Here is a 57,671-nt window from a genome sequence, read left to right on the forward strand (position 1 = left end):
CGGACTCTTTGCCGGGCAGCACCGGACAGAGCTGGGCGTTAGCAACGGACTTATGATCTCTCCCGAGAAATTGCTTGCCAATACACGCGTGGTGCAGGCGCGTAATGATATTGAAACAGCAGACACCGCAGTGCTGATCGAGGCATGGGATATCTTTGATTCGGCATCAAACGAGGTCCGACAGTGTCCGCACTTTTCCGTGGAGATGGAGACCGGTACAGGCAAAACATACGTTTATCTGCGCACCATCTTTGAGCTTTCCCGGCGATACGGTTTTCAAAAGTTCATCATCGTTGTGCCGAGCGTGGCCATCCGTGAGGGTGTGCTGAAGAATATAGAGATTACCGGCGAACATTTCCGCGCACTCTACAACAACCCGCCTTTCGAGCATTTCGTGTACGACTCGAAGAAGGTGAATCGCTTGCGGCAGTTCGCGGTGAGCAATACGCTGCAGATACTGGTGATCAATATCGACGCCTTCCGCAAAAACTTCACAGGCACCGAGGATGAGCAAAAGAGCAACGTCATCTATAAAGAAAGCGATAAGCTCTCCGGTCGCCAACCTATCGAATTCGTCCAGGCAACGCGGCCCATCGTCATCATCGACGAGCCCCAGAGCGTAGACTCAACTGATAAAGCGCAGGAAGCTATTAAGGCTCTCAATCCTTTATGTACGCTGCGCTACTCGGCCACTCACCGCAATCCCTATAACCTGGTCTACCGACTCGATCCTGTCCGGGCTTTCGAACTGAGATTGGTTAAACAGATCGTCGTGGCCAGCGCTACTGCGGATGGCGGCAGGAACGATGCTTTTGTGCGGGTAGAGAAGATCGATTACACTAAGGGCATCAAGGCCAAAGTACGAATTCACGTGCAGACGCCGGAAGGGCCGAAGGAGAAGTCGGTCCCCGTGAAAAGCGGCTCGGATTTGTTCGAGCTTTCAAATGAGCGTGCCAGTTATCAGGATGGTTTTGTTGTAGCTGAGATTAACGCTGAGCCCGGTAATGAGTTTGTGCGTTTCAATAATGGCCGCGTGCTCAAACAGGGCGAGGAAATAGGCGGTCTGCGGGACGATGTGTGGCGTGTCCAGATAAAGCATACGGTAAAGAAGCACCTGGAAAAGGAGCTTCAGGTTCGAGCTCGGGGCATCAAGGTACTGAGCCTGTTCTTTGTCGACCGAGTGGCGAATTACCGCGACTATGATGAATCTGGAAAGCCCGTAATGGGCAAATTCGCAGAGTTTTTTGAAGAGGTCCTTGCTGAATTGGCGCGGGAGGAACGATTCAGGGAACTGGAATGGTTGAAACTGGCTGTTGAGCGGCTTCATAACGGTTACTTTGCGCAGGACAAGAAAGGTGTCTTCAAGGATACGAGAGGCGACACGCAGGCCGATGACGAAGTGTATAACCTGATTATGAAAGACAAGGAACGGTTATTGTCAAGTGACGAGCCGTTGCGCTTCATCTTCAGCCATTCGGCCTTGCGCGAGGGATGGGACAATCCGAACGTATTTCAAATCTGCACGCTGAATGAGACGCGGAGCTCCATGAAAAAGCGGCAGGAGATCGGCAGGGGGCTGCGCTTACCGGTCAATCAAGACGGTCTGCGCGTCTTTGACGAGTCAGTTAACAAGCTTTTCGTTGTGGCCAATGAAAGCTATGAAGACTTTGCCCGCGCGCTCCAGAACGAATATGAGGAAGAGTGCGGCGTGACCTTCGGCAAGGTGCCGATTACCGCGTTTGCCAAACTCACACGCCTGGTGGATGGCGAAGAGAGGCCGGTAGGGAAAGAGATCGCGACGGCCATCCGGGAAGCTTTAATCGGTCAGAGTATGCTTGATTCTGAAGGTCGTATCCAACCGGCCTTTGACCCAAAACGTCTAGGATTTGCGCTTAATCTTCCGGAAGCGCATCGCGATCTTGCGCCCGCTGTCATCGACCTTTTGGCAGGATACCAGATTGAACGCCATATCCGCAAAGAGCGAGATGAAGGTTCTAATCATCTGCGTAAGGAAGTACAACTGAGTCCTGAGTTCCAGGCCCTTTGGGACCGCATTAAACCGAAGACCACCTATCGTGTGGAATTCGAGACAGAAGACTTGGTAAAACGCGCGGTAGACTCCCTGCGACGGATGGAAAAGATCGAGGCTGCAAAAATTCGCGTGAGTGCCGGGCAACTGGGAGTGGCCAAAGGCGGTGTGACAACGACGGCTGTCAGTGTCGCCGAGGAGCGGGTATCATTTAAGGGTCTGGTGCCGGACCTGTTGGCATATCTGCAGAATGAAACGGAATTGACGCGATCCACGCTTGTGCGTATTCTCAAGGAATCAGGACGGCTCTCAGAGTTCTTTGTTGATCCTCAGCGATTTATGGACTCCGTAGCTACGATGCTGAAGTATGAACTGCACCGCCTGCTGATTGACGGCATCAAGTACGAGCGCTTGCCCGGTTCCGGTTCAGAAGCGGAATGGGAAATGCTGCTCTTCAAAAATGAGGAGTTCATCAACTATCTGACCGCGATGCAGGTTAATAAGTCGGTGTACGAATATGTTGTATATGATTCGGAATTGGAACGCGAATTTGCACGTCGTCTGGATCAGAGAGAAGATATCAAGCTTTTTGTGAAATTACCGGGTTGGTTCGAAGTCGATACGCCGGTGGGTAAGTACAATCCAGACTGGGCTATCCTTAAGCATGATAGCCAGACGCTTTACCTTGTGCGCGAGACTAAAGGGACGCGAGATTTCTTGAAGCTTCGCACGAGTGAAGCTGACAAAGTTCGCTGTGGACAGCGGCACTTTGAGGCATTGGACGTTCCTTTCGCGGTTGTCGTGAGCGCGGATGAGGTTTAGTAAACTTTGAATTTCGCGGGAGATTGATGGATGCGCTGCTTCTTTACCGTTATGAGTGCAAAAAGGTTATGACTCTTCATTTTTGAGCGACCCGGGGTGGCATCCATCCCGGATCGCTCGCATTTCGGGCACCGGAAAAAGGGACAAAATTACTCCCTATCAATCGGGACCGCATCCAGAGCGGGGTTTGAGACATATATTTATTATGTACTTTTTTTTTGCTTGATTCATGCCCCTGCAATGAACCTTGATTTATTAAACCCGCATGTAAATTGACTAAATGTAGTGATAGATAGGTCTTGACTCCACAAGATGTTGTGGTATACTTTCCTACAGAATTTTCAAGAGACATACAATTCACGAGTCGGTTCCATCGACTCTCCTCCTCTTCAAATTTACGATCAAAGTGAGCAACAGCATTATGATCAAAGCCGGCAAGACGAAGCTTCATGCGATGTATTTGAAAGCCTGTTGTATGACTTGATCCTGTAATTCAGCCGGGGCGGTCTGCCTGACCGTCCCGGATTTATTTTGAATTTATATTTATCATTATTCCCAGGGAGGGGTTTTATGAAGAGTGCGGCAACTGGTTCGACAACAGCATCCGGTAAGGGTCTCGATCTTTCCAAGAACTGCCTCAAGGTCCTTGAAAAAAGGTACCTGAAGCGGAACGAGGACGGGACTGTGATCGAAACAGCGGTCGACATGTTCACCCGCGTGGCGAGGACCATTGCCGAGGGCGACAAGGCCTACGGCAAGTCCGACGCCGACGTGGAGCGGACCGCGACCGAATTCTACCGCCTCATGACCTCCCTCGAGTTCCTGCCGAACAGCCCCACGCTCATGAACGCCGGGCGCGAGCTCGGCCAGCTCTCGGCCTGCTTCGTGCTGCCCGTGGGAGACTCCATGGAAGAGATCTTTGATTCCGTGAAGAACGCGGCGCTCATCCACAAGTCCGGCGGCGGCACGGGCTTCTCCTTTTCCCGCATCCGGCCGAAGAACGACGTGGTGAAGTCCACGAAGGGCGTTTCGTCCGGCCCCATCTCGTTCATGACCGTGTTCGACGCGGCCACCGAGACCGTGAAGCAGGGCGGCACGCGGCGCGGCGCGAACATGGGCATCCTCTCGGTGGACCATCCGGACATCCTCGATTTCGTCACGTGCAAACAGCAGAGCGACCGGCTGAACAACTTCAACATCTCCGTGGCCATCACCGACAGATTCATGGATGCGGTGGACACGGACGGCGAGTATGACCTGGTCTCCCCGCGCAGCAGGGCGGTGGTCAAGACCCTTTCCGCCCGCCGGGTCTTCGATACCATCGTGAACATGGCCTGGAAGAACGGCGATCCGGGCATCATCTTCCTTGACCGCATCAACCAGTACAACCCCACGCCGCACGTGGGTATGGTGGAGTCCACCAACCCCTGCGGTGAGCAGCCGCTCCTGCCCTACGAGTCCTGCAATCTTGGTTCGGTCAATCTGGCGAAGATGCTGGCGCTCAATGGGAAGGCGGTGGATTATGACAAGCTCCGCCACACGGTGCAGCAGGCGGTCCACTTCCTTGACAACGTGATCGATGTAAACAAGTATCCCCTTGAAAAGATCAGCCAGCAGACCCGTGCGAACCGCAAGATCGGCCTTGGGGTCATGGGGTTCGCCGATATGCTGCTTGAGATGGGCATCCCCTACAGCTCAGACCAGGCCGTGAGGCTCGGCGAGACGGTGATGCAGTTCATCACCGAGGAGGGCCGGAAGATGAGCGAGGAACTTGCAAAAGAGCGCGGGGCCTTCCCGAATTTCAAGGGAAGTATCTATGACAAACCGGGGCTTGCGTTGGTCAGAAACGCGACGGTCACGACAATCGCGCCGACCGGGACCCTGTCCATCATCGCCGGGTGCTCCAGCGGCATAGAGCCGGTCTTCGGACTCACCTTTGTCCGGAGGGTCATGGACGGCGCGGAACTCCTCGAGGTGAACCCTGTGTTCGAGCGCGTCGCCCGGGAGGATGGTTTCTATTCCGAAGGGCTCATGAAGGACATCGCCGAGCACGGCGGGTGCACGGGCGTCGCGACGGTCCCCGAGGACGTGCAGCGCGTGTTCGTTACGGCCCACGACATCACCCCGGAGTGGCACATACGCATGCAGTCCGCGTTCCAGAAACATACTGATAACGCGGTCTCCAAGACCGTGAACTTTCCGCACAGCGCCACTCAGGATGACGTGCAGAAGGTCTATATGATGGCATACAAGCTCGGATGCAAGGGTGTGACCATCTATCGCGACGGGTCGCGCGACGAGCAGGTGCTCAGCACGGGCGCCACGGAGAAGGCGCGCAAAACGGCTGCCGCGGGCCAGCACATGATCCCGCAGGGCGGGACCTCACCTGAACTGGCCGAGGAAAAGAAGCCGCGGAGCCGTCCGGCGCTCACCCACGGTGTCACCCAGAAGCTTCCCACGGGCTGCGGAAACCTCTACATCACGATCAACGAGGACGAGGAGGGCATCTGCGAGGTCTTTTCCACCATGGGCAAGTCCGGCGGGTGCGCCGCGAGCCAGTCCGAGGCAGTCTCCCGCATGGTCTCGCTTGCGCTCCGTTCGGGGATATCCATCGATTCCATCGTCAAGCAGGTGAAGGGCATCCGGTGCCCGTCGCCGGCGTGGGGCGAAGGCGGCTCGATCCTGTCCTGTCCCGATGCCATTGCCAGGGCGCTTGAGCGCTATACCAAGGATGCGGTGAGCCACCAGCACCATAAGCCCAGGGCCGTCATTGCACAGCCGACGGTTGCCTATACTTCCTCTGATTGTTCACAGGGCGGAAGCAAGAACCACCTTGGCCTCTGCCCGGAATGCCCGGACTGCGGAGGCCTGCTTGAATTCGGAGAGGGTTGCGCCTTCTGCCGGGGATGCGGGTTCTCGAAGTGCGGGTAGCGCCCAAGTGCGGAGTTGAGATCATTCGACGGTCGCTCATGATGGTGAGCTTGAGACGAACCAGTTCGGAGTGCGGAATATCACTGCAAAACCCATGGTTGCGCAACCGGAGGTAGGGTGAAAAAAAAGATTTTTTTCAGCATCTTTGCTATGACAGGTCCATTGGAATGAATCACAGCCGGGATATTTTTCTCCCGGTTTTTTTATAGTGATATGACCGATATTTTCATATTTTGCCGACCAGGTTTACATTCAATAACTATCTGAATTAAAAGGAGATTATATGACTCTTGATGAGGTGATACTGGAACTTTACCGTCTGGCCGAGTCAAAGAACTGGGACAACAAGCTTACTGATGAGGCCTTGTCAGCGGCTATCGAGGGTATGGAGCATATCTGGGAGCTCAAGCAGGAGGACCTGAGAAGGAACGCGATGATCAACGCGAACAAGAAACAGCCGCGGGTATGGAGTTAGTGCTGTTTTTGATAAAAAACTTGACATTTGATGAAGATGCTTCTACATTAAATAATAAATATACTTATAGTTCGCGGCCCCGGGTTTCCTGGTTCCCGGCGTATTCTGAACCCAAAAGATTCCGCAGTGCCAGTACCGCCATTCAGCCCGTGAATACACGGGTCATCAGCTTAAAAGGAGGGGAACGCATATGGGTATTGAGAAGATCATGCAGTATGAGTGCAAGGTGTGCGGCAGAAAGATAGATGTGACGAGGACCGGCGATATCTATGAAGAACCGGTGTTTTGCTGCGGTCTGGAGACGACCGAGATCGGTGAGCCGTTTGCACCGTTTGCGGCCCCCGCAGTCAAGAAGACGCCGGCAAAGAAGAAGCCGACGAAGAAAAAAGCTGTAAAAAAAGCCGCGAAGAAGCCTGTGAAAAAGAAAGCAGCAAAAAAGACGGCCAAAAAGGCAGTGAAGAAAAAGGCAACAAAGAAAAAGGCCGCAAAGAAAAAAGCCACGAAGAAAAAGGCAACAAAGAAGAAAGCAAAGAAAAAAGCCGCAAAGAAAAGAAGATAATCAACAACGCCATGTATCGACAGGCCCCCGGAAGCAGAGCTTCCGGGGGCCTGTTTTGTTTCCACCCGCTCCGGCGAACGCCCGCATAAAAGCCCGCATAAAACTGTTGACTTATCCGTAAGCAGGCTTTAGGATTTACTCCATGCGCCAGAGAGAACAGAGGGAGCATCATATCCGGAGGCTGAGCGGCCGCGCCATCGGCGATTTCGGCCTGATACAGAACCATGACCGGATACTGGTGGCGCTGTCTGGCGGCAAGGATAGCTGGACGCTGCTCCATGTCCTGGAAAGCCTGCGGCGGCGTGCACCGGTCGATTTTTCTCTTATCGCCGTCACCGTGCATCCGGGATTCCCGGGGTTTCAGACCAATCTCATGGAAGAGTATCTTCGTTCCCATGACTTTGAATACCGGATCATACCTGCGCCCATTCACGGGCTTATGCTCGAAAAACTGACGCCGGAAGATACTCCTTGCGCGCTTTGTGCGCGGATCAAGCGCGGTGTTTTGTACACCCAGGCGCATGAGCTTGGATGCACGAAGATCGCCCTCGGACACCATCGCGAGGATTTCATCGAGACGCTTTTTCTGAACCAGTTGTACAACGGAAAGATCAAGGCCATGGCCCCGCTCCTGATCGCTGATAACGGTCTGGATGTGGTCATACGGCCGCTCGTCTATGTGCCCGAAGACGATATCATCCGCTATGCCGCGAGCGCCGGCTTCCCCATAACCTGCTGCGCCTGTCCGGCCTGCGGGGATCAGGATATGAAGCGCGGGAAGATAAAAAAACTCCTGGCCGATCTCGAGCAGGAGCAGCCGGGTATCAAGGCGAGCTTGCTTGCGGCGCTCGCAAACGTGGAGCACCGGCATCTGCTGATGAAGTCGAGCGAAGAGTCGCGGGTGAGGGAGAAACACGTGACCGATTTATGAACGACCCGGCAGCGCGTTGTTGCCGTGGGGAAGCGGCTGTTTCCCCTTCCTTCCGTGGTTACGAGGGATGGCATGTCCCGGTTCTGAGATGCATGCGCAATGCGTATTTCCTTAATAATCGTTGACATTCTCTGCCTGCGAAGCATATAATTCCGTGCAGTTCAGCGTTTGTTTGGCAAGCCCTTGTACCTGGAGACCCGTATGGCCGAGGTTAAAAAACTGGGTGATATGCTTAAGGATGCCGGACTCATCGACGAGTTCCAGCTCCAGTCCGCGCTTTCCTACCAGCGCGACTGGGGGGGGAAGCTGGGCGCGATCCTCATCGAACTGCATCTCGTCGACGAGACAGGACTGGCCAGGGTGATCGCGGAAAAATTGCGGATCCCTTACGTCAATCTTTTCGAGCCCGAGGTCCCCGAAGCCGTCGTCAAGCTGATCAAGCCGGAAATCGCAAAAAAATATCACGTAGTGCCGGTGAAAAGAGAAGGAGGAACGCTGGTCCTGGCGATGCTGGATCCCCTCGATATCGAGGCCATGGACGAGATCCGTTTCAACACCGGGCTGAAGATCAAACCGTCACTGGCACTGGAGTCCGAGATCAGGGACGCCATCAGTAAATACTATGACGGCGAGAATGTCGTTCGCAAACCGACGAAGACGTCTCTTCAGCAAGGGGAAAACGACGCCGGCGGGAAGATGGAGATCATTCACGGCTCCGATCTCAGTATGCCGAAAAATTCCAGCTCTGTCGCGTCTTCGGTTCTGCTGTCGTCCGATGGCGGCGCCGAGCAACAAATGCAGGGAGACGACCGGACGCGGATCGACGCGCTCATCACGCTGCTGATCGAGAAGGGGCTCATCACCCGCGAAGAGCTTGTCAGCATGATCCATGATAAACAAAAGGGGGCAGTGCAGCGATGATTGCGGAATGCGGGCCCAGGCCCATGGAAGGCCGGGGCAGGTTCCCTCTTGCGGATAAGAATTATGAACAGGGAAGGGGGTGAAACATGAAGCGGATGGTTTTGATGAGCATGGTGATGGCCGGCCTGTTGTGCGCCGGACCACTGGCGGCCCTTGACAACAAGGGGCCGAAGATCGAGGTCAAGGAGCTGCGCCACGATTTCGGTAAGGTCGTCCAGGGGACAAAGGCTGAGTATGTCTTGGAGATCAAGAACGTGGGCAGCGAACAGCTGATCATAGAAAAGGTCCAGCCTTCCTGAGGCTGTGCCGCAGCGGTGATCAGTTCCGATCACCTGGATCCGGGGGCCATTGGACGCGTGAAGGTAACAGTGGCAACGATCAACAGCAACGGCCCTCTTTCGAAGCACATCAGTATTTATTCCAATGACCGCATCACGCCGGTGCTTACGGTGGAAGTGACCCTGAATGTGGTGCTGAGTGATGTCGTGCTTAAGGATGTCGCGCCGAAGGATATGGCGTCGAAAGGTGTGGCAACAAAGTAGCAGGATTTCGTTCCCAGGCCTGCTCCCGCACAGGGGGGGCAGGCCGCACTATTTTCTTGACAATTTTCCGCGGCATATGCTACTGTCAAATCGTTTTTAAACGGAATAATCAAAAGAGAGGCACGTTCAATTTTGAAACAACACAGACACCCACAATATCCCAGCGACATGCCAACCCCTGGCATAGGTCCCGTCCCGACGGGGCACTAATTTTCGTTGTTCATAATCATCAGATAACGATATCGCGTTTTTGTTCTACAGAGAAACTGACGGACGTATTGTCTAAATTTTTATGGAGGGTGTACCCATGCAGAAAAAATATCTATTAGCCCCTGGCCCGACCCCGGTTCCCCCCGAGGCGCTCCTGGCCATGGCTATGCCGATTATCCATCACCGCGCGCCGGACTTCCTGCCGATCCTCGATTCCGCGAAGAAAGGCCTGCAGTGGCTCTATCAGACGAAGAACGACGTGCTGATCCTGTGCTCCACCGGCACCGGCGGAATGGAAGGCTCGGTGACGAACTTCCTGAGTCCGGGAGACGATGTGCTCGTGATCAACGGCGGCAAGTTCGGCGAACGCTGGACCAAGATCTGCCAGGCCTACGGCATGAAGGTCGAGGAAATCATCGTGGAGTGGGGCCATGCTATCAAGGCCGAGCTGGTGGAGGCCGCGCTCAGGAAGAACCCGAAGATCAAGGCTGTTTTCGTCCAGGCGAACGAGACTTCGACCGGCGTGTACCACGACGTGCAGTCCGTCGCGGCCGTGGTGAAGAAGACCGATGCGCTCTTTGTCGTGGACGCGATCTCGGCCCTTGTTGCGCATGATATCAAGGCGGATGAGTGGGGCATTGATGTGATGATCGGCGGCTCCCAGAAGGGCGTGATGCTGCCCCCGGGACTCGCGTTCGTGTCCGTAAGCGACAAGGCCTGGAAAATGGCCGATTCGGCAAAGACCCCGAAGTTTTACTTCAACTTCAAAAAGGAACGCGAAAACCTCGCCAAAAACCAGACGAACTTCACCTCGGCGGTGACCCTCATCATCGGTCTGAACGCCAGCATTAAGATGCTCCAGGACGAGGGGCTTGAGAATGTGTTCAAGCGCCACGACAAGCTCGCCCGGGCGACCCGGGCGGCAGCGGGGGCGCTGGGGCTCAAACTCTTCCCGAAAGAGAGCCCGAGCAACGCGCTTACCGCCATCGAGGCCCCGGCGGGCGTGGACGGGCAGGCGATCTACAAGAATCTCCGGGAGAAGTACGGAATCACCGGCGCGGGCGGCCAGGACAAGCTGAAGGGCAAGATCTTCCGCATCGCGCACCTGGGCTATGCCGACACCTTCGATGTGATCACGGCCGTGGCTGGCATCGAGATGGTGCTGAAAGGCCTCGGTCATCCGGTGAAACTCGGCACGGGTGTCGGCGCAGCGCAGGAAATATTGATGAAGTAAATCATTCACCACAGAGTACACGGAGAGACGGCAATAAGGAAATTCAAGTCCTTTCCTCTGTGCTCTCTGTGGTTGGCCGATCATTTGGAGGAATGTATGAAAGTTCTGATCAGCGACAATCTGTCCCCCGTCGGTGTGGAAATTTTAAAAAAGGCCGGGCTTGATGTGGACGCCCGGAGCAAAACCTCGGTCGAGGAGATAGAGAAGATCATCGGCGACTACGACGCGCTCATCATTCGCTCGGCCACCAGGGTCACTGCGGGGCTGCTTGAGAAGGCGGCGAAACTCAAGGTCGTGGGCCGCGCGGGCAGCGGCCTGGACAACGTGGACATACCTGCGGCCACCAAGAAAGGCGTGGCGGTGATGAACACGCCGGGCGGGAACACGATCACGACGGCCGAGCACACCATCGGCATGATCTTCGCCTGCGCCCGCATGCTTCCCCAGGCCTGTTCCTCACTCAAGACCGGCAAGTGGGAGAAAAAGAAGTTCGAGGGTGTGGAGCTTTACGCCAAGACCATCGGTGTCATCGGTCTTGGCGCAATCGGCGGGGTCGTGGCCGCGCGGTGCTCGTGCCTCGGCATGAAGGTCATCGCTTTCGACCCTTTCATTTCGCAGGAGAAGGCGAAGAGCATGGGTATCGAGCTGGCGGACCTGCCGACGATATACAAACGGTCCGATTTCATTACGGTCCATACGCCCAAGACCAAGGAGACGGCGAACCTGATCAACAAGAACACCATCAGCCAGATGAAAGACGGTGTTCGCATCATCAACTGTGCCCGGGGCGGGATCGTGAACGAGCAGGATCTTTATGAAGCGCTCAAGAGCGGCAAGGTCGGCGGGGCCGCCTTTGACGTGTTCGAAAAGGAACCGCCGGAAAACCACCCGCTCTTGACGCTCGATAACTTCATTGCCACGCCGCATCTCGGCGCGTCCACCCTGGAGGCACAGGAGAACGTTGCGATTGCCGTTGCCGAGCAGATCGTGGATTATCTCGTTGCCGGGACCGTGCGGAACGCCGTGAACGTGCCGTCAGTGCCTGCGGATCAGCTCCCGACACTCAGCCCGTATATCAACCTGGCGGAGCGCATGGGCCTGTTCCAGGCACAGCTCTGCGAGGGAGGCCTCACCCAGGTTACTCTGGAATACAGCGGCGAGGTGTCAAACCTCAAGCAGGAGCCCATCACGCTCGCGGCACTCAAAGGCCTGCTCACACCGATCCTGAATGAGAGCGTCAACTTCGTGAATGCGCCGCTCATCGCCAAGGACCGCGGAATCGAGATCAAGGTGTCCAAATCGACCGACATCACCGAGTACACGAGCCTTATCACGATCAAGATCAAGGCGGGCGGCAAGGATATGTCCGTTGCCGGGACGCTGAACAGTAAAAAAGAGCCGCGCATCATCCAGGTGGACAACTTTCCCATGGAGACCGTGCCCGAGGGCGACATGCTCGTGCTCATGAACAACGACAAACCGGGCGTTATCGGCGGCATCGGGACGCTGCTCGGCCAGAACGGGATCAATATCGCGCGCATGCAGTTCGGCCGCGAACAACAGGGTGGAAGGGCGATGTCGATCGTGAGCATCGACAGCGCTGTGTCCGATGAGATCATGGCGAAGATCAGGCAGATGACGAATGTTCTCTCGGCGAAACAGATACGGATATGACGTTCCGGCCCCGCCGGAACGAATTGTAGATTGAAGATTGGAAATTGATAATTTGGAGAACATTCTTCAATTTGTTATTTCCAATAAAGGAGTTGCGATGCCAGTTTTAGTCGTTGTCGGCGCCCAGTGGGGCGATGAAGGCAAGGGAAAGATCATTGACCTCCTGACCGAGCGCGCGAACATCGTCGCACGCTATCAGGGCGGCCACAATGCGGGACATACGGTGGTGGTCGGGAAGGAAGAGTTCATCCTGCATCTGATCCCCTCCGGGATTCTGCACCGGGGCAAAAAATGCATTATCGGAAACGGCGTGGTGGTCGATCCCGCGGCGCTTCTCGAAGAGATGGATGGCTTGAAAAAGCGGGGCATTACGTTCGATGCAAATCTGCTTATCAGCAAGAACGCCCACCTGATCATGCCGTACCACAAGGCGCTCGATGTCGCGAGCGAGAAGCTCAAGGGGAACAAAAAGATCGGCACCACGGGCCGCGGGATCGGTCCCGCGTATGCGGACAAGATAAACCGCAAGGGCATCAGAATGGCAGACCTTCTTGATCCGGAGATGTTTCACGAGAAGCTGGCGGTCAACGCGAGCGAGGCAAACTTTCTGCTCGATCGTTTTTACAACGCGGAGCTGGTGAACCAGGACCGGGTGTATGAAGAGTACATGGGATATGCGGCGAAACTGAAAAAATATATTGCCGACACCACGCTTGTCCTGAACGAGGCGGTCAGCAAGAATAAAAATGTCCTTGCCGAGGGCGCGCAGGGTACGCACCTCGACGTGGACCACGGGACTTACCCCTTTGTGACCTCATCGAGCCCCACGGCGGGAGGCGCCTGCACCGGCCTCGGCATCGGACCAAATACGATCACCGAGGTGATGGGTATTGTGAAGGCATATACCACCCGCGTGGGCAGCGGACCATTCCCCACGGAGCAGGAGAACGAGTTGGGAGAACTGCTTCGCGCCCGCGGCAGGGAGTATGGCGCCACGACGGGCAGGGCGCGGCGGTGCGGCTGGGCGGACACGCTCATTATCCGCCATTCCGTGCGCGTGAACGGCATGACGAGTGCGGCCATCACCAAGCTCGACGTGCTCGATACCCTCGACGAGATCAAGATCTGCGTGGGCTACCGGCACCGGGGGAAACTCTACGAGGAGATGCCGTCCGAGCTTGTGGTGCTCGAAAAAGGCGAGCCGCAGTATATCACCATGCCGGGGTGGAGGAAGACCACCGTCGGTGTAACAAAATACGAAGACCTGCCGAAGAAGGCCCGTTCCTATGTGGAAAAGCTCTGCAAGCTCAGCGGGGTCAAGCCGGCCATCATCTCGACCGGAGCGCGCAGGGATGAGACGATCATTCTGGAACAGCCGTTCAAGAAGACGGCGGCGAGGAAATAAATCACACATAACAAGCGTCAAACAACAAATAAATTTCAATAACCAAATGTGAAGCTCCAAACTGTTTGGTTATTGGGATTTGGTATTTGGTGATTATTTGTAATTTGGGATTTGATTTTTGTGATCTGGAATGTTCCGGAAGCCGTAAATGTTGTTGACAATGATGATGGTTCTTTGTTATTATACGCAGCTTTAAAGAATACCGCGAGAGCGGGCCGGTAGCTCAGTTGGTAGAGCACCGCCCTTTTAAGGCGGGTGTCCTGGGTTCGAGTCCCAGCCGGCTCACCAGTTAAAGACAGTTAAGAGTAGTGAGTTTTGAGTTGGGAGTTCAATAAAACGATTCAAGCTAGAACTGATCACTCCGAACTCCGAACTCAACACTCCGAACTCACATATGTCCCCATCGTCTAGCCCGGCCCAGGACACCGCCCTTTCACGGCGATAACGGGGGTTCGAATCCCCCTGGGGACGCCATTCAAATCATGGAGTTACCCCGCTGCTGCGGGGTAGCTCCTTTTCTTTTGACTGTGCTAAAAATGTGATAATTTCCCCGTAGCTTTTTGCCCTGCTTGTTTTCCTATGTCTATCATGGTATGATTATCGCAATGATTGATCTTGTGGCCGTGCGGGCTGTACCGTTAGAGAATGCTGCCTTCTGGTCATGTATTGAAGCCTCATTCGGGAACTCGGCATATGAAACATATTGTGAAAGGAGTATACGATGGTATTCACGGTAACGAGCAAAATAGTAAAGGGAATGATTCGCCTTCCCAAAAAGGTCAAGATTCCTGAAGGCACCAAGGTTATCGTCAAAATCGAACCCGCATTGAAGTCTGCTGAAAAACGGAAGATCATATCGTCGCTTTGCGGCGCGTGGTCTGAAGACGCCACTATCGCGCCGATCTTTGAGGAGATTGAGAATGAGCGGCATCAATATCACGGCAGAGAGGTTCGCTTTGCATGATTCTCCTGGATACTAATATCGTCATAGCGTTTCTGAATGGCAACAAGTCGGTAGCGGAGCGGATAGCAGACAATATCGACAAAATTGCGCTGAGCGTCCTGGTTGTTGCTGAGTTGAATTATGGCGCGAAGGCGTCGCAAAATGCTTCGCGCAATCTTGACAAGCTGACCAGACTTCTGGATGTGGTTCAAATCATCCCTTTTGATCTTGAATGCGCCGAAGCGTTCGGCTCCATTAAAAGCAGACTGCGAAGCATTGGCAAACCCACGGGAGAAGTTGATGCTCTTATAGCCGCGACGGCAATCGCGCACAAGGCCGTGCTGGTTACCGGCAACAAGAGACATTTTGAGCACATCGAAGGTCTGCGTATTGAAACATGGCCGTTATCCTGATTTGCACTCAGCATCATTAACCTCGTAACTTTCCCCGCCAGACATTCTCATCGTATTCGCTTCGATGTTTTATCCGGAGAATGTATGTCCAAAAAAAATCACTTCTGCAGGCCATAGCAAAAGAAGAAGCCCTCCTTTCAAGACTGGACAGAGAACGAGAACAGGCACTTTCAAGGATCAATGATTTCAATCGTCAGCTTGCCAAGACGGAAATCCTAGTACACGCGTGAGCAGGCTATCGCGGACGGTCAGCTGATCGATGTGAGCGATACGCCAGAGGCGAAAGAGGCGGGTTTCCGCTTTCCGGTCTGCATCACTGTGGGTGTTCATGCGCTCGTGCAGGTGCCGGAGCTGCTTTCTGGCTGGCAGGATTACGGCGGCCGGCTGTGGGACACGCTGTTCCTGGCTGCGGCCGCGTTCAAGCTGGCAGGTGAGAAGCATCTTGTGCCGTTCGATGTTGTCTACCAGACCGCCCTCGCCGTTCCGCTACGGTCACGCTCTGGCTCTGCTTCTCGGAGTATGAGGGCTTCACGGTCCTCCTGCCAGAGGAATATTAATTAAACGTAGGCCGAAGAGATCCCCGGAATCGTCCGAGGCTCTCATACCTATACTCAACGCTCGCATGAAGGAAACCAAAAATCCCAAATGATAATCGTGGTTTTATTGCATCCTCAGATATTAAATTTATGACATTTCTGATGGCAAACAACTATTTTCCAGGCGTTGTATGGCTGTAACTCATTGAATCTCATAAAAATTCATTATGAATTCGTTGAATTCTACCCTAAAAGTACCTATTTGATGACGTTGACATTAAATTAAATCAGGTATATATTCGACAAAAATACTGTGAATTGTGTGACATGTTCATTACTAAAATAGATAACATCGTAAATCCGCTGTTATCAAGGGGGGGCTATCCGAACGCCCAATCACATGCCTAAAATGCTCCACGAAACCCATCAACTGTCACTTCACTTCCGTCAGTTGCTCCATGTTCATGGGCGTCCCTCCTTTCGGAGGGAACCATATCATACTTAACAGAGGAGGACTAACCATGTCTGAGTCAAAGAAACCTAACCATCGCCTAAAATATGTAAAGATAAAAAAGTTTAATGATGAAGGCCTAGATATTTTTGCAATTGCCAACGTCAAAAATGGCAAAGCCCTTAATCGAAGAGAATTTATTAAAGCAGGAGGCGCTTTAATTGCAGCACTTGGGCTAAGTCAGACGTTGGGCGGATGCAGCGGTGGAGGCAGCGGTAGCGGCAGCGACCATATCCAGTTCCAGTATGAGACAAATATTACAGGCGAAAGGAGGTATCATCCTTCACATGCAAGTCTTGTCTATTCAACTGCATTCAGTCCTGATGGGAGCAGGATTGTTTCGGGCAGTGCAGATGACACTATAAAAATTTGGGATGCCACAACGGGTAGTCTTCTCCTGACACGAATAGCTAATTCTGGATATATCACCTCAATTGCATTCAGCCCCGATGGAAGCAGGATTGTTTCGGGCAGTGGAGATAAAACTATAAAGGTCTGGAATGCCACAACTGGTAATCTTCTTCGGATACTAACAGGTCATACTGATGTTGTCATGTCGGTAGCATTCAGTCCCGATGGAAGCGTGATTGTTTCGGGCAGTCTTGATAACTCTGTAAAAGTCTGGAATGCCACAACTGGCAATCTTCTCCTGACAATAACAGGTCATACTGCTGTTGTCATGTCGGTAGCATTCAGTCCCGACGGAAGCAGGATTGTTTCGGGCAGTCTTGATGGCACTTTAAAAATATGGAATGCCACAACTGGCAGTCTTCTCCTGACACTAACAGGTTCTAGCGCATCAGTAGCATTCAGTCCCGATGGAAGCAGGATTGTTTCGGGCAGTGGAGATGACACTATAAAGATCTTTGATGCTACAACTGGTAGTCTTCTCCTGACACTATCAGGTCATACTGATGTTGTCTATTCTGTAGCGTATAGTCATGATGCCAGCAGGATTGTTTCTGGCAGTCAAGATAATACTATAATGGTTTGGAATGCCACAAATGGCAGCCTTCTTTTGACACTGACAGGGGACATGGGTGATGTCCGAACAGTAGCATTCAGTCCTGATGGGAGCAAGATTGTTTCAGGGGGGTTCATGCTTTTTGAGGGGTGGGATGGAAACGTAGTTATCTGGGATGCTGTGTCGGGGGCTTCTCTTTATGCTATGGTTGATCCATCTCTTTCTGGAGATACTGTGAACACGTCCGATATCAATAGCGGCAGTACTGCAGGTCTGTTAGGTCTATTCTGTACCTGTGACACTGTCTGTACCTGCAATACAGTTACCGTTTGTACGTGTGACTCCCAGATATGTACTTGTCATTCAGTTTGAACATGTCAAGCTGTGTACGGATATGAAAGACCATGACTTATTATTTATCAACTGAAATATTCTCGATCCCTTACAAGGATAAGTATATTGTCTACGCCCCACTCAAACAAACAGCTTTCATGGTTTCACCCATGGCTGTCAATCTTTTATATAAGATTAATTTAGAAAATAATGGGCACTTTTTAAACAAGGAAGAAAAAGAGCTCTTGACAACTTTTCGTGAATTAGGACTGATTGACGGAGCAATCGACAAATTACCTGCTCGGACAGAAGAAACATTTGCTCCCACAAATGTAACCCTTTTTCTTACTGGAAAATGTAATTTGAGATGTATTTACTGCTATGCCTCCGGCGGTGAAAAAGAAAATTCAACTATTCCTCTTAAGATGGCCAAATCCGCAATTGACCTAATCATCAAAAATGCATTATCAAAAAATCAAAAAGTGATTGGTGTCGGTTTCCATGGAGGAGGCGAACCAACCCTTGCTTGGCAGACACTGGTCAAGTGCGTTGAATACACAAAAAGCAGATCATTGGCAACGGGCCTAAAAATTAATTTTAGTATTGCATCAAATGGCGTTATTTCAGCGAAAAGACTTGACTGGATTATGGATAATTTTACCGGTTTGAATCTATCTCTTGATGGAACCGAGGACATACAGAATTATCATAGGCCATTAGCTAATGGCAAGGGGAGTTATAAAAAAGTAATTGACACAGTCAAGAGGATGAATGATAGGAACTTCTCTTATGGTGTTAGAGCTACTGTTACAGCCAGGAGTGTGGCTAATTTGGATAAGTACGTTGAGTTCTTTGGAATTATGTGCAAAACTAAAAATATCCATTTTGAGCCAACCTTTGCTTGTGGAAGATGTCTTTACACAGGAATAGAGGCTCCTTCACCTGATGAGTTTATTGCAGGATATAGAAAAGCTCAAAAGGTTGCAGAGAAGTTAGGAATATCTATTTATTATTCAGGTGCTCGCATCAATACTATATCTACAATTTTCTGTAAGGCCTCCGGTGACAGTTTTTGTGTGACTCCTCAAGGTGATGTGACTTCCTGCTATGAAGTCTGTTCAAAAGATGATTTGCGCTCAGAGGTATTTTTCTATGGGAAATACGATAATGAAGAGAAGGAATTTATATTTTACGAAAATAAATTGGCTTATTTGAGAAAGCGCACCATAAATAATATCCCCCATTGTGAAAACTGTTTCTGCAAATACCACTGTGCAGGTGATTGTCTCGCAAAAGCCTCAGATGGAATGGATCTTATGTCAATAAATAATCCCAATCGATGCAAAATAAACCAGACATTAACGTTGGATGGGATTATAAAGATATTGGAAGGTGTGGGGAGAGTTAATCTCGGATCATAAACGCTTAATTCGTTGATAGCTGGCTAACTAAAGGCTGAAGCTGACGGCTCACCCGGCGTAATTCCTGAGTACCCACAGCTTAGCCTGAGCGTTGAACTAAACCGCTTCGCGGTAGCTAAAGGCAAGAAAGGCGTTTAACCCGAAAAAAGAATATAAACATAAGAAAGGAGTAAATTATGAATAGATTGATTTTATCGTGCATTTTAACTTTTTCGATTTTAGGCGCTGGCTGCGCCGGAAATACCATTACCGTAAAGGGACAGCAATTCAAATATTGGAAAAGTCCAAAAAAGGGATATATGGGCGACTACGAAGGACTGGTCGATGGACAGGCTTATACTAACAAATACTATGGTTGGTCATCCGTGTGGTTGGATCCAGACGTGAGGTTCTCCAACTACTCAAAGTTGACCATAATTGATATTGAAGACTGGACTAAAGGGGAGCCTTTAGGATATATAAGCGATGTTTCGGAAACTATATCTCAAGCTCTTGCCATGTCGTCAAGTCTAACAATAATTTTCAAGGAAGTATCTCGTAGCACAAGGGAAGACACAAAAGATGGGCTTATAATTAAAGGAGCCGTAACAGAGTATCAAGTGAAACATGTAACAGGCATGACTGGGTTTAAGCAAGGTAAAATCATAAATGCCCAGATACGTGGAGACTACTTGCAGGCTGCTTCTCTAAATGCTGAAGCGAGTCAGAACACCGGTCAGATTAATGTTGATGTAACAACGGAATTGTTACTCGTTGACGCCGCCGATGATAAAGTAATCGGGAAAATAGTAAAAAGCGGTTTTAATAACAGCGGAGATCTTCGAGCGGCAACGGAAAATATTTCCAAATTTGTTGGAATATTGATTAATTCATACTGGAATGAAAGCCCGGGTTTTGATCCCAAGGAACTTATTAAGGAAAAGACTGCCGGACGCTCAAAGTAAGATCGGCAATTGCGTTTAGTCGAAAGAGTCAAAAAAAGGTCAAAGGGGTTCTCCATTGCCCCCTTTTTTAAACAATAATCGTGAAAAAGCGAAGTTGTCAACCAGCGGCTGGACCGGCCCAAAAACCGCCGGTCAGCCTTATGACGTTAGGCAGGATGGAACAAGTGTTGATGACGACCTCGACACAGAACATCAAGAGGATGGTCTACTTGTTATCTGTCCAGGCAAGGGCCAAAGACCGGGGCCATCTCAGTGCAATCTCCGATCTTTCACTCTATCGAAAGTTGTTCAGCAATATTTATCGCATAGGTGTTGTTCAAGTACACAAGGATGTTTGCTCGGAACGGATGCGTTACTGCGAGGTCCTAGTTTTTCAACACCCTGTCAAGTGCTGACCCCGCACCCCCTGGTGCCGAATCCGGCGACGCCGCACCGCAGTCCTTTCATTTGCATAGAAACATCATCAAATCCCACGTAACGATTCTATTAATATCATCCTGATACCGATAAATAATGCTTGCCACGTTAGCGCCGGCTTTTTCGGCCGCACAGCGGGCGTTATAGTCGCACCACTGGTCGTCCTTGCCACGCACCATGCTGATTCCTTTTGCTTCACAGTTTCTGTGCAGCCATTCGCTTCTTTTCTCAGAAGTCCTCTCTACAGAACCCCCCCTCTGCGGCGGAGTCAATGCCGGAAGTGGTAAAGAAGGGGCGCATGCGACCACCACTAAGAGACATACGGGCAACAATAGCCGACTCATTATTATTCCCTTTTAACATTCAATTTCCTGTAGATTGCTACAGGGTCACATTATAGAGGGAAGAGCTTAAGAAACCGCAGGTTGCTTAAACGATAATAGTCTTCCTCTTTATAGATACCACGCAGCTTGCTGCGAGAAGGTTAATTTATGGGTGCATCGGATTGTACTGGTGAAGCTCCGGCATCAGCTTTAATTTTTACAATATCGCCGGTGAAATCTACAACATTATAACCCGGCCAGATAGGCAGCCAATTTAATATTGGGATATAATTCAAAAGGCCGCTATTAACATCGACTGCAAGGTTAGTAATCGCGATGCCGCCTGCTTTTTCAACCTGCGAGTTGACACTGTTGGAGATGTCAATGGTATTGAACGGCACAAAGGACCAGAATATTCCCCAGCCGTAAGCCGTTTGACGGAATGTTCCTACGGTTTCGAGTCTTTCTGAGGGTATCACTTGCCCGCTATTGTCGCGTATTGCACGCGACAGGGAAATATCGTATCGGGCACCGTCAGCCTTCACCATGTTACGGGCACCGGTACATCCGGTCAACAGAATAAGTCCAATAACAGACGCCATCATAATTATTAGCGTTTTCATTATTTCTTATCCTTTCCTGTTTCTGCAACACCGCCTTTAATATTTATCCAGTTTTCTAAGACACCCACAAAGAAAGGAAGGCCAGAAACCCAAGCACCGACTTGCATTCCGGAAACATGCACATCCAACGCATCGTTCCCCTGCGTGGCTCTGAAAACCGCAGCAGAAGCCTTGTTTGGGCCTTCTATTCTAGTTGTCGTTTGCTGAGCAGATACGCCATAACCGTAGTCGGTCCATGTTTCCGTATGCGAATATAGCACTTCCACATCAACGTCATTGCGGTACGTTTCGATATGACTCGGGCCTGCCAGAAGCACGGGGTTGGGCACCGAGCTGACGGTTAGGTATGCGCTTGGGGCGCACCCGGTGACGCATACAATCGCAACGAAGGTAATCAGATTCTTCCATTTCCTGCCGTTTTGTTGACTCATCGATCCTCCCTTTGGGAATAAGGTTGTTGTCTTAGATGAGATGATGATAAGAACATCCTTTTCTGTAGGATTGTCCCGCTTTACTATGCCGAACTTGCCACGGTGCGAGAATAGCAAAATCCAGCGATTTATAGTAAAAAAATTCTACCCTACCATGCACCGAACTAAAGAGGTCATTGGGGTCACTTCTCGACTCGTGACAAATTAGCCTGAAATTTTTTTAAAATTTCAATATGAACTATGCAATTTCCGAATTGTGCAACTCCTACGGACTTCATGATGGAGTCTATTATTATTCATATTCATTGTCAAGCGGAGAAGAGGATACACCTCGATGCGATGTTAATCATTAAGGATCAAGTGCAGTTTGACTGTGATAAAAATGTGCTAAAATTTTCCGAAATGGACACAATTATCGTAATGGATATAATTTTTGGAATGCCGATAACGCGCCAATTTGTAAAGCAAAACGGGAAACCCGAACAACATCAACGGTCTGGTGTTTTCAGATTTTTTGACTTTCACGGCGATAACGCGGGTTCAAATCCCGCTGGGGACGCCAATCAAATTCAGGAGTTATCCCGCTGCTGCGGGGCAGTTCCTTTTCTTTTGACTGCGCCTTACTGCATATGGTTTCCCACGCCACAGAGAAAAACGCCCTCCATGAACAAAACCATAGATAATCTTTCATTTCACTCCGTTCTGTGATATTCTCATGATATTCGGTGCATGAGCAGTTACGACTTTCTGCATCTGTTGCCGATTTTTTAAGTTTCACACTGGACTCTGTACTATTTTAAACCCATACAGACACGAGCGATACATCCGTCCATGCGAGTGACGGGACGGATCCGCTATGATATCATGACATTTCGAACCTGACCCGGAGGGGTCCACCATAAAAAGGAGGAAACTATGAAACTGCGTACGGTAATCGGTTTGGCGGCGGTAAGTGCGGCACTCATCATGAACATATCCCTGGCACAGGCAGAGGGGCTGAAGCCTTTCGTCCTCGGCGCGGAACCCCAGAAGGCTGACCCGGCACAGGTGGTTGTTGATGCCAAGACGGCCTTGCTGGCACAGGGATTCGAAGTGGTCGGCACCTACTCCCCCTATCCCAATGCCACGGTGATCATTGTGACCAGCGACTCCTTGAAGGCCAACGCGTCAAAAAGCGATTTCGGCGGATACGGGGCTATCGAGCGCGTGGCAGTCACCCAAGTGAAGGACAAGGTCCAGGTGTCCTTTACCAATCCTCCTTATTGGGCGGCGGCCTATCGGATGAAGGGGAACCTGGAGGACGTGAAGGCAAAGCTGGAGGCGGCCCTGGGCAAGCAAAGGGAATTCGGTTCAGAGAAGGGGCTTACGGAAAAACAACTGCGGAAATACAACTACACCTTCGGCATGGAGAAGTTCGACAGCCTCGGCAAGCACGAACTGGCTGAGTATAAGACCTATCATGAGGCCAAGAGCGCGGTCGAAGCCGGCCTCGCTGCGGGCAAGGCGGGAGTGACCAGGGTGTACTGCGTTGACATACCGGGCAAGGAAGAGGCGGTCTACGGCGTCGCCATGTCCAAGGGAAAAGGCGCGGACAAATACATCATGGACTACATCGACTTCGGCGATGTCAAGTCGACGGCCCACCTTCCGTATGAGATACTGGTGTCGGGGAACAAGGTGTACCATCTCTTCGCCCGGTTCCGCATTGCCATCAGTTTCCCGGACCTCAGCATGATGGGCAACAACAGCTTCATGTCCATCATGAGCGCGCCGGGAGCGATCAAGGACGCGCTGACGGAAGTGGTGTCCAGGGACAAAGAGAAGAAATAGTCAGCTGGGTGCCGATGGCTCAACAGGATAACAAGTCCGGGTTTGGATACCAAGTGCAGTGAAACGACTCAATTGTTCCGGTGCGCTCAGGGATCTGTGCGGCAAGGGAGGAGAGGGGTCCTCATGACCAAAAAATGGAGCGTTCTTTTTTGCGATCCCTTTATGAAGCCCTGCCCGGTCTCGGAGTTTCTTGATTCATGCAGTTCCGAGCATCAGGTAAAGGTTCTGCACTTCCTCGAACTGCTGGAGGAGATGGGTCCCACACTGCCCCGGCCCTATGCGGACCTCCTGGAAGACGGCATCCACGAATTACGGGTCAGCCTCTCCGGCGACCCCATGCGATTGCTCTATTTTTTCTGTTTCGAGACCTATATCATTGTGTACCGCGCGCTCCGGAAAAATTCGAGCAAAGTCCCTGTTGCATACATTCAGGAAACGCGGCGATACCGCGAGATGTTCCTGGGCCGTGTGGGCCGCAACGATCTGGAGAAATACCGTCATGAAGACCTTCAGGAGATATCTCAGGGATAAGTGCGCCGACCCTGAGTTCCTCAAACGCTACCAGGACCAATGCACGATTTGCCCGAAGACGGTGCAGATCATTACTGCGATCGCAGAACAGGGGCTTTCGAATGAAGCGGCGGCACGGAAGGCGGGTGTTGATCCGGAACATCTGGCGCTGCTGGAATCCGCAGACCGATGCTCGTTCGATGAAGTCAAAAAGCTTTCTATCGCACTTGGCCTTTCATTACCCGATGGATGTAATAAAAAGGCGTCCTCGTAAACATTTTCAGTAACGACAGGGAGAAGAAATATATCTTGATACTACGGCAAGCAAGGCGCTCGCAGGTTGTGAGTAAACGTGATAAACGGGATGGTGCAATGATTTGGCTCTATGGGTCTGGCGGGAAAACCGTGGCATGAACAGTCCTCGTTTTTTTTTGACAAGGTGATAGTGATATGGTATAGTTCTGCTGCATTCTGAATTCAGTGATGTATCTATCAATAAGAAAGGGAGGAAAGAGTAATGAAGAAATATCTAGGCTGTTTGGTTCTGAGCATGACGCTTTTTCTCGGCGTTCAACCGGTATTTGCACAGGCGAATTTGGAATACCAGATCCTGACAAAGGAGATCCAGTCGCTCAAGCAGGATATTCAAGAGCTCAAGAAACTCGTTCAGGGTATTAAACAGGCGCCGGCTGGCGGGGGTGGCGGCGGTGAATTCAAAGAAGCAATGATCAACATCAAGGGCGCACCCATGAGGGGGGATAAGAACGCAAAGCTCGCATTGCTCGAATATACAGATTATCAATGACCATTCTGTGGAAGACACGTCCGTGAGACGGAGCCGCAGATATATAAGGAATATGTTGACACCGGAAAGCTGAAGCACGTGTTTATGGATTTCCCCCTGGATATGCATAAAAATGCAATGAAGGCTTCGGAGGCGGGCTTATGCGCCGGAGACCAGGGTAAGTTCTGGGAATTGAGCCACAAAATGTTTGACAACCCGACCAATAATCCGACCTATTTGGAGAAGGACAATATCGTGAAATTAGCCGAGGAGTTGGGGTTGGATATGGCCGCGTTCAAAGCGTGTTTTGATGGAGGGAAGTACGTTGATGATATCAAAAAGCGCATGGCTGAAGGTCAATCGAAGGCCGGGCTTACGGGTACACCGGCGTTTCTTCTTGGCTATATCCAGGCTGACGGCAAGGTAAAGGCGACAAAGAAAATAGTGGGAGCGGGACCGTTTACCAATTTTAAGACCGCGATCGATGAATTGCTTTCGAAGGGAAAATAAAAGAGGGAATGAGAGCGGGGCATGTCCCCGCTCTCAACCTTTTTCAGCATCAGGCACTTCCTCGTGAAATCGCTGCACGAAAACAACTTCCGTGGTGTAATCCTCCTTCTAGACATTTTCAACAACCGTTTTCAATCAGACACCCGTAAAATCTGATACACGCCTTGATATTTTCCGGACAACCATCTATAATGACCTGCAATCGAGCGCAACAGGTAACTGCCCGACGCGTGAGAGTTTGGTTCGTCAGGGGACCCCGTCGATGATGGTATTGGAGCTATTGAAAAACGTGCAGGCCGTTATAGCCGAGGCCTTCTCAACCTTCCGGAACAACAACGATCTGTCCGCAGCGTCGTCACTTGCCTTTTCTGCGACCCTCGCGCTTATCCCCGTGCTTTTATTACTCACCCTTCTTCTGGGCGCTGTGATCGGTTCGTCCAGCGAGGCCATGGCCAGGACGCAGGAACTGCTGCTCCAGTTAATTCCCGCCTACAGCCAGGATATTTTGCTCGAAGTGCAGTCTATCGCATCGCACCGGGGCGCGATCGGACTGCTGAATATGCTGGTGCTGCTCTGGAGAATGACATCGCTCGTGGGTGACATGCGAAAGTCACTGGGGATTGTGTTCCGGAAAAAACAGATCCGTACGTTTCTCGTGAAGAAACTGCTCGATATCACCATCGGCATTATCTTCCTGACGGGACTGACCGCGATCGCGGTGGCTGAAATTGTCCTTGCCGTGATCGAACAAAAGAGCCATCTGCATCTCCTGGGATATGTGGAGCGCGCGCTTCCCTTTCTGCTCATCACCACGGCGGTCTTTCTGCTGTATCGGGTGTTTTCGGATGGCCGCCGCATCATCCACCTCGTGGTCGGCGCCGTCGCGGCGTCTCTCTTCTGGTACGCCATGCGGCCGGTCTTTCACCTCTTTCTCCTGTACAATCCGGGATACGGGTTCGCGTTCGGTTCTTTCAAGTCGCTGTTCGTTGTGATCATCTGGACCTATTTCTCGTGTGTTGTGTTCCTTGCAGGCGCGGAGATCGCCGCGAACCTGGGCGGGATGCAACGGTCCTCATCAGGAAACTGATGAAGGGGGAGCAGGGGTCGGAAAGATACTCCGTTCTTCGTCGTGCGCACCGTCGAACGATTGAAGGATGAGACGCGGATACCATCTCCTTCATACCCGCAAAACAAAAAATTGTTTGCCGGTCACGGAATCCGTTGGTGAGGTGCTTTGATGGCATATGGGTTTGATTTTCAAGACTATGATTCGGCAAGACGATCATTCGCGATAGATGTATTTGAATATTTCAACTTCGGCTTTGACGCGATCGACAGGCACGCCTTTCCGATATGAGGGTTCGATACTGTTCTCACTCGCCGGTGATCCGGCCTGTCTTCACCAATAGTGTTCATTCCATGAAACCACCACGATTCTACTTTCTCCCGTCACGTAAAAATGGTACACTACGCCATGGCAACACGTTCCCTGGGTTTTGTTCCGAACAAGAACAAGCTTTATGTCTGGGCGTCAACACTGGCGCTTATCACGATCTTCTACAACCTTGCTGAGGGATTGATCTCGATCTACTTTGGCCTGGAAGACGAGAGTATGTCACTCTTCGGATTCGGGCTCGATTCTTTCGTGGAGGTGGTATCGGGTATCGGCATCTGGCACATGATCCGCAGGGTCAGGCAGAACGGCGGGGAACATCTTGACCGATTCGAGCAAAGGGCGCTCAGGATCACGGGCACGGCTTTCTACGTCCTCACCCTGGGACTGGTGATTACGGCCATCGGTGACCTCGTTCGCGGGCACAAGCCGGAGAGCGCGTTCTGGGGTATCGTCATCTCGCTTGTATCCATAGTCTCCATGTGGGCGCTCATCCGCGCCAAGGTGGCAGTCGGGACAAAACTGAGCTCGCAGGCCATTCTGGCCGATGCCGCCTGCACGAGGGCATGTTTGCAGCTTTCGGTGGTGTTGCTTGTTGCGAGCGCAGGATACAAACTCACGAATATCGGCGGGCTCGATTCGATCGGTGCGCTGGTAATCGGCGGCCTCTGCTTCCGGGAAGGGAAAGAGGCTTTCGAGAAGGCAAGGACCGGGAGCTTTGCGTGCACCTGCGGAGGGAGTTGCAAGAATGAAGGTAAGGGCAACGATTAAGGTATTTGTCCGTGGCACGTGGCCTATTCGCGCGAATGTTTGCATGAAGGGAAAATGCGAACATTCCTCGCGATCTGTCATTCCCGAGCGACTCTATCGGGAATATGGTTATTTATATAAACACCGGATCCCCGATACGACCATTCGGGGATGACGTACCGGTTGGTTGCGGCAGGAGGCCGCACTATGAAATTCAAGATCGATCTTCACGTCCATACAAAATACAGCGGCGACAACGATGCCGACCCTGAGGAAGCGATCCTTCGTGCCATTGAACTTGGCCTCCACGGCATCGCTTTTACGGAGCACTATTACTACGGAGCGTCGGAGTTCGTCGAGGTCCTGAAGGAAAAGTACAAGAGCAGCATCGTGATCTTTCGGGGAGTGGAGTTCTCAACAGCAGAGGGGCATTGCCTCATTTTCGGCGTCGATACGGACCCGCTGTCGATAAAATACTCGTCGGTTAACGAGGTCGTACGGGTTATTCATCAGGCAGGCGGCGTGGCGATCCCTTCTCACCCCTATCGTTCGGTAAACAGCATCGGCGATCTGGTGCGAAATATACCGGGCATCTGCGCGCTCGAAGGATACAACGGCTGCAATATGCACGCGTTTAACGTGAAGGCGATCAAGGCGGCTGCGGCGCTGAAACTTCCCTTTACCGGCGGCTCGGACGCTCATATTCCCTGGGAGGTCGGCTCGTGCTTTACCGAGTTTGATGATGTGGTGACCGGTGAGAATTTAGTCGAAGCGTTGAAGGCGGGGAAGTACCGGGGAGTTGATTCCCGAAAAATATCCAGATTGATGATTAACAATTTTTAGTCACCTGCAGGCATCCGTCGTATCCAATAGATTCCGCGATTTCTTGATCGCCAGCCTGAATCAGAAAAATCTCCGACACTGTCACGAATCCCAACACGGACAACCCGGCAATATTCAATCAGCCCCGATCAACGTCAACGAAGCCGGTTTATTCCACCCATGTTGGAAGCATTTGATCATTGAGTGACTTGACGGGCTTTGAGGGAAGAACCGTGCGGGAAACAAGCTAAACGATATGGTAATACGTCAGAAGTGTTTGGATGATCCACGCCATGGCAATGCACAGCGGAAGGGTAAGCACCCATGCCATCACTATCTTACCGGCAATCCCCCAGCGGACCGCCGAGAGCCGCTTGGTCGCGCCTACACCGAGGATCGCGGTTGAGACTACGTGGGTGGTGCTTACGGGAAGACCGAAAAAGCTTGCCGCCATGATGATGCCGGCCGATGAGGTCTCGGCGGCGAAGCCGTGAATGGGTTCAAGCTTCAGCATGTTATGGCCAAGGGTCTTGATGATCTTCCATCCGCCGAAGAGGGTGCCGAATCCCATGGCAACAGCGCAGGTGAAGACGACCCAGGTCGGCACCTCGAGTGTCTGGATCTTGCCCGAGGCCAGGAGCGCCATGGTGATGATGCCCATGGACTTCTGTGCGTCGTTGGAGCCGTGTCCGAAGGCCATAAAGGACGAGGAGACGATCTGGAGCCTGCCGAAATACCTGCCGATGACTCCGGGTGAGAGCTGACCGAAGAAATGCAGGATCATTTTCATGAACAGATATCCACAAACGATGCCGAACACGGGGGAGATGAGGAGCGACAGGAGGATCTTCATAATACCGCCGATATTCAGAAGCGTTGCGCCGCCATGAGACACGGCTGCTCCGATGAGCCCGCCGACGAGCGCGTGTGAAGAGCTGACCGGCAGGCCCATGAGGATCGTGATGAGGTTCCAGAGGATGGCGGAAAGCAGCGCCGAGATCAGGACCGCGTTCGTGATCGCTATGGGATCCACAATGCCCGAGCCGATGGTCTTGGCCACGGCGGTGGTGAGAAAGGCGCCGGCGATGTTCATGGTCGCCGCAAGGATCACCGCCGACATGGGTGAAAGGACCTTCGTTGATACCACGGTGGCGATGGCGTTCGCGCAGTCGTGCCAGCCGTTCGCTACATCGAAGAGCACGGCAAGGACGATGATGAGGATCAGCACATCAGGCATATTTGAGCACTATGGTTTCAAGAATATTGGCGATATCTTCCGCGCGGTCCGAGGCGTCTTCCAGAATCTGGTAGATGTCCTTCCATTTGATAATGAACACCGGGTCGTTATCACTGTTCACGAGTTTGCCGAGCGCGTCGCGATACTTGCGGTCGATCCGGTTTTCGAGCCGGTTGACCTCGATGCAGTGTTCCTGGACGCGGGAATATTGCTTCGCCCGGAGTTCCCGGAGGGCCTTGATCAGAACGTCCGCCGTCATCTGCAGGTCCTCGGCAATGGAGATCACCTCGGGTGTTGGTTTCTCGATCTTGTATACCACCATCCTGTCCACGGCCGCCCAGATCAGGTCGAGGACGTCGTCGATCCGGGATGCGAGCGCATGGATGTCCTCACGGTCGATGGGGGTGAGGAAGGTCTTGTTCAGGTCCTTCATGATGTCGTGGGTGAGCATGTCGCCTTCCTGCTCAAATTCGTACATCGCCTTTGCTTTTTTCTCGAAGGTGTCAAAATTGTTCAACATGTCGACAAGCACATTTGCCGCTTTCGAAAGGTTCTCGAGCGCCCGGTCGAATTGCACAAAGAAGTCTATTGTTTTAGGGAAGAGTGCCATAGGTTTTTCGTAACGCTCCTTTTGAGATAGGGTGAAAGGAAAAGCATGCAGTTGTTTGAGTGATGCAAAGCCGGTTTTGCGGAGCTAACTTATCATAATCGGGTATTTTTTGCAACTGATAACTCGCATTTTCGCGGGGGAGGGATATTCTGACAGTCTGCCGGCGGGTGCATCGCCGCCTTGAGATGCATATATATAATGTGCGAAAATAAAAAAAGGCGGTGAAATGCTCACCGCCTTGCAAAGAAACGATAACTGAAGAACCGGCTTAGAGGGCCTTTTCTTTAAAACATTTATCGCAGAACCACATCATGCCGCGGACCTTGCCGCTCGTGGACATCATTTTTGCCGCCTGCATGGGCTTGGCGCAACACTGGGGCACGTTTAGGTTCACAATTGCTTTTTTTGTAGCCGCTTTAGCGGTTTTACTCATTTCTGCCATGATACATTCACCTCCAGTTTAATAGTACGAAACCCGTGCATTTTAACTGTAAACAGGGAAATGTCAAGTAAATTTTACACTTTTTCAACGTACGATGCCGCCAAATCGCGGAATGCTCATGACAAACACCTTGACAAGAACAGAGCTTTGAATTATAAATAGACATGGAATAAAAGAGGTATGATTGTTTTCATGCCGATCCTCACAAATACTTCTTTGATTGTATTAACTTACTATGGAAGATCATAAACTAAGAGTGTTCTGCGCGGTCGCAGATACGAAAAGCTTTTCCAAGGCATCGGAGCTCATTCACCTTACCCAGCCCGCGGTGAGCCTTCAGGTGCAGGCCATGGAGGAACTCTACGAGACCCGTCTGTTCGATCGGTCCGGTAACTCCATTAACCTGACACCGGCCGGGGAAATCCTGTATAAACGGGCAAAAGAGATTCTCGCGCTCTATGCCGAGGCGCAGAAGAACATCAGTGAGATCACCGGATCGATCAAGGGATCCCTCTCCATCGGCGCCAGCTCGACCATCGGCAATTACCTCCTTCCCACGATCATTTCAGCATTCAAGAAAAAGGTCCCCCGGGTCAACATCTCGCTTCTGGTGAGCAACACCAAGACCATCACCGAGAAACTGAATGCCGGCGAGATCGATATTGCCCTGGTGGAAGGGGATGTGAGCAAACAACGCTTTGCCGTCGATATCCTGCTCTCGGACGAACTGGTGCTGATCGTGTCTCCGGCGCATCCCTGGGCCGAGCGCCGCAATATATCGGCCATGGACTTGATCAAGGAGCCTCTCATCATGCGTGAAGAGGGGTCGGGCACCCGCCAGATCATCCTGAAGCACCTTGAAGATCACGGTATCAAGCTGGCCGACCTCAAGATATCGCTTGTGCTCGGCAGCACCGAATCGATCAAGAGTGCCGTGGAGGAAGGCGTCGGTGTCTCGATCGTTTCGGCCTGGGCCGCACGCCAGGCGATCAAACACGGAATCCTGAGGGCCATGACCTTTAAGGACGTCAAGTTCCACCGGAACTTCAGCATCATCTCACCCAAACGCAATTATTGCACCCACACGGCCAAGGAATTTCTGGGTTTCCTGAAGGTCTACCCCATCAAAGCTCCGTTGCCCTGATCCGGAGTCTGCTCCAGTTTACCTGTTCCTGTTCGCCCCAGGCCGCGCAGTTGGAGAGCGCGATCCGCTGCAGTATCAGACCATTCCATCGCTGTATGGCGTACTTCCCCTTATTCACCCCGATTGTCACTGCGCCGTCAATATCCGTCCTGCAGATCCGGGCCCCGATCTTCTCATACCGTGCAACGACCTCATCGGAGGGATGACGATACGGGTTCCCCCTGCCAACGGTCACGACCGCTATTTCGGGACTCGTTTGTGATAGAAAGTCTTCGCTGCTCGAGCTTTTGCTTCCATGGTGCGGGACCTTGATAAGGTCGGTTTTTATTCCCCGCATATTTTTCAGGATGTCTTGTTCCGCTTCGATCCCAATATCACCGGTGAACAAGAGGGTCCCGTCCTCAGACTTGATCTGCACGACAAGCGAGCGATTGTTCTCCGCGGCATATGCCTGCCGGTCATGGGGGTCGAATCCCCTGCGCGGATGGAGCACGGAGACCATCGTTTTGCCGAGCATCGCCGGTGGATCGTCAGCGGACACAAGGCGAGGTCGTATCTTTCTGTCCTGCATCACTGCGCGGAGCTCACCGTATCCCGGCAGGCCCGCATCCAGTCCGCTTTCCCATACCGTAGTGACCTCGAATTTATTCAAGATCGCGATAAGCCCGTTCATATGGTCCGGATGGGGGTGAGACAGGACCACGAGGTCCAGCCTGCGGATACCCTTGTTCCAGAGCCAGGGGGCAAGGACGCGCCGCCCGATAGAAAAGCGGTTGTCACGGGTGCCGCCGCCATCGATCAGGATGGTCTGTCCGCCGGGGAGCTCGATGAGCGCGCAGTCTCCCTGGCCCACGTCGGGAAAGCTGACCAGCATGCGTTTTTCGGGTATGAAGGAAAGGACAAACAAAAGAAGCAAACATACGCCCGCGAAAGCCATGCCGATGACCGGCAGCCTTGAGACCCGTGATGATGATTCGAACGGCTTGAACTGGAAGAGCAGACGCGCCCGGGTGTGCATGAACAGCGAGATAAGAAAAACGGCATAAAGCATCAGCCATAAAAGTGAGGGCGCCGGGGGATGAAATTCAGCGAAGGGGAGACGGGGAAAAAATGAGACCGCGCTGATGAAGAGATCCGATACGAGCTGGTTCAGCCAACCCAGCGGCAGGTGGTGGGTGAAGAGAGAGACAATCCCTGAAAGCAGTCCGAGCGGAACGACCACCATGCCCGCGAAGGGAACAATGATGAGGTTCGAGACGATGCCGGCGAAGGAAATCTGGTTGAAGTAGAACGCGACAAGCGGTCCGGTCGCGAGACTTGTGGAAAGGGATATGATGATGAGGAGCAGGGCGCTGTTCCTGATCTTCCGGTAACGGGTCTCTGCCTTGAACTGCAGCTCATTCCAGAGCGAGACGACGTATCCGATGACCAGGACCGCGATGAACGAAAGCTGGAACGAGATGTCGAAGATCGCCTGCGGGCTTGCGATGAGAATGAAGAGCGCGGCAAGAGCGAGTGCGTGCATGAGCGCATTCTCGCGGTCAAGGATGATCGCGAAGAGTCCCGCGGAGATCATGATGAGCGATCGGACGGTCGCCATCTGCCCTCCCGCAAGCAGCGTATAGAAGACCACGAGCGGGAGGGTGAGCCATGCCGCGATAATTTTCGGGTCCGTGTACAGGGTCAAACGGTGATAGAACCGTTCCGGCATCATGAACAGCAGTCCCCTGATCAGGGCGAAGCAAAGGACCGCTACCATGCCAAGGTGAGAGCCGGAAATGGAGATAATATGCGTGACGCCGGCTGCCATGAACCGGTCTCGCAGCTCGTCGGTGAGCCGGCCTTCCTCCCCGAGAACCATGGCCTGAAGAATGGCCGAGCCGTCGCCCGTGGTGGACTCCAGAAAGGCCTGGCGTATCCGTTCCCGCCAGTCCTGGATTTTCCGAAAGATACCGGAGCCTCGGCTGAGGATATCGATCGCATCCGCGCTCTTTACGTTGACAATGTAATAGATGTTGCTCCGGGCAAGGTATGCAGGGTAGTCAAAACCTCCGGGATTATTGTATCCCCCCGGCTCATACAGTTTGCCGGTGACGCGTATGACATCTCCATATCCAACTGATGAGACTTCTTCGCGCACGCTGACACGGACCTTTCCCGAAACGCGTGTTCCGTCGATATCCTGAACATCCACGACGAAGCCGGTCCTGTCCGGGTCGCGATCAAGCGGTGATGTGATCTTACCGATGACCTCGCGGTTCTCTTTATCAGGCTTAATGTGGCGGGTGTAATGATCAGAGGGAAACCATGCCGCTGAGTACAGATATGCAGTCATACCGATAAAGCAGGGGAGCATGATAAGCACGGTACGGCGGAGGTTCAGTTTATCCAGCCAGATAAGGATGCCTGATATCAGGATGCCGACAATGAGCAGGCAGCCGATCGAATAGGGAAAGTAGAGGAACCCGTGCCCGAGCAGGAGGCCGGTGATGTATGCCAGAGTGAGGGGGATGATGGGTTTTTGCATAGGAAGTGCGAAGGTCAGCAGCCGATTGGATATTCATGACTCGCTGATTCTATAGATCGTTCGGACTGAGGCCCGTTTTCTTTGCAATACGAGCAAACATGCGGGGACCGACTTCTACACCCTCGTGAAAGGCAAATACGCAGTCAGGCCATCTCCGCAATCACTCGCAGCGCAAGCGCCTCAACCTTGGCGATGGCATCGTCACGTGTCGTTCCATACGCTAAGACGCCGGGGAGATCGGAAACTTCGGCAATCCAGCGCCCGTCTTCTTCCTTCTCAATATCTATCTTCATGGTATTCTCCTCTGACGATAAATTTATCTGAAAAGAGAGCTGATTGCAAGCGATTTTAATATCACCGCCGAGACGCGGAGACGCAGAGAAAATATAAAATGTTCTGGATTAAAACCAAGACTTAAAGGTCCTGATTTAACTCTGTGTCCGGAGCCTGCCCTCGAATGAATTAGTCGGGGGTGTGCTCTGCGAGAGACGCCCTTCTGGTTCGGCCTTCTTTACTATTCCTTGTTCCTTCTCTCTTGTTGCAAGGGAATGTCGACGGTTTTGATCAATCTTCTCTCGAAGAAAACCGGCGTTTCTTCTCCCGCTTCGTTATACAGCGCGGGTTTACCGGAAAAGACGGCGTCGACCGTGATGGGTATTGTTTTCTGGCCTGATAAAATCCGCCGCAGGACAGACCCCAGAACGGGGTAAAGGTCCGCATACGCGATCGTTGCAGGGACCTTGATCTCGGTGTCACCGTTCGGGTCAAGCGCCAGGGGAACATCATTACCCGTCATAAACTTAGTCCCTTCCACAAATAGCTCAAACGAGCAGGTTACGTTCTTCAATCCTGCTTCATTCGGGTTATGCGCGGAGAACAGGAAGATCACGATCACCCTGCCTTGCGAGGACTCGACCACTGCGAATCCCGTATAGGTGAAGGTTGGGTTCTCGAACCGGGTGGTCATCAGTTTTGTGTATGCGCATCCCGGCAGGGCAAGGATGAGCGCCAGGATGACCACGCGAATTATGCTGTGTGAGGTATGCACTTGACGGAACCCGGCACAATATTTTGTGAATTCTCTCAAACCAGATTCCCCCCGGCTTAAGTCATGCTGGGGCAAGCTTTTAAACCTTCGGGAATGACAATATCTTCGAATTGTTTTATCAGTCATCCCCGAGATCTCTTATCGGGGATATGGTTCTCTAAAATATGCGGTGAATGATGGTCTTTTAAAAGAGAGTTGATAAAAACGTTCGGTGCCGGATGCCTCCGGTTTACGTTCTTTATCCCAGCTTCTTTTCGATAAGCCCCGCAAGGTCCCCGGCAAGTGCCTTGATCTCGTTCTGGTCCTCGCCCTCGATCATCACGCGCACCTTGGGTTCGGTGCCGGAGTAGCGCACGAGCAGGCGGCCAGTGCCATCAAGCTTCTTCTCGATCTCGGACATCCGCTTCGCGATCTCGGGGATCGAATCGAGATCTCTCCGCTCCTTTACTTTCACGTTCACGAGTATCTGGGGATAGGTCTTCATGCAGGTCGCCAGTTCCGACAGCGGTTTATCGGTCTGCTTCATGATCGTGAGGATCTGGAGCGCGGAGATGATCCCGTCGCCCGTGGTATTGTGGTCCAGGAAGATGATGTGCCCCGACTGTTCTCCTCCGAGGTTAAAGCCCCCCTCGGCCATTTTTTCCATGACATACCGGTCGCCGACGGCGGCCCGCACGAGCTTGCCTCCCGCCTGCTGCATCGCCAGTTCCAATCCGAGATTGCTCATGACCGTGGCCACGAGCGTGTTGTGCTTGAGCCTGCCGTGTTTCATCATCTGGAGCGCGCAGATGGCCATGACCGCGTCGCCGTCCACCAGAACGCCGTTCTCATCGCACAGGATCACCCGGTCCGCGTCGCCGTCAAAGGCGATCCCGATCTGCGCCTTGTTCGCGACAACAGCGCGGCTGATGATCTCGGGGTGGAGCGAGCCGCAGCCTTCGTTTATATTCGTGCCGCTTGGCTGGTCGTAGAGCGAGATGACATCGGCGCCGAGTTCCATCAGGATGCGCGGCCCGATCTTGTATGCCGCGCCGTTGGCGGAGTCCACGACCACGCGCAGGCCTGAGAGGTCCATGCCGCGCGGGATGGACGATTTCACGAACTCGTTGTATCTGCCGATGGCGTCGTCGATCCGGAAGGCCTTGCCGATCTCGCTGGCTGTGGGACGGACGGAGTCTATGGCGCCGGAGAAGATCAGATCCTCCATCTTCTTCTCGACCTCGTCCGGGAGTTTGAACCCGTCCCTGCCGAAGAACTTAATGCCGTTGTCCTCATAGGGATTGTGCGACGCCGAGACCACGACGCCGGCGTCCGCCCTGAGGCTGCGCGTAAGGAACGCGATGCCCGGCGTCGGCACGGGGCCGACCAGCAGCACGTCCATGCCCATGGAGCACAGCCCGGCGGTAAGGCCGCTCTCGATCATGTAGCCCGAGAGCCTCGTATCCTTGCCGATCACGATGCGATGCCTGCGGGCCGAATCGCGGAACACGTGCGCCGCCGCCCTGCCGATGCGCATCGCCATCTCCGAGGTCATGGGGTCCTGGTTTGCCACGCCCCGCACGCCGTCAGTCCCGAAAAGCTTTCTCATCTGTTCACCCTCTCAATGATTATCTGTACCATGATGTTCTTTTCAAGGAGCTTTACCGGTTGGCCCTGGTAGTCGATCTTGGGCTCCACGGTCATGGTCTCTTTTGCATCGTTGATGTCGATCGGCATGGTCTGGAGCCGGCTCAATGCCGTCATCAGGCTCTCCGGCCCTTCGACCGTGATCTTCGACGGCGTGACGATGATCTTCACGATGCGGTGTCCGGCTGCGGGAGCTCCGTGCAGGATTGGTTTCAATCGAAATATCTTCCGGACCAGCGGCTCGAGCTTCACCGTGATCTCAGACAGCGACATATGCGTCACGGTTACTTCCGCCGGACGCTTGATATCGTCAGGAGAGATGTGCACGGTATTTTCACCGACCTTTGTCATGGACAGATCGATGACACCGACCATTTTTTCCGCGACCGTGGTGTCTCTGAGAATACGTTCCTGACCCTGAATGCGTACTTCCAGGGACCCCGCGACATTGCCGACCACTGCCATGTCCTGGGGAATATTCCGCAGTTCGAGCGGCACCGTGATCGTCATCTCGGTTTTACCCTTTGAGGTCACATAGAACCAGAGCGTGAGCGAGAGCCCGAGTGATACCAGCTTGATGCCCCAATTATCGAACAGAATGGTTTGGATATTCATGGTACGGTCACCGGCCCTTTTTCCTGACAAAAATATCGGACAGCGTCTTCCTGAGCGCGGGAGCATCCGCGTTGTTCTCGATCACACCGTTCACGACCATTGAGATCTCCCCGGTCTCCTCGGACACGACCACCACGACGGCATCGCTTTCCTCGGTGAGGCCGACGGCCGCGCGGTGGCGCGTGCCGAGCGATTTGGAGAGGTTCGAAGACAACGTGAGCGGCAGAAAGCACCCTGCCGCGATGAGCCTGCCGCTCCGGATGATCGCGGCCCCGTCATGGATCGGCGAATAGGGGAGAAAGATGCTGATGAGAATCTCCTTCGTGACCTTGGCATCCAGCTCAATGCCCATCTCCACGATGGTCGTAAGGTCCGTGTCGCGTTCAAGAACGATGAGTGCGCCGATCCGTTTGTTGGCCATGTTGACGGCCGCTTTGACCGTTTCTTCAATGAACTTGGAGCCCTCGACCCCGGAGAGAGAGCGGAACAGGTGGCGCTCGCCGACCCGGGCGAGGGTGCGCCTGATCTCGGGCTGGAACAGGATCACGACGGCGAGCACGATCTGCGACCAGAAGCTGTGGATGAGCCAGTCGAGCGTGTAGAACGCAAAGGCCTGAGAGGCGATGAGCACCAGCACGATAAGCCCGATGCCGATGAGCATCTGAAAGGCGCGCGTGCCCTTTATGATGAGCAGCAGCCGGTAAATGATATAGTAGACGAGCGCTATGTCCACCGTATCATTGAACCAGCGATAGTGCGTCAGGGCCTCGCGTATTTCGGTGAAGTTGGTCATGATTTTAATTACAGTTCAGTGTTCGTAGTTCAAAGTTAAAAGTGTAAAACCGGATGTACACAGACATTGAAAGCTTTTTTTCTGAACTCTTAACTCTGAACCATGAACTATGAACTTTGAACTGATTTAAGAATTGCATCCGTCACCTTCGCCACCTGCGCCATACGCGCCACGTCATGGACCCGCACGACGCGGGCGCCGCGCTCGATCCCGATTGCCACGGCGGCGGCGGTGCCGTCAACGCGCTGCTCGGGCGTTGGGACGTCCAGGATCGTGCCGATGAACTTTTTTCGCGAGGGGCCAAGCAGGATCGGCCTGCCGAGGGCGCGAAATTCCTCCAGCCTGTTCAGGATAACGAGATTGTGCTCGAGCGTCTTGCCGAAACCGATGCCCGGGTCGATGAGTATCTTCTCGCGGTCCACGCCTGCCTTCAAGGCGATCTCGATCCCTTCCTCCAGATAGGCCATGACCTCGCCGACGACATCGTCATACACGGGGTCCTGCTGCATATCGCGCGGCGTTCCTTTGATGTGCATGATGACCACGGCAACGCCGGAATCAGCCACCACGTTCGCCATGTCGGGCGAGAACCGGAGCCCGCTGATGTCGTTCACGATCCCCGCGCCGGCCTCGATCGCTATTTTCGCCACCGATGACTTATAGGTATCGACCGATATCGGGACCGCAAGCTCGGCTGAAAGGCGCTCGATGAGCGGGATGATCCTGCGGAGCTCTTCCTCCCGGGGCAGGGGCGCCGCCCCGGGCCGGGTGGACTCCCCGCCGATATCGATGATGTCGGCTCCCGCGGCGGCCATGTCACGGGCATGAGCGAGGGCCAGCTCAGCGTCGGCATACTGCCCGCCATCGGAGAAGGAATCAGGGGTCACGTTCAGGATGCCCATGATGTGTGTGCGGCTGCCGAGGTCGAGGACCTTCCCCCTGCAATCAATCTTATAATCCGAGCGCAGGTAGTTGTCAAGCAGAGAGTAACCGTTTTGTGAAAGAGATGAGGGGATGCGATGGTCGGCAGCCAGAAGAGAAAAAAGTCTTCTCAGCTGTCCGGGGCTGCCGGTCAGGACCATTGCGGAGGGTCGGTTGCCGGCGGTCTTATTGTGTGGTGAAGAAAAAAAGATCGGAGCAGGGTTTGAGCCTGCTCCGCTGTCAGATGATCGGACGATACTATTGAGGACGGCTGTCTGCCCGGAGGTGAGACCGTTCAGGGTTATTGCAAGCGCCCCACGGCCGGAGATCCGGAGGACAGGCTCCATACTGCCCTCCTAAGCCGCTACAGGCTGAGCGTTGATGATCGCGTCGATGTCAGCGGCATCGAGGGTCTCTTTCTCGAGCAGTGCGTTTGCCAGGTTATGCAGCAGCGACTCACGGTCCTGAATCAGTGTCCTGGCCCGGTGGTAGTTGTCCATGACGATACGCTTTACTTCCTTGTCGATCTCGATGGCCGTGTTCTCGCTGTAGTCGCGGTGCTGCGCGATCTCGCGGCCCAGGAATATCGCCTCTTCCTTTTTGCCGTAGGACAGCGGCCCCATGGCATCGCTCATTCCCCACTCGCAGACCATCTTCCGGGCGAGCGTTGTGGCGCGCTCGAGGTCATTGCCCGCGCCCGTGGTCATATGCTGGAGCGCGATCTCTTCCGCGGCCCTGCCGCCGAGCAGAATGGCTATGTTGTTGAGCAGATGCTCACGGTCGTAGGAATACCGGTCGGCCGTGGGGAGCTGGAGCGTGACGCCGAGGGCCATGCCGCGCGGGATGATCGAGACCTTGTGCACGGGGTCGGTCCCGGGGATGAGCCTGGCTACCATGGTATGGCCCGCCTCGTGGTAGGCCGTGTTCTTCTTTTCCTCATCGCTGATCAGCATGGACTTGCGCTCGAGGCCCATCAGGATCTTGTCCTTGGCGTGCTCAAAATCGTCGGTCTCGACCTGCGTCTTGCCCAGCCGGCCTGCCAGCAGCGCGGCCTCGTTCACCAGGTTCGCCAGTTCCGCGCCGGACAAGCCGGGGGTGCCGCGCGCGATGGACTCGATGTCCACGTGCGGCGCGAGCTTGATCTTCTGCGTATGCACCTTAAGCACACCGATCCTGCCGTTCAAGTCTGGCCGCGGGAGCACAACCATGCGGTCGAACCTGCCCGGCCTGAGGAGCGCCGGATCGAGCACATCGGGACGGTTCGTGGCTGCCACGAGGATCACGCCCTCGTTGCTTTCGAACCCGTCCATCTCCACGAGGAGCTGGTTCAGGGTCTGTTCGCGCTCGTCATGACCGCCGCCGAGGCCCGCGCCGCGGTGCCTGCCCACGGCGTCGATCTCGTCGATAAAGATGATGCACGGCGCGTTCTTCTTGCCCTGCTCGAAGAGATCGCGGACGCGCGACGCGCCCACGCCGACGAACATCTCGACGAAATCAGATCCGCTGATCGAGAGGAACGGTACGCCCGCCTCGCCGGCGATGGCCCGAGCCAGGAGGGTTTTGCCCGTGCCCGGGGGGCCGACGAGCAGCACACCCTTCGGTATCTTGCCGCCGAGTTTCTGAAACTTCTGGGGATCTTTCAGGATGTCGATGATCTCCTGGACCTCCACTTTGGCCTCATCCATGCCCGCCACTTCACTGAAGGTCACCTTTTTGGAGCTCTCGTTCAGGAGCTTGGCCTTGCTCTTGCCGAACGACATGGCCTTGTTCCCGCCCATCTGCATGTTGCGCATGATGAACAGGAACCAGAGCGCCATGAGAATGAGCGGCGCCCAGACCACGAGGAAGCTGTACCATGCGGACTCTTTTACCGGCTCCGCATTGATCTTCACGCCCTTGGAGCGAAGGTCCTTGACGAGGTCGGGATAGTCCGGCAGGTTGGTCTTGAAGGATTTGCCGGTCTTGTAATTGCCGAGCATTTCCGCGCCTTTGATCGTGACGTCGTTCACTTCCCCGGTCGAGATCTTGTCCATGACATCGCTGAAGGGTATCTGGACAGCGGTCTGGCTGACGGGATTGAATAGATTGAAGATGAGCACCGATACCACGACGAACAACAGTATCAGCGCCAGATTTTTATAGAATGCGCTCACTGATAGGAACCTCCGTTTGCTTCGCAATTGTAAATTGGAAATTGAAGATTGGAAAGTGAAAATTGAATGATTTCATCACCATAGAAAATTCAACACGCAACCTTCATTACCGGGAATAGTAACATATTCCCGTGCGTATGACAACAGTTTATCCGTTCTATCCCTGCTCCGATACGACTCTCGGGAAACCGGCTGATTTGTCACGCCAAATTCCCTGTTGCTGCAGAACCGTCATACGGCTGTTACGGGGCCTGCCGCTCCTCCACGGGGAGCACGGCGATATAAGGCAGATTGCGGTAGCGGTCTTTGTAGTCCAGTCCGTAGCCGACCACGTATTTGTTCGGGATGCGGAACCCCGCGTAGTCCGCCTCGATCGGCACCTGCCGGCGGTCGGTTTTGTCGAGCAGTACGCACACCTTGAGAGAAGCCGGCCCCCGGCCGAGGAGCATTTTTTTGAGGTAATCGATGGTCACCCCGGAGTCCATGATATCCTCGATCAGCAGAACGTGCTTTCCTTTGATATCTTCTTTCATGTCGCACAGCATTCGGACCGGATTGCCGTCCTTGCCCTGGGTGGCGGAACTGGTGCAGTGGATGAAGTCCATCCTGACGGAGATCCTGAGTGAACGGAGCAGGTCGGACATAAAAAAAAGCGCGCCCTTGAGGACCCCGACCGCGAGCAGGTCCTTGTCGGCATAGTCTGTCGAGACCCGCGAGCCTATCTCCTGTATCTTCCGCTGGATCTCCTCACGCGTAAAAAGCGGTTTTCCAAAATCGATGCCTACCATTGGGGATCCTCCTGAAAAATATGGAAAAGCAGGTACTCGGTCACGGTTACGATGCCCGTTTTGTCTGACGGGAACGTGGTTCGTGTTTTTCCGTACCTGTTCAACGATTTCCGATACGGGCCTCGTTACCGTTACCCAACGACGGTCCTATCCCTCACCGTTATCGTCAGAATTCGCTTCGTATCCGCGCCGGCGAGGAATCGCTCGTCCGTCCTCATCCCCACCACCCACAGAATGTCCTCTCCCGAGCAGAGCAGGGGAACGAGGCCGCGTTTCCTGCGGGGAACCTTTTCGTCAACGAAGTAGTCCTGTATCTTCTTGCGTTTGCCGCCCATCCCGGATGGACAGAACCAGTCACCGGGATGCCTGCTCCTGAGCATCAAAGCCGGTCCTATCTTATCATAATCGAACAGGGCCTGCCATATATAATTTAAATCTTCCTGCTCATCCGGGAGCCGATCGGCGACCAGTGTCTCGATCTCCATGCGGAGCTCCGATTGCACGGTAACGCCGGGCATCAGGATCACCCGGGAGAAGTCATCTGTTCCCGATTGAGCGCTGATAACGAACCGGTCGTATTCGCGGCCGATCGTCAAGCCGGCAAGCAGATTCATGGTTCTGCCGGTTCGGGCGGCGGCCATGAACGTGATGGCCTCATCGATCTGTATCCGGGACAGTCCGGAGGATTCCACCCCGGCAAGATCCGCTGCTTTTATCAGCAGTCTGCGCCTGAACGCGGGGGGCAGCGTATTGAATTCATTTCTCTTCACAAAGACGGTGTTTTCCTTCCGTGCCAGGATGCTGTCGGCGAGTGTTGCGCAATATCCCTCGACTGCCTCATCTTCGTCCCTGAGCTGGCCGGCCTCTGCCGCAAGCGTTGCGACGATCCGGGGATTGAAGCGTTGCAGTACGGGCAGCACCTCCATCCGTATCCTGTTCCGCGTATACAGAGGCTTGGTGTTCGACGGGTCGGTTGCAAAGGCGAGTCCCGTCCTTTTCAGATAGTCCAGCACCTCTTCCCGCGTGATATCGATCAACGGACGGATAATGTTGTCCCGCACCGGGGGGATGGCCGAGAGGCCGGAGGCGCCGGCGCCGCGTATGAGCCGCATGAGGAAGGTCTCGGCCTGATCGTTCGCCGTATGGCCGGTAGCGATGTGAGCGGAATCGCTCATCATTGCCGTTCGTTGTAAAAAATCATATCGTACCTTCCGGGCGCCCTCCTGCGAAGACAGTCCGCGTTCACGACAGTAGGCGGGCACGTCAAACTTCTCGATGGTCGCAGGGATATTGAACGTTTTCGCAAGTTCCGCTACGAACACCGCCTCGTCAGCGGATTCTTTTCCCCGGAACAGGTGGTCAAGATGCGCGACATGGAGTGTCAGGTCGAGATCTTTCGCCAACACCCGGAGGACACCCAGAAGGCAGACCGAGTCCGGCCCGCCCGAGACCGCGACAAGCACCCGGTCCCCGGGGTTCAGCATGGAGTATTTCTTTATGGTTTCTTTGACCTTGGTTAGCAGCATGATCTGTGAACTGGGGATGCCACCGGAAGCGGCATCCGGTGATTTCTTCATAATTCTATATTATATATGGTCAGCTAATTATGTTTATGATAAGAAAAAGCGAAGAGGAAAATGGTGGCGGTGCAGGGACTCGAACCCCGGACACAGGGATTATGATTCCCCTGCTCTACCAGCTGAGCTACACCGCCACGTGAAAAATCAGAGGCACAAGATACTGTATTGCGGACTTTTTGTCAAGAAAAAGCGTCTGATATCTGTCCGATCCGTCTGATCTGCCAGATCGGTCCGATCATTATTCCTTGAACCTCGTCTCTTCCTTCTGGATATTTTCCAGGGTCTCTTTATTCGTTTTGCAGGCGACGCAGTACCGGGCAAGAGGATTCACCGCAAGGCGCTTGATATCGATCTCTTCTCCGCACTCCTCACACTCTCCATAGGTATTGCTCTGGAGCTTGCGGAAAGCGTCGGCGATGTCCTTGTATTGCGCGTATTTCATTTCCAGGAGCGAGTAATCGATGCCCTGGTCCACGTCAAGCGCTGACTGATCGGCGCTGTCCATGGCCGAGTCGATCTTCTGCCCCGTCTCACGGGCCAGCTTTCGGCCCATCTGGGACTCCAGGCCTTCCACAACCTCATTCCGTTTTTTGAGCAGCATTTTTTTCAGTACCTCATTCCGTTTCCGCTCAGCCAGGGATATCCGTCGTTTGGGTAGTACGGTCATTGCGGAAGATTCCAGCTTTGAGGATTCCGGTTTTATGGTTTTTTTCGCTTTTTTAGGGGTGACCTTTCGGGCGGTTTTCCGGGCCGTTTTCTTTTTGACCGTGCTTGCCTTTGCAGCGGATCTCTTCACGGTTTTTTTGGCCGTTTTTTTCTTGGTGGGTCTTGCGGGCTTGGCAGCCTTTTTCTTCTTTGCACCTTTTTTTACCGCCATAATGGTACTCCCTCCTGCTCAGTTGGCAACGTAAGGTAGGTATTATAGTAATGTATTAAAGCAAATTCAAGACAATTTGTCAGGAACAGAAAGAAAATTTTCCCCTGTCATGCCTGACGAAACAGGGCATTTACAAGGGAAAGCAGCCATTTGACGGTTTTTCCGGTTATTATGACCGACGTGGATATCCCGGTCAAAACAGTACGAACTGTTTAAAAACGCGCATTATATTTTTTATGACAGGCGGCGGTTGATGTGTTATTATATCAAAAAGTCATAGAAAGGCCATTTTCACGCTGGAGGAGGGGCAGATGAGAAAATATATTCTTGTTGCGATAGTTGCCGCACTTGCCGGATCGGGGTGTTCAAGCGTGGTGGCGAAGAACTTCAAGGTTTTTGCGGACCCGCCGGATGCGACCATCAGGGTCGTTTCGGGCGTGGAGTTGAAGGAGCAGCGGTACCGCCCGCCCGCGACCATTACGGCCGGAGTGCCGAAAGACCCCGCGCTTGCGGCGAAGGCGTTCCTTGAGGTGAGCAAGGACAACTATCGGCAGAAGACCATTTTGCTACGTGACATCAATGAAGGCGATACCCTGAATATCAAGCTGGAGAAGATCCTGCATGATCTCGTCAGATACAAGCTGTCGTACCGGCTCATCAGCCCCGTGGTGTCCCAGGAACTCCGGTTCCGGGACAAGAACATATCCGTCTCCTTTGCCGTCGGCGAACACGGTTTCGAGATGCAGTTCGAAAACCTCAGCCCCTATGATGTGAAAATCCTGTGGGACCGCGCCGAGTATACGGATATGAGCGGGCAAACGCAGCGGCTCATGCATTCCGGAGTACGTTTCCCGGACCGGAACAATCCAATTCCCGACCAGTTTGTCCTGTCCCGGAGCTCGGTGCAGGAGACCGTGATCCCGATCAGCAATGTGTACGTGTTGCCGCAGAGAAAGGGGTATGATATTCGCCCCCTGTTCCCGGTCGAGAGCGATGTCGCGGCGGGATTGAAGGGGAAAAAAGTCATCCTCTTTATCCCGGTAGAGATCAACCGCCAGATCATTCCCTATAATTTCAAGATCGAGATAACGAACTCCGTGAAGGAGATCATCAAAGAGTGATCCTGCGTCTTTTGTCCATTTTTCATTGTTCGGCTGCGGTCACGCGGCCCGTTTCGTCAGGTGGTCATGGCGTTCGTTTTTTTTAAGCCGTTGCCGAATGCCGAACTACGATACGGGCATCGTAACCGTTTGACATTTCCGCAGGTTTGCAGCTGGAAGCCCGATATGATTTACATCATAGCTCTTTTATTGAAATCGGTATAAAGTAGGCCCATGTTTAAAGAAGGTTGTCCAGGAAGCATTGAGATACGGTCGCCGAAGCCGGAGGATATCCGGTGCCAGAAGTGCGGCGAAAAGTTAGAGATCTGGAGCGATGAGCCGGAAACAGCCTGCAAGAAGTGCGGCCATCTGAACGCCCGGCCGATCGGCACGTCCTGTGTCGAATGGTGCGCCTATGCCAGGGAATGCGTCGGCGTTGAGAAGCTCGAGAAGCTCCTGAAAGCCGCCAAAGGCTGAGCAGTATTTCCCTCCGCCATACCGCCTTTCTGCTGAAAACCGATACATACTGTCTCTTAAAAATTCACGTAACTACTCAGATCAACGAAAAGGGCGCCTCGCGCAAAGCCGCAAAGTCGCAAAGTAAAGCAGGTCCTGTTTTTGGCTTAACTCAAGATTCCAGGGCTTCTGACTTTCTTAGCGACTTTGCGGCTTTGCGCGAAAACGTTTTGGCTTTTTGTAAGTTAGCACCAAGTAGATGCCATTTTACATTAATTAAAAAACCGCCGGATAGCTTCTCGCATTCCTTCAAGAAAATCCCTGTCATGATTCAAAACGCGCCCCCTGGTTCCCGGACACCGTGAGTAATGGTCCGGGAGATTATTCTCTTGAATTCCTGCATAAAAATGATAATATGCAATGCTAACGAATTATTTTAACGCGGGCGGAGAGAAGACAGATGATCGGAACGATTCTGAGAAAAATATTCGGCACCGCAAATGAGCGGGAACTGAAGCGCATTCAGGTGCTGGTGGATGAGATCAACGCGTTCGAGCAGGGAATTGCCGGCCTCGCGGACGCGGCCTTGCGGGCCAAGACGGACGAGTTCAAAAAGAGGCTCGAAGACGGGGAGACGCTTGACGATCTCCTTCCCGAGGCATTTGCCGTGGTGCGCGAGACGTCCAAACGGACGCTCGGCATGCGCCACTTTGACGCGCAGCTCATCGGCGGCATCGTGCTGCACCAGGGAAGGATCGCGGAGATGAAGACCGGCGAAGGCAAGACCCTCGTGGCCACGCTGCCGGTGTACTTGAACGGTCTCACCGGCAAGGGCGTGCATGTGGTCACCGTGAACGACTACCTCGCCCGGCGTGACTCACTGTGGATGGGCCCGATCTACAACTTCCTCGGCCTGACTGTGGGCGTGATCGTCCATGGCCTGAATGACGAACAGCGACAGCAAGCCTACGGCTCCGATGTGACCTACGGCACGAACAACGAGTTCGGCTTCGATTATCTGCGCGATAACATGAAATTCGACCTCGCGGACTATGCTCAGCGCGAGCTCAACTTTGCCATCGTGGACGAGGTGGATTCAATCCTGATCGACGAGGCCAGAACCCCGCTCATCATCTCCGGCCCCACGGAAGATTCCACGGACAAGTATTACAAGATCAATCGCATCATCCCGAGCCTGAAGAAAGACGCCGACTACACCATCGAGGAAAAGACCAAGACCGCGGCCCTGACCGAAGAGGGCAACATCAAGGTGGAAAAGATGCTCGGCGCCGGCAATTTGTACGACCCTTCGAACGTGGACCTCGTGCACCATGTGCACCAGGCCTTGAAGGCCCATGCCCTGTTCAATCGCGACGTGGACTACGTGGTCAAGGATGACCAGGTGATGATCGTGGACGAGTTCACAGGCAGGCTCATGCCCGGCAGGCGCTGGAGCGACGGACTGCACCAGGCCATTGAGGCCAAGGAGAACGTCAAGATCGAGAATGAGAACCAGACGCTGGCTTCGATCACGTTCCAGAACTACTTCCGGCTCTACGGCAAGCTCGCGGGCATGACCGGCACGGCGGAGACCGAGGCCGCGGAGTTCGCGAAGATCTACAACCTCGACGTGCTCATGATCCCGACGCACAAGCCCATGATCCGCATCGACAGCGCCGATTTCATCTACAAGACCGAGCAGGGGAAGTTCAATTCAACCATCAAAGAGATCGAAGAACTGCATAAAAAAGGCCAACCCGTGCTCGTCGGCACCATCTCGATCGTCAAGTCCGAGACCCTGGCGTCGATGCTCAAGAAAAAGGGCATCAGGCATACGGTGCTGAACGCCAAGTACCACGAAATGGAGGCGGAGATCGTGGCGCAGGCGGGCCGCTACGCCGCGGTCACGATCGCCACGAACATGGCTGGCCGCGGCACCGACATCGTGCTGGGGGGCAATCCCGAGGGCCTCGCGCGCCAGACGCTGAAAGGCAAGGAGTATACGAAAGAAGAGTGGGACAAGACGCTTGCACAGTGCATAGCGCAATGCGCTGACGAAAAAGAGAAGGTCATTGCCGCGGGCGGTCTGCACATTCTCGGCACGGAACGGCATGAGGCGCGCCGGATCGACAACCAGCTTCGCGGCCGTTCGGGCCGCCAGGGCGACCCCGGCTCTTCGCGGTTCTATCTTTCGCTCGAGGACGACCTCCTCAGGATCTTCGGGTCCGACCGCATCGCGGGCCTCATGGGCAGGCTCGGTATGGAAGAGGACGTGCCGATCGAACACCGCATGGTGTCGAGGGCCATCGAGAACGCCCAGAAGAAGGTTGAAAATCAAAACTTCGAGATGCGCAAGCACGTCCTCGAATACGACGACGTCATGGACCAGCAGCGGAAGGTGATTTACGAGCAGCGCCGCCAGCTCCTTGCGGGTACCGACCTCAAGGAAGAAGTGATCGGACTTGCCGAGGAAATGCTCGACGGGATGGTCGATTTTTACTGTCCCGAGGGCGCCTACCCGGAGAACTGGGATGTAACGGGCCTCAAGGACGTGCTCGCGGCCAAATTTGCGTATCACGCAGGCGCCGATCTTGACCTCCCGTCCCTGTCGCGCGAAGAACTTCGCGAGAAGCTCTGGGAAGCGTTGAAGCAGAGCTACGACGCCAAGGAGCAGCAGATCGGGTCCGAGCTCATGCGCCACCTCGAGAAGGTCTTCATGCTCCAGGCCGTTGACCACCAGTGGAAAGACCATCTGCTCGCCATGGACCATTTAAAGGAAGGCATCGGGCTTCGCGGTTACGGCCAGAAGGACCCGCTCATCGAATACAAAAGAGAAGGCTTCGATATGTTCGAGGAAATGAAACTGCGCATCGTAGAATCCACGGTCGAGAACCTCTTCAGGATCAAGGTCGCCGCCAAGGAGCAGGGCGAAGAGATCGAGCGGAAGCAGAAACGCCAGGTAGCCAACCTCAGCTTTGTCGGGGCCGGGGACGCTGCGGCCAAGCCCGCCGAGCCCGTGCACGTGGGCACGAAGGTCGGCAGGAACGATCCCTGCCCGTGCGGGAGCGGGAAGAAGTACAAGAAGTGCCATGGGAAGTGATTCGAGTTTCCCCGATTAAAACATTCGAGGACAGGCTCTGTTCGGAGTTGAAAACAAACGTTTATTGGACGCGGATTTTCACGGATGCCCAAGAAAGAAAGGAAAGAGTAATGATGAAATATTCAGGTTTCCCGGTTCTCGTTTTAGGTTTGGCGCTTTTATTCAGCGTTCAACCGGCATTCTCTCAGGCCAGTGAGGAATACCAGACGCTGAAAAAGGAGGTCGACGGGCTCAAGAAGGATATTCAGGACATCAAAAAACTCGTGGAGACTAAACTGGCAGCGGGGCCTAAACCGGCATCAGCGCCACCAAGAGCTGAAGTCAAGGATGCAATAATCAACATCAAGGGCGCTCCCATAAAGGGAGACAAGAATGCGAAGCTTGTCTTTATAGAATTTTCGGATTATCAATGACCAGTCTGCGTACGACACGCCCGTGAGATGCGTGCGAAGATAGAGAAGGGATTTGTTGAAACCGGAAAAATGAGACTTGTTTTTATGGATTTTCCCCTCGAAATGCACCGAAAAGCATTCAAGGCGGCAGTAGCCGGCCTTTGCGCGGGAGACCAAGGTAAGTTCTGGCAAATGAATGAGAAACTTTTTGACAACACGACCTACAGCGGGACCTATCTGGATCCGGAAAATCTAATAAAATATGCCGAAGAACTAAAACTGGATATGACCGTTTTCAAGGCGTGTCTTGAAGGCGAAAAACACGATGCGGAGATCAGACAGCGCATAGAGGAAGGTACAAAGGCCGGAGTTTCCGGCACTCCGGGGTTCATCCTGGGCTTTATACAGGCAGACGGCACGGTAAAAGAGGTAAAGAGACAGCTGGGCGCGACTGATCTGTACAGCCAATATGAATACTTAATTAACCAGGCGTTTGCTTCCAAGCACTAGGAATTGCGCTGAGAGCGGGGCACGGCCCCGCTCTCAGCAGTTTTGACCTGAGTAGTCTCGAATAGTCCGCGTTTCTCCCTTTGCATCCTTTGCAATAAATCAATTGTCCTCGTGAGGTACTTGCAAAACTGTTTGTCATCCCCGAACGTCTCTATCGGGGATATGGTTTTTTCAAACAGTTAGAACCAGATTCCCGCTCAGAAGCGCTGCGGGAATGACGGAATTGGGACTTTTGCAAGATTCTCGCCTTTGTTGACCTCATCCTGATTATCGAGTAATATATCGCATGCCGAAATTCAAGATCACATCGGAGTATGTGCCGACCGGCGACCAGCCCCAGGCGATCGAACTGCTCGCCGACGGCATTGTCAAGGGGCTCGAACACCAGGTCCTGCTCGGGGTAACGGGATCGGGCAAGACCTTCACCATCGCGAACGTGATCGAGAAGGTTCAGAGGCCCGCGCTCGTGATCGCGCACAACAAGACACTGGCCGCCCAGCTCTACAACGAGTTCAAGGAGCTTTTCCCCGGGAACGCGGTGGAGTACTTTGTCTCCTATTACGACTACTACCAGCCCGAGGCCTATCTTCCGACCACGGACACCTACATCGAGAAGGACTCGTCCATCAACGAGCAGATCGACCGTATGCGCCACTCGGCTACCACCTCTCTCTTCGAGCGGAATGACGTGATCGTTGTTTCCTCTGTCTCGTGCATCTACGGTCTTGGTTCACCCGAGGCGTACCACGGCATGCTGCTGTTCCTGGAGCAGGGGCAGCGCATCGACCGGAACGAGATCCTGCGGAAGCTCGTGGATATCCAGTATTCCCGGAACGATTTCGATTTCCAGCGCGGTACGTTCCGGGTGCGCGGGGACGTGGTAGAGATCTTTCCGGCCTCGTACGAGGACGCGGCGATCCGCGTTGAGCTTTTCGGCGATGAGATCGATTCGATCTCGGTGTTCGATCCGCTCCTCGGCACGTCCCGCCAGAAGCTCGAGAAGGTCGCCATCTACCCCGGCAGCCATTACGTGATCCCCGAGTCGCGCATGAAGGCGGCCATCGACGGCATCCACGAGGAACTCAGGGATCGCATCCAGCAGTTCCGCAGGATGAACAAACTTGTCGAGGCGCAGCGCATCGAACAGCGCACGATGTTCGATCTTGAGATGATCCAGGAGATGGGCTTCTGCCACGGCATCGAGAACTATTCCCGCCACCTTTCGGGCCGGTCCCCCGGCGAGCCGCCGCCGACCTTGCTCGATTACTTTCCGAAGGATTTTCTTCTGGTCGTGGACGAGTCCCATGCCACCGTCCCGCAGATCGGCGGCATGTTCAACGGCGACCGCGCCAGGAAAATGAATCTTGTTGAATACGGCTTCCGCCTGCCGTCGGCGCTGGACAACCGGCCGCTCAATTTCGAGGAGTTCGAGCAGCGGGTCCACCAGACCGTGTATGTGTCGGCCACGCCGGCGGACTTCGAGGTCGCGAAGTCCGGCAAACGTATCATCGAGCAGGTGATCCGGCCCACGGGCCTCACGGACCCGCGGATCGAGATCAGGCCGGCCACGGGACAGGTGGACGATCTCCTGAACGAGATCAGAAAAAGGGCCGAGTCGAAAGAGCGCGTGCTCGTCACCACGCTCACGAAGCGCATGGCGGAGGACCTGACGGAATACTACAAGGAATTGAACGTGAAGGTGGCGTACCTCCACTCCGATATTGACACCCTCGAACGGGTGGACATCATCCGCGACCTGCGCATGGGGAAATACGATGTTCTGATCGGCATCAACCTCCTGCGCGAGGGGCTGGACATCCCCGAGGTCTCGCTCGTCGCCATCCTTGATGCCGACAAGGAAGGGTTCCTGCGTTCAGCCCGCTCGCTCATCCAGACCATGGGACGCGCGGCGCGGCACGTGAACGGCGAGGTGATCCTCTATGCGGAGAAGATCACCGATTCCATGAGAAACGCCATCAACGAGACCAACCGGCGCCGCACGGTGCAGGAAGCCTACAACAGGATGCACAACATCACGCCGCAGTCGATCAAGAAGAACATCCAGGCAACGCTGCGCACGGTGTATGAGCAGGATTACTTCACCGTGCCGATCGCCGCTGAAGAGGCGGGCGAGTATCTGCAGACCGTGAACATCCCCAAATTCATCGCGTCGCTTCAGCAACAGATGCGCGCCGCGGCGAAAGAGCTGGACTTTGAGACAGCGGCAGAACTGCGCGACAAGATCAGGTCGCTCCAGCAGAAGGAGCTGGCGGTGGGGGTGAAGGTGGAGTGAGATTTAGAGTTGGGAGTGGGGAGTTCGGAGTAAGGAATAGAAGGCGAAGGACGAGGGACGAAGGACAAGGGACAAAACCGTTCACCGCAGAGGACGCAGAGAACTTCTTGAATTACATAACAGTAAACTTCTTCTGGATCAATTGTACCAACTCAGGTATTTAGGCTGAAGACTGAAGGCTGAAGAGAATCTGCTTTAATTGTGGTAATCAGTATTCGTGTTGACAGTTTTTGTAAACACAATTTATAACCAGACTGCACCTACTACTGTTGATCCGCTCATGTAAACATTAACTGCGAAATACTCGTTGTATCCTGCACATGAACGCTTCGCGTGAGGGGCGCGTTTTCAAGCTCCTATCGTCAATGTGATTAGGAGCATAAAAGATTGTCAAATAGTCTACGCCCAAAGACGAAACAGATAGAACAGATTCAATTATAGTATTATTTCCTTTTTGTCTGGCAATGAACATAGATTGCGACTCGAATAATCCCGTTATTATTTAAATTCGTGTCTTTCCAGTTTCTTATAATTACCATCTTTCCACAAGAACCGCATTATTGGATCGAGAATAACAACGTTATCCACCTCGCCATAGTAGAGTGCTTCTGAAACATCTTTTGCGTTTTTAGCTGTAACAATAAAAGTGAGTCTATGGGGGGGAGTAGCAATGCTCAAGTCTTTCCATTCTGAGTACACTTTTTTATTTTGGAACAATATACCATGGCTATCAACTAATAGGTTCCCATATTCTATCTTTTCGTCAGAGGACAAGCGTCGTAACGTATCTTCAACTAATCTAACACCAACTATTTTCCACAGTTTACTGGTTACCAATTCATAACGTTTATCAATGTTTCTTAAACTATCCCAAAACGTAACGCAATCGATCTTCATCGTTTGATGGTTATCCTTAACAAATGCACTAACATAAGATAGTGTCATCCCATTAGTTGGTGCGTGTAAAGAGCTCCATCTTAACGCTATAATTTCATTCACCCTTATGATTTGCTCATCTAAACTAATATTTTCAGGAGTTATAATTAACCTGCGAGGCATGAAAGAGCCGATTTTTATATCAAGAGATACATCCTCTTTCCATCTTGCATAATCTTTTTCACTTATATTCTTACTTTGGAAATTACTGTAATAATGATTTTCTTCTTCTGATGCATACCCTGTCGACGAATCATATTCGCTTGAGTTTTGTTTTGATGCCGCTGCACCGTTATTATATGATTTATTAGCAGAGGTAAATTTACTATGATTGGCAAAATAAACCTGCACCTTCTCATAGGCTACATTTATTTCCTGCAATTTAATATCTGCCTTTTTTTGAAGCTTAAGATCACTCCCAAATCTATCGGGATGCCAGACTTTAACTAAATCTCTATATGCTTCTTTGGCTTCTTGCGGTGATGCATCTTCTGTTAGTCCCAGAAGATGAAGATATTTTGTTATGCTTTCCATTGGCTACCATTCCTTTACCTTGTTGCTATCGATAATTTGCGTGCAACAGAATTTAATGCTTAAAAAATTTAATGCTTAAAACAATAAAGCCTATCTATGAACTGTGAGCGAAGGGATGTAAGTCATATCAATCCACATGTTGGCTATCTACCTTGTGGGTACTAACGCCATAACAACAGCCTTGAATTCTTTTATTAGACCGCTTGTGCCCTAAGTAGTAGCATAAGGATTTCCAGCAAAACCCAACATTATGGCTATTCCAAATAATATCTTTTTAAAAACGCCTCCTGTTTAACGCTATCAGTCGAGCAACAACAAGTAACCCTCTGGGATGTCGCTCCTGGCGTACTGTAAAATAGATCGTTCAATTAGATGTATTATTCATTTTTCTTGAAGACTTTTTGTATTTCCTCATAAAGTCGAACTGCTTTATCAGCAAACCAGCCATGATCCATTGTCGCCGCAAATGTTACTGTTACCGCCCCTTGTCTTGGTTTGTCAAACTTAAGCAGTTTCATAGGCAGATTCCGGCTATCAGAAAAGACTCTGCCATGAGCAATAGCGTCTCTTATTGCTACAAGTTTCTTGTCAATCCTCAGTTCCTTCTCGGCAAGTTTGTTGTATTTGTCAATCAAGGTTTCCAAGGAATCGTAATTTGTCATCGGTTCCTCGGGGACAGTGTCGCCAACGTTTAGCGTAGCGTAATCGATTTCCTCCGATTTTTCTTTTTCATGATTCCTCAATACTGCACGGAGGGCAAACTCGAGAGTATGAAAGTAACTGACCAACGTTCCTAAGCTTTTGATATGCTCTTCGTTATCCATTATCCTAATCCAAAGACTGTTTATATCGTTACGGTTCTCAGTGAAACGACGTGGATGAACGATAGCTTGTATAAAGCACAACATGAAACTTACAATTTACAATAAACGCAATTTGTACGAAGTTCAGGAAGGAACAGGTACTGCATGTTTCAACTGTAATGAACAGTACTTGAGTTGACAGGCAGGAGAACTTTGGGGACGTTGATACGCGACGTGCAGCCAATTGATCCATCTCCCATCTTTCATCCATTCATCGAAAAGGCACATCCTCGACAAAAACTGAGTTGGTCATGACGGAAATGCTTCAATAGTTCAAATATCCATGCTGTAATATGCACTCGCTGTCTTATTGGGCAGAGTCACCAACTACAGGAAGTTTTTGCAAAAAGAAAACATCACTATGACATCCATGATTCAAATATTTTTTGGTATGACTTGGCCGACGATTTAGTCATCTCTCAATATATTTTGAAATCAATATATTCTTGTATTCTGAGAAAGTCTTTTATATTATTGGTTGCAACGACTGCGCCCATTTTACGCGCCGTGGCTGCAATGAGTACATCATTTGTGAGTCTTGATAAATAGAGTTGCTCAAAACCATATTTGTTGCCAAGTTGAGCAATAACTTTTCCGGTTTTCTGCCAGTCCGCCGCATCTGGAATAATAAGCCTACTCATTCCGGAAAAAGTGTCATACATTTTATCAAGAAGCTTTACAGAATGAATATCCAATGCGCCCGCGTAGAGTTCTTCCAGCACAACTGTACTCATGTAAATCAGTGGGCGCCCATGATGGCTTTCGATAATGGGATGGGCAATACCTTGGTTTATGAAGGGGATGTAGATAGATGTGTCGAGAATCAGCTTAACCGGATGTTCTGCCATAGACATCCTTTATTGTTCCCTTGCCCTTTATTGATCCGAGCATCGTTTCTATTTTGGTGTTTTCTATAATGATATCTAACGCCATCGTTATTGCTTCGGTGTCGGTTTTAGCGTTCACAATCTTTCGAACCCGCCTAATTTTATCCTGATCGAGAATGAATTGTTTCCTGGTTTTTTCTGCCGTACTCATGTTTTCACCTCAGTGTGTATTATATATAAATCCATACACATTGTCAATTGTAAAGATGTTAAAACGGGTGCAAGTACGACCAATGATACAGGTTAAAAATTACATTGTTGCTGAAAATGGAAACTCGTTTGCTTCAGGAAGGAATCTGCAATGTTACTTTTCTAAAATGAACCGCTCCACCTCCTGTGCCCACGCATCATATCCCTTCCCGGCCAGGTGCACCCCGTCATCCGAAAGATACCCGTTCTTGGGAATTCCTTTCGCATCCACAAAAAGTCTGTAAACGTCAAGATACTCTGCATTGAACTCGAGGGCGATTCCTTTGAGCTGACGGTTGACGTTCTGGATCACGGTTCTGCCTGCCCATTGTTCATCCACCGGCAAAATGCTTTGGACCACGACAATCGATTGTTTGTACCACGTGGTCAGGTTACGGACGATCTCGCGATAGGGGGGAATGATGTCGTATTTTCCTGATGCGATGTTGTTAATGCCGGTCATGAGGAAGATGAAGTCCGGATCATCGATCTGTGCGCGAATTCGTTCCCTGCGGGCGAGCAGGCCTTCCACGGTTTCACCGGAGATGCCGAGGTTGGTCACCCGATATCCGGGGAGTCGTTGCTCCCAGTCGCACCACTGGGTGAGTGAATCGCCGATGAAGACAAGATGTTTGCGCATATGGATGCGTTCGACGAAAACCAATTATTTCACGCGGAGCCACAAAGATCACAAAGAAGTATATTTTAGAATAAAGCATTTCCCCTTCGTGGCTTCGTGTCTTAGTGTGAGTTAGGATTTTATGATTTTAAAATTTGTCGTCTATTTTTTTGTGCTTGCTATTCATTTGTTCATTTCCCGCTTGACGACCTGCTTCAGCATCAGGACCGACGGCACGCCTTTGAGTCGCCCGGACTCATCCATGTACGCTCTTCAGGATATCCCGGGAGAACTCCCGCCCTCAAAGGCATCTATTCCATTGATCCAGATAGAAGGGGAACCTTTGATGTTGCGGCTGACTGCTTCATCGTAATAGATCGTGTGAAAGGTCAACTCCGGCTTGATGTCCAGGTCCGCAAGCGCGCGGTCGAAGTTCTCCCGGAGTTCGTGGTAAGAGCCGCAGCCCTCGGAAAGGTAGATGTCGATCTTCATAATTAATTGAAAGATTACCACAGAGTACACAGAGAATACCGATACAAGGTTTTATTTCTTCTCCAGCACATCATTTGCCCACGAAAGCGCGGCAGAGACAGCGGGGAAGCCGATGGTGCTCGTGAGCAGAACGATCGCATGGCGGATTTCGTCGGGCTTTGCCCCGGCTGCCAGGGCCCGGCGCGCATGGGAGTGGACAGATCCCTCGGACCGTATGGCGGCCGCTGCCGCGATCTGGACCAGTTCCGAGGCCTTCTTGTTCAGCGGTCCTGCTGCCTTGGCGGCCTTACCGAGGTTCCCAACCGCCTTGATGAGACCCTTATATTTTTTCTGGATGCTGGAGTACTGTTTCGGCATTTTCGGCATGATATCCTCCTCGAGTTTTTACTATATTGTCAAGATTTAACCACAGAGCGCACAGAGAAGATCTTGAGAGAACGACGGAATTCAAAACGTTTTTGTTTTCCCTTGGTATTCCTCAGTGCTCTCTGTGGTTTGCCCTTTTATTTAAGTGTAAGCAAACAAGAAGCCAGAGTCAAGAAAATAGATGCCGATGTTTGACATGCGGGATATGGGTATGATAGGCTTTGCATATTCTTTCGAGACCGGCAATCTTGACAATCCCGGCCGCCCGGTGTATGTTTCAGCATGCCGGTCCGATCCTGTGTGATATGAGGAGGATAAAATGCGTTTGCTATCTGTTCTGCTGGCCTTGTGTTTACTCGCTGTGCCGGCAATCGTCCGTGCC

General features: G+C 52.6%; 57 protein-coding genes and 3 tRNA genes (2 of these 60 running past the window's edge). 35 read left to right on the plus strand and 25 right to left on the minus strand.

Going from position 1 to position 57,671, the window contains the following annotated elements:
- The 19 genes from M0R70_04660 to M0R70_04750 form a co-directional block, all read left to right on the plus strand.
- A protein-coding gene (locus M0R70_04660) for a DEAD/DEAH box helicase family protein (GenBank protein MCK9418657.1) crosses the window boundary here: on the plus strand, positions 1–2,851 show its 3' portion. The gene continues 125 nt to the left of window position 1, outside the view; 2,851 of the gene's 2,976 nt are visible here — the last part of the coding sequence; its start codon lies beyond the left edge, outside the window; its stop codon occupies positions 2,849–2,851.
- Between the two features lie 570 nt (positions 2,852–3,421).
- Entirely contained in the window at positions 3,422–5,782 is a 2,361-nt protein-coding gene (locus M0R70_04665) for a vitamin B12-dependent ribonucleotide reductase (protein ID MCK9418658.1), read from the plus strand.
- A gap of 283 nt (positions 5,783–6,065) precedes the next feature.
- Complete coding sequence (locus M0R70_04670) at positions 6,066–6,257, plus strand: hypothetical protein (GenBank protein MCK9418659.1); 192 nt, start codon at positions 6,066–6,068, stop codon at positions 6,255–6,257.
- 190 nt (positions 6,258–6,447) lie between these two features.
- The gene (locus M0R70_04675) at positions 6,448–6,816 is read left to right on the plus strand and encodes a hypothetical protein (protein ID MCK9418660.1); all 369 of its coding nucleotides are present in this window, start codon (positions 6,448–6,450) and stop codon (positions 6,814–6,816) included.
- Positions 6,817–6,958: 142 nt separating this feature from the next.
- The gene (ttcA, locus tag M0R70_04680; protein MCK9418661.1) at positions 6,959–7,747 is read left to right on the plus strand and encodes a tRNA 2-thiocytidine(32) synthetase TtcA; all 789 of its coding nucleotides are present in this window, start codon (positions 6,959–6,961) and stop codon (positions 7,745–7,747) included.
- 201 nt (positions 7,748–7,948) lie between these two features.
- On the plus strand, positions 7,949–8,668 hold the full coding sequence (locus M0R70_04685; protein ID MCK9418662.1) for a hypothetical protein: 720 nt from the start codon (positions 7,949–7,951) through the stop codon (positions 8,666–8,668).
- A gap of 86 nt (positions 8,669–8,754) precedes the next feature.
- Complete coding sequence (locus tag M0R70_04690; protein ID MCK9418663.1) at positions 8,755–8,967, plus strand: DUF1573 domain-containing protein; 213 nt, start codon at positions 8,755–8,757, stop codon at positions 8,965–8,967.
- A gap of 15 nt (positions 8,968–8,982) precedes the next feature.
- Complete coding sequence (locus M0R70_04695) at positions 8,983–9,210, plus strand: hypothetical protein (protein MCK9418664.1); 228 nt, start codon at positions 8,983–8,985, stop codon at positions 9,208–9,210.
- A 307-nt stretch (positions 9,211–9,517) separates the two neighbouring features.
- The gene (locus M0R70_04700; GenBank protein ID MCK9418665.1) at positions 9,518–10,654 is read left to right on the plus strand and encodes an alanine--glyoxylate aminotransferase family protein; all 1,137 of its coding nucleotides are present in this window, start codon (positions 9,518–9,520) and stop codon (positions 10,652–10,654) included.
- 96 nt (positions 10,655–10,750) lie between these two features.
- Positions 10,751–12,328, plus strand: coding sequence for a phosphoglycerate dehydrogenase (gene serA, locus M0R70_04705; GenBank protein ID MCK9418666.1), 1,578 nt, complete (start codon positions 10,751–10,753; stop codon positions 12,326–12,328).
- A 97-nt stretch (positions 12,329–12,425) separates the two neighbouring features.
- Positions 12,426–13,733: an adenylosuccinate synthase gene (locus tag M0R70_04710; GenBank protein MCK9418667.1), complete on the plus strand. Its 1,308-nt coding sequence runs from the start codon at positions 12,426–12,428 to the stop codon at positions 13,731–13,733.
- Between the two features lie 212 nt (positions 13,734–13,945).
- Positions 13,946–14,021: transfer RNA gene (locus M0R70_04715), tRNA-Lys, on the plus strand.
- Positions 14,022–14,129: 108 nt separating this feature from the next.
- Positions 14,130–14,207, plus strand: a tRNA-Glu gene (locus tag M0R70_04720).
- A gap of 247 nt (positions 14,208–14,454) precedes the next feature.
- On the plus strand, positions 14,455–14,697 hold the full coding sequence (locus M0R70_04725; GenBank protein MCK9418668.1) for a DUF104 domain-containing protein: 243 nt from the start codon (positions 14,455–14,457) through the stop codon (positions 14,695–14,697).
- Entirely contained in the window at positions 14,694–15,089 is a 396-nt protein-coding gene (locus M0R70_04730; protein ID MCK9418669.1) for a type II toxin-antitoxin system VapC family toxin, read from the plus strand. The genes M0R70_04725 and M0R70_04730 overlap by 4 nt, the downstream gene beginning before the upstream one ends.
- A gap of 261 nt (positions 15,090–15,350) precedes the next feature.
- A complete protein-coding gene (locus tag M0R70_04735) occupies positions 15,351–15,650 on the plus strand; it encodes a hypothetical protein (protein ID MCK9418670.1) in 300 nt (99 codons plus the stop codon).
- Between the two features lie 496 nt (positions 15,651–16,146).
- Positions 16,147–17,472, plus strand: coding sequence for a WD40 repeat domain-containing protein (locus M0R70_04740; GenBank protein MCK9418671.1), 1,326 nt, complete (start codon positions 16,147–16,149; stop codon positions 17,470–17,472).
- 32 nt (positions 17,473–17,504) lie between these two features.
- On the plus strand, positions 17,505–18,854 hold the full coding sequence (locus M0R70_04745; GenBank protein ID MCK9418672.1) for a radical SAM protein: 1,350 nt from the start codon (positions 17,505–17,507) through the stop codon (positions 18,852–18,854).
- A 176-nt stretch (positions 18,855–19,030) separates the two neighbouring features.
- Positions 19,031–19,798 (plus strand): hypothetical protein, encoded by a 768-nt coding sequence (locus M0R70_04750; GenBank protein ID MCK9418673.1) that lies wholly within the window; start codon positions 19,031–19,033, stop codon positions 19,796–19,798.
- A gap of 901 nt (positions 19,799–20,699) precedes the next feature.
- Here the strand turns inward: M0R70_04750 and M0R70_04755 are convergent.
- The 3 genes from M0R70_04755 to M0R70_04765 form a co-directional block, all read right to left on the minus strand.
- Positions 20,700–21,161 carry a hypothetical protein gene (locus tag M0R70_04755; protein ID MCK9418674.1) on the minus strand — a complete coding sequence of 154 codons (462 nt, stop codon included), beginning with the start codon at positions 21,159–21,161 and terminating at the stop codon, positions 20,700–20,702.
- Complete coding sequence (locus tag M0R70_04760) at positions 21,161–21,592, minus strand: hypothetical protein (protein ID MCK9418675.1); 432 nt, start codon at positions 21,590–21,592, stop codon at positions 21,161–21,163. Before M0R70_04760 ends, M0R70_04755 begins: the two co-directional genes overlap by 1 nt.
- 505 nt (positions 21,593–22,097) lie before the next feature.
- Positions 22,098–22,370 (minus strand): hypothetical protein, encoded by a 273-nt coding sequence (locus M0R70_04765; protein ID MCK9418676.1) that lies wholly within the window; start codon positions 22,368–22,370, stop codon positions 22,098–22,100.
- A 137-nt stretch (positions 22,371–22,507) separates the two neighbouring features.
- Between M0R70_04765 and M0R70_04770 the strand changes: the two genes are divergently transcribed.
- The 8 genes from M0R70_04770 to M0R70_04805 all read left to right on the plus strand — a co-directional run bounded on the left by M0R70_04770 (position 22,508) and on the right by M0R70_04805 (position 28,212).
- Entirely contained in the window at positions 22,508–23,422 is a 915-nt protein-coding gene (locus M0R70_04770) for a hypothetical protein (protein MCK9418677.1), read from the plus strand.
- Between the two features lie 123 nt (positions 23,423–23,545).
- Positions 23,546–23,953, plus strand: coding sequence for a type II toxin-antitoxin system RelE/ParE family toxin (locus M0R70_04775; GenBank protein MCK9418678.1), 408 nt, complete (start codon positions 23,546–23,548; stop codon positions 23,951–23,953).
- On the plus strand, positions 23,922–24,206 hold the full coding sequence (locus tag M0R70_04780) for a helix-turn-helix domain-containing protein (GenBank protein MCK9418679.1): 285 nt from the start codon (positions 23,922–23,924) through the stop codon (positions 24,204–24,206). Before M0R70_04775 ends, M0R70_04780 begins: the two co-directional genes overlap by 32 nt.
- Positions 24,207–24,449: 243 nt before the next feature.
- The gene (locus M0R70_04785) at positions 24,450–24,737 is read left to right on the plus strand and encodes a hypothetical protein (protein MCK9418680.1); all 288 of its coding nucleotides are present in this window, start codon (positions 24,450–24,452) and stop codon (positions 24,735–24,737) included.
- A gap of 69 nt (positions 24,738–24,806) precedes the next feature.
- The gene (locus M0R70_04790; GenBank protein MCK9418681.1) at positions 24,807–25,226 is read left to right on the plus strand and encodes a DsbA family protein; all 420 of its coding nucleotides are present in this window, start codon (positions 24,807–24,809) and stop codon (positions 25,224–25,226) included.
- Positions 25,227–25,488: 262 nt separating this feature from the next.
- Positions 25,489–26,313, plus strand: coding sequence for a YihY/virulence factor BrkB family protein (locus M0R70_04795; GenBank protein ID MCK9418682.1), 825 nt, complete (start codon positions 25,489–25,491; stop codon positions 26,311–26,313).
- A 387-nt stretch (positions 26,314–26,700) separates the two neighbouring features.
- On the plus strand, positions 26,701–27,390 hold the full coding sequence (locus M0R70_04800; GenBank protein MCK9418683.1) for a cation transporter: 690 nt from the start codon (positions 26,701–26,703) through the stop codon (positions 27,388–27,390).
- A 186-nt stretch (positions 27,391–27,576) separates the two neighbouring features.
- Positions 27,577–28,212, plus strand: coding sequence for a PHP domain-containing protein (locus M0R70_04805; GenBank protein MCK9418684.1), 636 nt, complete (start codon positions 27,577–27,579; stop codon positions 28,210–28,212).
- A gap of 226 nt (positions 28,213–28,438) precedes the next feature.
- Here M0R70_04805 and M0R70_04810 read toward each other — a convergent pair whose 3' ends face one another.
- The 3 genes from M0R70_04810 to M0R70_04820 all read right to left on the minus strand — a co-directional run bounded on the left by M0R70_04810 (position 28,439) and on the right by M0R70_04820 (position 30,480).
- On the minus strand, positions 28,439–29,428 hold the full coding sequence (locus tag M0R70_04810; GenBank protein MCK9418685.1) for an inorganic phosphate transporter: 990 nt from the start codon (positions 29,426–29,428) through the stop codon (positions 28,439–28,441).
- On the minus strand, positions 29,421–30,038 hold the full coding sequence (locus tag M0R70_04815) for a DUF47 family protein (protein MCK9418686.1): 618 nt from the start codon (positions 30,036–30,038) through the stop codon (positions 29,421–29,423). The genes M0R70_04810 and M0R70_04815 overlap by 8 nt, the downstream gene beginning before the upstream one ends.
- 268 nt (positions 30,039–30,306) lie before the next feature.
- Complete coding sequence (locus M0R70_04820) at positions 30,307–30,480, minus strand: hypothetical protein (GenBank protein ID MCK9418687.1); 174 nt, start codon at positions 30,478–30,480, stop codon at positions 30,307–30,309.
- A gap of 235 nt (positions 30,481–30,715) precedes the next feature.
- On the opposite strand from M0R70_04820, the gene M0R70_04825 reads away from it, so the two are divergent.
- Positions 30,716–31,624, plus strand: a complete 909-nt coding sequence (locus tag M0R70_04825) for a selenium metabolism-associated LysR family transcriptional regulator (protein ID MCK9418688.1) — start codon at positions 30,716–30,718, stop codon at positions 31,622–31,624.
- On the opposite strand, the gene M0R70_04830 is transcribed toward M0R70_04825, so the two are convergent.
- The 12 genes from M0R70_04830 to M0R70_04885 form a co-directional block, all read right to left on the minus strand.
- Entirely contained in the window at positions 31,605–34,151 is a 2,547-nt protein-coding gene (locus tag M0R70_04830) for a DNA internalization-related competence protein ComEC/Rec2 (GenBank protein MCK9418689.1), read from the minus strand. The two genes, M0R70_04825 and M0R70_04830, sit on opposite strands and share 20 nt — an antisense overlap.
- A 143-nt stretch (positions 34,152–34,294) precedes the next feature.
- Complete coding sequence (locus M0R70_04835; protein MCK9418690.1) at positions 34,295–34,444, minus strand: hypothetical protein; 150 nt, start codon at positions 34,442–34,444, stop codon at positions 34,295–34,297.
- Positions 34,445–34,665: 221 nt separating this feature from the next.
- Entirely contained in the window at positions 34,666–35,199 is a 534-nt protein-coding gene (locus M0R70_04840; protein ID MCK9418691.1) for an LEA type 2 family protein, read from the minus strand.
- Between the two features lie 238 nt (positions 35,200–35,437).
- Positions 35,438–36,787, minus strand: coding sequence for a phosphoglucosamine mutase (gene glmM / locus M0R70_04845; GenBank protein ID MCK9418692.1), 1,350 nt, complete (start codon positions 36,785–36,787; stop codon positions 35,438–35,440).
- Positions 36,784–37,440, minus strand: a complete 657-nt coding sequence (locus M0R70_04850; protein ID MCK9418693.1) for a CdaR family protein — start codon at positions 37,438–37,440, stop codon at positions 36,784–36,786. The genes glmM and M0R70_04850 overlap by 4 nt, the downstream gene beginning before the upstream one ends.
- 7 nt (positions 37,441–37,447) lie before the next feature.
- Entirely contained in the window at positions 37,448–38,233 is a 786-nt protein-coding gene (gene cdaA / locus M0R70_04855; protein ID MCK9418694.1) for a diadenylate cyclase CdaA, read from the minus strand.
- Between the two features lie 107 nt (positions 38,234–38,340).
- The gene (folP, locus tag M0R70_04860) at positions 38,341–39,501 is read right to left on the minus strand and encodes a dihydropteroate synthase (GenBank protein ID MCK9418695.1); all 1,161 of its coding nucleotides are present in this window, start codon (positions 39,499–39,501) and stop codon (positions 38,341–38,343) included.
- A gap of 9 nt (positions 39,502–39,510) precedes the next feature.
- Positions 39,511–41,307: an ATP-dependent zinc metalloprotease FtsH gene (gene ftsH / locus M0R70_04865; GenBank protein MCK9418696.1), complete on the minus strand. Its 1,797-nt coding sequence runs from the start codon at positions 41,305–41,307 to the stop codon at positions 39,511–39,513.
- 242 nt (positions 41,308–41,549) lie between these two features.
- On the minus strand, positions 41,550–42,095 hold the full coding sequence (gene hpt / locus M0R70_04870; protein MCK9418697.1) for a hypoxanthine phosphoribosyltransferase: 546 nt from the start codon (positions 42,093–42,095) through the stop codon (positions 41,550–41,552).
- Positions 42,096–42,226: 131 nt separating this feature from the next.
- On the minus strand, positions 42,227–43,672 hold the full coding sequence (gene tilS, locus M0R70_04875; GenBank protein ID MCK9418698.1) for a tRNA lysidine(34) synthetase TilS: 1,446 nt from the start codon (positions 43,670–43,672) through the stop codon (positions 42,227–42,229).
- A gap of 61 nt (positions 43,673–43,733) precedes the next feature.
- Positions 43,734–43,809, minus strand: a tRNA-Met gene (locus tag M0R70_04880).
- A 104-nt stretch (positions 43,810–43,913) separates the two neighbouring features.
- Complete coding sequence (locus M0R70_04885) at positions 43,914–44,552, minus strand: TraR/DksA C4-type zinc finger protein (GenBank protein MCK9418699.1); 639 nt, start codon at positions 44,550–44,552, stop codon at positions 43,914–43,916.
- Positions 44,553–44,863: 311 nt separating this feature from the next.
- Between M0R70_04885 and M0R70_04890 the strand changes: the two genes are divergently transcribed.
- From M0R70_04890 to uvrB, 6 genes are all read left to right on the plus strand, one after another.
- Complete coding sequence (locus tag M0R70_04890) at positions 44,864–45,673, plus strand: hypothetical protein (GenBank protein ID MCK9418700.1); 810 nt, start codon at positions 44,864–44,866, stop codon at positions 45,671–45,673.
- Between the two features lie 213 nt (positions 45,674–45,886).
- Positions 45,887–46,129 carry a hypothetical protein gene (locus M0R70_04895; GenBank protein MCK9418701.1) on the plus strand — a complete coding sequence of 81 codons (243 nt, stop codon included), beginning with the start codon at positions 45,887–45,889 and terminating at the stop codon, positions 46,127–46,129.
- Between the two features lie 439 nt (positions 46,130–46,568).
- Complete coding sequence (secA, locus tag M0R70_04900) at positions 46,569–49,208, plus strand: preprotein translocase subunit SecA (protein ID MCK9418702.1); 2,640 nt, start codon at positions 46,569–46,571, stop codon at positions 49,206–49,208.
- 110 nt (positions 49,209–49,318) lie between these two features.
- Entirely contained in the window at positions 49,319–49,621 is a 303-nt protein-coding gene (locus M0R70_04905; protein ID MCK9418703.1) for a hypothetical protein, read from the plus strand.
- 27 nt (positions 49,622–49,648) lie between these two features.
- The gene (locus M0R70_04910) at positions 49,649–50,110 is read left to right on the plus strand and encodes a DsbA family protein (GenBank protein MCK9418704.1); all 462 of its coding nucleotides are present in this window, start codon (positions 49,649–49,651) and stop codon (positions 50,108–50,110) included.
- Between the two features lie 286 nt (positions 50,111–50,396).
- Positions 50,397–52,403, plus strand: coding sequence for an excinuclease ABC subunit UvrB (gene uvrB / locus M0R70_04915; GenBank protein MCK9418705.1), 2,007 nt, complete (start codon positions 50,397–50,399; stop codon positions 52,401–52,403).
- Positions 52,404–52,901: 498 nt separating this feature from the next.
- Here uvrB and M0R70_04920 read toward each other — a convergent pair whose 3' ends face one another.
- The 7 genes from M0R70_04920 to M0R70_04950 all read right to left on the minus strand — a co-directional run bounded on the left by M0R70_04920 (position 52,902) and on the right by M0R70_04950 (position 57,289).
- On the minus strand, positions 52,902–53,873 hold the full coding sequence (locus M0R70_04920) for a J domain-containing protein (GenBank protein MCK9418706.1): 972 nt from the start codon (positions 53,871–53,873) through the stop codon (positions 52,902–52,904).
- 377 nt (positions 53,874–54,250) lie between these two features.
- The gene (locus tag M0R70_04925) at positions 54,251–54,697 is read right to left on the minus strand and encodes a hypothetical protein (GenBank protein ID MCK9418707.1); all 447 of its coding nucleotides are present in this window, start codon (positions 54,695–54,697) and stop codon (positions 54,251–54,253) included.
- A gap of 458 nt (positions 54,698–55,155) precedes the next feature.
- Complete coding sequence (locus M0R70_04930) at positions 55,156–55,584, minus strand: type II toxin-antitoxin system VapC family toxin (GenBank protein MCK9418708.1); 429 nt, start codon at positions 55,582–55,584, stop codon at positions 55,156–55,158.
- Positions 55,565–55,774 carry a hypothetical protein gene (locus M0R70_04935; GenBank protein MCK9418709.1) on the minus strand — a complete coding sequence of 70 codons (210 nt, stop codon included), beginning with the start codon at positions 55,772–55,774 and terminating at the stop codon, positions 55,565–55,567. Before M0R70_04935 ends, M0R70_04930 begins: the two co-directional genes overlap by 20 nt.
- Before the next feature lie 153 nt (positions 55,775–55,927).
- A complete protein-coding gene (locus tag M0R70_04940) occupies positions 55,928–56,452 on the minus strand; it encodes a GDSL-type esterase/lipase family protein (protein MCK9418710.1) in 525 nt (174 codons plus the stop codon).
- 252 nt (positions 56,453–56,704) lie between these two features.
- The gene (locus M0R70_04945) at positions 56,705–56,923 is read right to left on the minus strand and encodes a hypothetical protein (protein MCK9418711.1); all 219 of its coding nucleotides are present in this window, start codon (positions 56,921–56,923) and stop codon (positions 56,705–56,707) included.
- A 51-nt stretch (positions 56,924–56,974) separates the two neighbouring features.
- The gene (locus tag M0R70_04950; protein MCK9418712.1) at positions 56,975–57,289 is read right to left on the minus strand and encodes a carboxymuconolactone decarboxylase family protein; all 315 of its coding nucleotides are present in this window, start codon (positions 57,287–57,289) and stop codon (positions 56,975–56,977) included.
- A 319-nt stretch (positions 57,290–57,608) separates the two neighbouring features.
- Between M0R70_04950 and M0R70_04955 the strand changes: the two genes are divergently transcribed.
- Positions 57,609–57,671, plus strand: the start of a protein-coding gene (locus tag M0R70_04955) for a hypothetical protein (GenBank protein ID MCK9418713.1). It continues 204 nt past the right edge of the window; 63 of the gene's 267 nt are visible here — the first part of the coding sequence; its start codon is at positions 57,609–57,611; its stop codon lies beyond the right edge, outside the window.

The organism is Nitrospirota bacterium, from assembly GCA_023229435.1.
Lineage (GTDB): Bacteria > Nitrospirota > UBA9217 > UBA9217 > UBA9217 > JALNZF01.

What these genes read in the sequence shown, in the direction of transcription:
- M0R70_04665 (MCK9418658.1), top strand. Translation starts at nt 3,422, where the DNA reads ATGAAGAGTGCGGCAACTGGTTCGACAACAGCATCCGGTAAGGGTCTC.
- M0R70_04670 (MCK9418659.1), top strand. Translation starts at nt 6,066, where the DNA reads ATGACTCTTGATGAGGTGATACTGGAACTTTACCGTCTGGCCGAGTCA.
- M0R70_04675 (MCK9418660.1), top strand. Translation starts at nt 6,448, where the DNA reads ATGGGTATTGAGAAGATCATGCAGTATGAGTGCAAGGTGTGCGGCAGA.
- ttcA (MCK9418661.1), top strand. Translation starts at nt 6,959, where the DNA reads ATGCGCCAGAGAGAACAGAGGGAGCATCATATCCGGAGGCTGAGCGGC.
- M0R70_04685 (MCK9418662.1), top strand. Translation starts at nt 7,949, where the DNA reads ATGGCCGAGGTTAAAAAACTGGGTGATATGCTTAAGGATGCCGGACTC.
- M0R70_04690 (MCK9418663.1), top strand. Translation starts at nt 8,755, where the DNA reads ATGAAGCGGATGGTTTTGATGAGCATGGTGATGGCCGGCCTGTTGTGC.
- M0R70_04700 (MCK9418665.1), top strand. Translation starts at nt 9,518, where the DNA reads ATGCAGAAAAAATATCTATTAGCCCCTGGCCCGACCCCGGTTCCCCCC.
- serA (MCK9418666.1), top strand. Translation starts at nt 10,751, where the DNA reads ATGAAAGTTCTGATCAGCGACAATCTGTCCCCCGTCGGTGTGGAAATT.
- M0R70_04710 (MCK9418667.1), top strand. Translation starts at nt 12,426, where the DNA reads ATGCCAGTTTTAGTCGTTGTCGGCGCCCAGTGGGGCGATGAAGGCAAG.
- M0R70_04725 (MCK9418668.1), top strand. Translation starts at nt 14,455, where the DNA reads ATGGTATTCACGGTAACGAGCAAAATAGTAAAGGGAATGATTCGCCTT.
- M0R70_04730 (MCK9418669.1), top strand. Translation starts at nt 14,694, where the DNA reads ATGATTCTCCTGGATACTAATATCGTCATAGCGTTTCTGAATGGCAAC.
- M0R70_04740 (MCK9418671.1), top strand. Translation starts at nt 16,147, where the DNA reads ATGTCTGAGTCAAAGAAACCTAACCATCGCCTAAAATATGTAAAGATA.
- M0R70_04745 (MCK9418672.1), top strand. Translation starts at nt 17,505, where the DNA reads ATGACTTATTATTTATCAACTGAAATATTCTCGATCCCTTACAAGGAT.
- M0R70_04750 (MCK9418673.1), top strand. Translation starts at nt 19,031, where the DNA reads ATGAATAGATTGATTTTATCGTGCATTTTAACTTTTTCGATTTTAGGC.
- M0R70_04755 (MCK9418674.1), bottom strand. Translation starts at nt 21,161, where the DNA reads ATGAAAACGCTAATAATTATGATGGCGTCTGTTATTGGACTTATTCTG.
- M0R70_04760 (MCK9418675.1), bottom strand. Translation starts at nt 21,592, where the DNA reads ATGAGTCAACAAAACGGCAGGAAATGGAAGAATCTGATTACCTTCGTT.
- M0R70_04770 (MCK9418677.1), top strand. Translation starts at nt 22,508, where the DNA reads ATGAAACTGCGTACGGTAATCGGTTTGGCGGCGGTAAGTGCGGCACTC.
- M0R70_04775 (MCK9418678.1), top strand. Translation starts at nt 23,546, where the DNA reads ATGACCAAAAAATGGAGCGTTCTTTTTTGCGATCCCTTTATGAAGCCC.
- M0R70_04780 (MCK9418679.1), top strand. Translation starts at nt 23,922, where the DNA reads ATGAAGACCTTCAGGAGATATCTCAGGGATAAGTGCGCCGACCCTGAG.
- M0R70_04785 (MCK9418680.1), top strand. Translation starts at nt 24,450, where the DNA reads ATGAAGAAATATCTAGGCTGTTTGGTTCTGAGCATGACGCTTTTTCTC.
- M0R70_04795 (MCK9418682.1), top strand. Translation starts at nt 25,489, where the DNA reads ATGATGGTATTGGAGCTATTGAAAAACGTGCAGGCCGTTATAGCCGAG.
- M0R70_04800 (MCK9418683.1), top strand. Translation starts at nt 26,701, where the DNA reads ATGGCAACACGTTCCCTGGGTTTTGTTCCGAACAAGAACAAGCTTTAT.
- M0R70_04805 (MCK9418684.1), top strand. Translation starts at nt 27,577, where the DNA reads ATGAAATTCAAGATCGATCTTCACGTCCATACAAAATACAGCGGCGAC.
- M0R70_04810 (MCK9418685.1), bottom strand. Translation starts at nt 29,428, where the DNA reads ATGCCTGATGTGCTGATCCTCATCATCGTCCTTGCCGTGCTCTTCGAT.
- M0R70_04815 (MCK9418686.1), bottom strand. Translation starts at nt 30,038, where the DNA reads ATGGCACTCTTCCCTAAAACAATAGACTTCTTTGTGCAATTCGACCGG.
- M0R70_04820 (MCK9418687.1), bottom strand. Translation starts at nt 30,480, where the DNA reads ATGGCAGAAATGAGTAAAACCGCTAAAGCGGCTACAAAAAAAGCAATT.
- M0R70_04825 (MCK9418688.1), top strand. Translation starts at nt 30,716, where the DNA reads ATGGAAGATCATAAACTAAGAGTGTTCTGCGCGGTCGCAGATACGAAA.
- M0R70_04830 (MCK9418689.1), bottom strand. Translation starts at nt 34,151, where the DNA reads ATGCAAAAACCCATCATCCCCCTCACTCTGGCATACATCACCGGCCTC.
- M0R70_04835 (MCK9418690.1), bottom strand. Translation starts at nt 34,444, where the DNA reads ATGAAGATAGATATTGAGAAGGAAGAAGACGGGCGCTGGATTGCCGAA.
- glmM (MCK9418692.1), bottom strand. Translation starts at nt 36,787, where the DNA reads ATGAGAAAGCTTTTCGGGACTGACGGCGTGCGGGGCGTGGCAAACCAG.
- M0R70_04850 (MCK9418693.1), bottom strand. Translation starts at nt 37,440, where the DNA reads ATGAATATCCAAACCATTCTGTTCGATAATTGGGGCATCAAGCTGGTA.
- cdaA (MCK9418694.1), bottom strand. Translation starts at nt 38,233, where the DNA reads ATGACCAACTTCACCGAAATACGCGAGGCCCTGACGCACTATCGCTGG.
- folP (MCK9418695.1), bottom strand. Translation starts at nt 39,501, where the DNA reads ATGGAGCCTGTCCTCCGGATCTCCGGCCGTGGGGCGCTTGCAATAACC.
- hpt (MCK9418697.1), bottom strand. Translation starts at nt 42,095, where the DNA reads ATGGTAGGCATCGATTTTGGAAAACCGCTTTTTACGCGTGAGGAGATC.
- tilS (MCK9418698.1), bottom strand. Translation starts at nt 43,672, where the DNA reads ATGAAGAAATCACCGGATGCCGCTTCCGGTGGCATCCCCAGTTCACAG.
- M0R70_04885 (MCK9418699.1), bottom strand. Translation starts at nt 44,552, where the DNA reads ATGGCGGTAAAAAAAGGTGCAAAGAAGAAAAAGGCTGCCAAGCCCGCA.
- M0R70_04890 (MCK9418700.1), top strand. Translation starts at nt 44,864, where the DNA reads ATGAGAAAATATATTCTTGTTGCGATAGTTGCCGCACTTGCCGGATCG.
- M0R70_04895 (MCK9418701.1), top strand. Translation starts at nt 45,887, where the DNA reads ATGTTTAAAGAAGGTTGTCCAGGAAGCATTGAGATACGGTCGCCGAAG.
- secA (MCK9418702.1), top strand. Translation starts at nt 46,569, where the DNA reads ATGATCGGAACGATTCTGAGAAAAATATTCGGCACCGCAAATGAGCGG.
- M0R70_04905 (MCK9418703.1), top strand. Translation starts at nt 49,319, where the DNA reads ATGATGAAATATTCAGGTTTCCCGGTTCTCGTTTTAGGTTTGGCGCTT.
- M0R70_04910 (MCK9418704.1), top strand. Translation starts at nt 49,649, where the DNA reads ATGCGTGCGAAGATAGAGAAGGGATTTGTTGAAACCGGAAAAATGAGA.
- uvrB (MCK9418705.1), top strand. Translation starts at nt 50,397, where the DNA reads ATGCCGAAATTCAAGATCACATCGGAGTATGTGCCGACCGGCGACCAG.
- M0R70_04920 (MCK9418706.1), bottom strand. Translation starts at nt 53,873, where the DNA reads ATGGAAAGCATAACAAAATATCTTCATCTTCTGGGACTAACAGAAGAT.
- M0R70_04925 (MCK9418707.1), bottom strand. Translation starts at nt 54,697, where the DNA reads ATGGATAACGAAGAGCATATCAAAAGCTTAGGAACGTTGGTCAGTTAC.
- M0R70_04930 (MCK9418708.1), bottom strand. Translation starts at nt 55,584, where the DNA reads ATGGCAGAACATCCGGTTAAGCTGATTCTCGACACATCTATCTACATC.
- M0R70_04935 (MCK9418709.1), bottom strand. Translation starts at nt 55,774, where the DNA reads ATGAGTACGGCAGAAAAAACCAGGAAACAATTCATTCTCGATCAGGAT.
- M0R70_04940 (MCK9418710.1), bottom strand. Translation starts at nt 56,452, where the DNA reads ATGCGCAAACATCTTGTCTTCATCGGCGATTCACTCACCCAGTGGTGC.
- M0R70_04945 (MCK9418711.1), bottom strand. Translation starts at nt 56,923, where the DNA reads ATGAAGATCGACATCTACCTTTCCGAGGGCTGCGGCTCTTACCACGAA.
- M0R70_04950 (MCK9418712.1), bottom strand. Translation starts at nt 57,289, where the DNA reads ATGCCGAAAATGCCGAAACAGTACTCCAGCATCCAGAAAAAATATAAG.